Source organism: Variovorax sp. 05N34, from assembly GCF_056397405.1.
In genome coordinates this window covers 499,519-555,152 of the sequence record NZ_JBFTNI010000003.1, presented here as the reverse complement: position 1 = coordinate 555,152, position 55,634 = coordinate 499,519, and the positions used below count along the sequence as shown (strand labels likewise).

The window sequence follows — 55,634 nt, the reverse complement described above, 5'->3', positions numbered from 1 at the left end:
CCAGGCCGCGGTCGAAATCCTCGTCGAAGTCGTCGATCAGCAAGCCAAGGGCATCGTCCACAACGCGAAAAGCCGCAAGTTCGTCTCGCCGCTGGCGCTCACGGTCTTTCTGTGGATCGTCATGCTCAATGGGATGGACCTGCTGCCCGTCGACCTGCTGCCGTTCCTGTGGGCCAAGATCTTCGGCGTGGCCGGTGGCGATCCGCACCACGCCTACCTGCGTGTGGTCCCGACGGCTGATCTCTCGGTGGCCATGGGTCTCTCGGTCTCGGTGCTGCTCATCTGCCTCTACTACAACATCAAGATCAAGGGTCTGGGCGGCTGGGTTCACGAACTCTTCACGGCCCCCTTCGGCAACCACTGGGCGCTGTATCCGTTCAACTTCGCGATGCAGATGATCGAGTTCATCGCCAAGACCGTCTCGCACGGCATGCGGTTATTCGGCAACATGTACGCCGGCGAACTGATCTTCCTGCTGATCGCCTTGATGGGCGGTGCCTGGACCCTGTCTGCAACCGGCATTTTGCTGGCCATCGGCCACATCATCGCGGGCACTGCCTGGGCCATCTTCCACATCCTGATCATCATCTTGCAGGCCTTCGTGTTCATGATGCTGACGCTCGTGTATGTGGGCCAGGCTCACGATAAACACTGAGCCGCTGCTTTCGATCTCTTTTTTTCTTTTCTCTTCAACCAAAGTCCTCTAGGAGTCATCATGGAAGTTATTAGCTTTGTCGCACTGGCCGCCGGCCTGATCATCGGTCTGGGTGCTGTTGGCGCTTGTATCGGTATCGGCATCATGGGTAGCAAGTACCTCGAGTCGGCTGCGCGTCAACCTGAGCTGATGGGCGAACTCCAAACCAAGATGTTCCTGCTTGCCGGTCTGATCGACGCCGCGTTCATCATTGGTACTGGTATTGCGCTGTGGTTCGCTACCGCCAACCCGTTCCTCTCGCAAATCGCCAACCTGCCGAAGTAATCGGATTCAGGCTTTCTCGTCGAACCCATGTCGTTCTTTCGCTGAATGGCGTTGGATTCATTCCCAAAGAGAGGGTGAAAAGTGAGCATTACCGGTACCCTGATCATCCAGATGATCGTGTTCCTGATTCTTGTCGGGTTCACGATGAAATTTGTGTGGCCGCCTATCGCCAAGGCGCTGGACGATCGTGCCCAGAAGATCGCCGAAGGCCTTGCCGCAGCCGACAAGGCCAAGTCCGAGCTGACTGCCGCCAACAAGCGCGTGGAAGCCGAACTCGGGCAGGCTCGCAACGAGTCCGCGCAGCGCCTTGCAGATGCCGAACGTCGTGCGCAGGCCATCGTTGAAGAGGCCAAGGCCCGTGCCACGGAAGAAGGCAACAAGATTGTTGCGGCCGCTCGCGTCGAAGCCGAGCAGCAAGCCATGAAGGCACGTGAAGTCCTTCGCGAGCAAGTGGCTGCACTGGCCGTCAAGGGCGCCGAGCAGATCCTGCGGAAGGAAGTGAACCCGGCTGTCCATGCCGATTTGCTGTCCCGCCTGCAGACTGAACTCTGATCGAAGCCATGGCAGAACTCGCCACCATTGCACGTCCTTACGCCGAAGCGCTCTTCAAGGCGTCCTCATCGGACCTGTCCGGCGCCGGCGCCTGGCTCGAGAAGGTTGCGGCCATTGCCGCCAGCGCCGAGCTCCAGCAGTTCGCCGACAACCCGAAGGTCACGGCAGAACAGGTATTGAGCGTCGTCTCCGGTGCCTTCGGATCACCGCTGCCGCCCGCCGCGCACAACTTTCTGACGGCGCTGCTCGAGAACGGACGCTTCACCGCGCTGCCCGAAATCGCCAAGCAGTTCCGGAGTCTGGCGAATGCGCAGAGCGGTTCGTCCGATGCGGTGGTGTACAGCGCCTTCCCCATTGATGCAGCCGCGTTGGGTAACGTGTCTGCCGCGCTCGAAAAGCGCTTCGGCCGCAAGCTGCAGGTCTCGGTCCAGCAGGATCCGTCGCTGATCGGCGGCGTCCGCGTGGTGGTCGGCGACGAAGTGCTCGACACCTCCGTCAAAGCGCGTCTTGAACAAATGAAAGTTGCGCTGGCAGCCTGAGGCCGCCAGCCCCCTTAACGAAAGAAGGAAAGAGTCATGCAACTCAATCCCGCAGAAATTTCCGAACTGATCAAGAGCCGCATCGAGGGTCTCGGGGTCAGCGCGAACATTCGCAATGAAGGCACCGTGGTGTCCGTGACCGACGGCATCGTGCGCGTGCACGGCTTGTCGGATGCGATGCAAGGCGAAATGCTCGAGTTCCCACCCACGCCGGACGGCACGCCGTCATACGGCCTCGCGCTGAACCTCGAGCGCGACTCCGTCGGCGCCGTGATCTTGGGCGAGTACGAGCACATTTCCGAAGGCGATACCGTCAAGTGCACGGGCCGCATTCTTGAAGTGCCGGTCGGACCCGAACTCATCGGCCGTGTGGTGAATGCACTGGGCCAGCCGATCGACGGCAAGGGTCCCATCAACGCCAAGATGACGGACGTGATCGAAAAGGTCGCTCCGGGCGTGATCGCCCGCAAGTCGGTCGACCAGCCCATGCAGTCCGGCCTGAAGTCCATTGATTCGATGGTGCCAATCGGCCGTGGTCAGCGCGAGCTGATCATCGGCGACCGCCAGACCGGCAAGACGGCAGTGGCTATCGACGCGATCATCAACCAGAAGGGTCAAAACATGACCTGCGTCTACGTCGCGATCGGCCAGAAGGCTTCGTCGATCAAGAACGTGGTGCGCGCTCTGGAACAAGCCGGTGCGATGGAATACACCATCGTCGTCGCAGCCTCCGCTTCGGAATCGGCTGCCATGCAATACGTGTCCGCCTATTCGGGCTGCACGATGGGCGAATACTTCCGCGATCGCGGCCAGGACGCGCTGATCGTCTATGACGATCTGTCCAAGCAAGCCGTGGCTTACCGCCAGGTGTCTCTGCTGCTGCGCCGCCCACCAGGCCGTGAAGCCTACCCTGGCGACGTGTTCTATCTTCACAGCCGTCTGCTCGAGCGCGCAGCTCGGGTGAACGCGGACTACGTCGAAGCTTTCACCAAGGGTGAAGTCAAGGGCAAGACGGGTTCGCTGACCGCACTGCCGATCATCGAAACGCAAGCCGGCGACGTGTCCGCCTTCGTTCCGACGAATGTGATTTCGATCACCGACGGCCAGATCTTCCTGGAAACGAACCTGTTCAACGCCGGCATCCGCCCCGCCATCAACGCCGGTATCTCGGTGTCCCGCGTGGGTTCGTCGGCGCAGACCAAGGTCATCAAGGGCCTGTCCGGCGGTATTCGTACCGACCTGGCGCAGTACCGCGAGCTCGCCGCCTTTGCGCAGTTCGCTTCCGACCTCGACGAAGCGACCCGCAAGCAGCTCGACCGCGGTGCACGCGTGACCGAGCTGCTGAAGCAGGCGCAGTACAGCCCTCTGCCCATCTCGCTGATGGGCGCGTCGCTGTTCGCAGTGAACAAGGGCTTCATGGATGACCTCGAGGTGAAGAAGGTGCTGCCGTTTGAACATGGCCTGCATCAGTTCCTCAAGTCCAGCCATGGCGCGCTGCTCGACAAGATCGAACAAGCCAAGGCGATCGACAAGGATGCCGAGGCCGAGCTGACCGCAGCCGTCACGTCGTTCAAGAAGTCGTTCGCCTGATCGGCGACGCAAGGAGTCCCAATGGCAGCTGGTAAGGAAATCCGCGGCAAGATCAAATCGGTGGAAAACACCAAGAAGATCACCAAGGCCATGGAAATGGTGGCCGCGTCAAAGATGCGCAAGGCGCAGGAACGCATGCGCGCCGCCCGCCCCTACAGCGAGAAGATCCGCAACATCGCGGCCAACCTCGGCCACGCGAACCCGGAGTACACGCACGCGTTCATGAAGACGAACGATGCGAAGGCGACGGGCTTCATCCTGGTCACGACGGACAAGGGCCTGTGCGGCGGCATGAACACCAACGTGTTGCGTGCATTGACCACCAAGATGCGCGAGCTGCAGTCCGCAGGCGTGGGGATCGAAGCGGTCGCCATTGGCAACAAGGGCCTTGGCTTTCTGAATCGCGTCGGCGCGCGCGTCGTGTCGCATGTCACCCAACTGGGCGACACGCCCCATCTTGACAAGCTGATCGGACCGGTCAAGGTGTTGCTCGACGCCTATGCCGAGGGCAAGCTCAGCGCGGTCTATCTCTGCTACACCAAGTTCATCAACACGATGCGCCAGGAGTCCGTGGTCGAGCAGCTGCTGCCACTCGCGGCGGACTCGCTGAAGGTCGAAAAGGGCCAGCATTCGTGGGACTACATCTACGAGCCCGATGCGCAGAGCGTCATCGACGAACTTCTGGTGCGCTACGTGGAATCGCTGGTGTACCAGGCAGTCGCCGAGAACATGGCTTCGGAGCAGTCGGCACGGATGGTTGCGATGAAGTCCGCCACGGACAACGCCGGCAACGTGATCAACGAGCTCAAGCTGGTCTACAACAAGACCCGCCAGGCAGGCATCACCAAAGAGCTGTCGGAGATCGTTTCGGGCGCCGCGGCGGCCGCTGGCGTCTAAGTCGGCCAGTCGCTCGACCTCAACAGATTTAAATTTTTATCGGAGCAGATGATGGCTCAAGAAAACGCAGTTCAAGGCAAGATCGTTCAATGTATTGGCGCCGTTGTCGACGTGGAATTCCCGCGCGACCGCATGCCCAAGGTGTACGACGCCTTGAAGTTCGAAGGCGGCGGACTGACCCTCGAAGTGCAGCAGCAGCTCGGCGACGGCGTGGTGCGCACGATTGCGCTCGGCTCGTCGGACGGCCTGCGCCGCGGCCTGATCGTGACCAACACCGGCGCGCCGATCACGGTGCCCGTCGGCAAGGCAACGTTGGGCCGGATCATGGACGTGCTGGGCCGCCCGATCGACGAGCGCGGCGAAGTGAGCCAGGAACTCACCGCTTCGATCCACCGCAAGGCACCCGCCTACGACGAACTTTCGCCCTCGCAAGACCTGCTCGAAACCGGCATCAAGGTGATCGACCTAGTCTGCCCATTCGCCAAGGGCGGCAAGGTGGGTCTGTTCGGTGGCGCCGGCGTCGGCAAGACCGTGAACATGATGGAGCTCATCAACAACATCGCAAAGGCGCACTCGGGTCTGTCCGTGTTTGCCGGCGTCGGTGAGCGCACCCGCGAAGGGAACGACTTCTATCACGAGATGGCCGATTCCGGCGTCGTGAATCTGGAGAACCTCGGCGAGTCGAAAGTGGCCATGGTCTACGGCCAGATGAACGAGCCCCCGGGCAATCGTCTGCGCGTGGCGTTGACCGGCCTGACCATCGCCGAGTCGTTCCGCGACGAAGGCCGTGACGTGCTGTTCTTCGTGGACAACATCTATCGCTACACGCTCGCCGGTACCGAAGTGTCCGCGCTGCTGGGTCGCATGCCTTCCGCCGTGGGCTACCAGCCGACGCTGGCCGAAGAAATGGGTCGTCTGCAGGAGCGGATCACGTCGACCAAGGTCGGTTCGATCACGTCGATCCAGGCTGTGTACGTGCCGGCCGATGACTTGACCGACCCTTCGCCCGCAACGACCTTTGCCCACTTGGACTCCACCGTCGTGTTGTCGCGTGACATCGCTTCGCTCGGTATCTACCCTGCCGTGGACCCGCTGGACTCGACCTCCCGCCAGCTCGACCCGAACGTCGTCGGTGAAGAGCACTACAACGTCGCGCGTTCGGTGCAAGGTACGCTGCAGCGCTACAAAGAACTGCGCGACATCATCGCGATTCTGGGCATGGACGAACTGGCGCCGGAAGACAAGCTGGCCGTGGCCCGCGCTCGGAAGATCCAGCGATTCCTGTCGCAGCCCTTCCACGTCGCGGAAGTGTTCACGGGCTCGCCCGGCAAGTACGTGCCGCTGTCGGAGACCATCCGCGGCTTCAAGATGATCGTGAACGGCGAAGCCGACCACCTGCCGGAACAAGCTTTCTACATGGTTGGCGGCATCGACGAAGCGTTCGAGAAGGCCAAGAAGGTCGCTTAAGGCTTAAGGAATCACCATGGCAGGCACCATTCACGTGGACGTGGTCAGCGCCGAAGAGTCCATCTTCTCCGGCGAGGCCAAGTTCGTCGCGCTCCCCGGCGAAGTCGGTGAGCTCGGCATCTACCCGCGCCACACGCCGCTGATCACGCGCATCCGCCCCGGCGCCGTGCGCATCGAGACGGCCGATGGCGGCGAGGAATTCGTCTTCGTTGCCGGCGGCATTCTCGAAGTGCAGCCTACCTCGGTGACCGTGCTGTCCGACACCGCGATTCGCGGCAAGGACCTCGACGACGAGAAGGCGAACGTCGCCAAGGCCGCCGCCGAGGAAGCACTGAAGAACGCCAAGACGGACATCGACATCGCGATGGCCCAGTCCGAACTGGCCGTGATGGCTGCTCAACTTGCTGCTTTGCGCAAGTACCGCGAAAAAAAATAAGCTCGCCCCCAGGCTTCGCGCACTTCGTGTCGCTGCGCCTTCCCCCTGACCGGGGGCAACACCAGCGGCCCGGCTAAGCCGGTTCCGCGGTGTTCCCGGTCGGGAACAGCCGAAAAGCCGCCTTTGGGCGGCTTTTCCTCGTTTGGGGAGCTTGTGCAGCGTCGCTTTGAATTTTATTTGGTCGAAGTTAAGACTTGTTTGGCTGAAGCGCGGCTCATAGTATTCGGCTTCGCTTGGATCGGACTGATCGGGGCGCAAAACAATACGACGGAGACAACGTGGGCCCTTGGAGTCGCCTGACGACGGATGAGCTGCAGTTGCTGGAAACGACCTTCTGGTCGGCCGGCGGCTCGCGCCATCGCATGGCGGACGAGCTGGGTTTTTCGAAGAGCAAGGCGAATTCGCTGATTGCCGGGCTTGTCGAGCAAGGGCTCTTGGCTGAAGCAGGACTGCAACGCTCCACGGGTGGGCGGCGTCCGGAAAACCTTCAGCTGCACGCGGGGCTTGGGGTTCTTGTTGGCGTGGACATCGGCGCGACGAGCCTGGACGTGGCCGTCCTCGCGCCGAATATGAATTTGCTGGCGCATCACGCGGAACCTGCCGATGTGCGGGAAGGGCCCGGCGCGGTGTTAGCTCGCGTGAGAGGGCTGATGCGTGAGCTGCTGCTGCAGGCGGGCTTCGAGGCCAAGCACGTGATCGGAATCGGCATCGGCGTGCCAGGACCCGTCAATTTCGAGATCGGCCAGCTCGTGAACCCGCCGCTGATGCCTGCGTGGGACAGCTTTTCGATTCGCGACTACCTGCGCGAAGACTACGCGGCACCCGTCTTTGTCGACAACGACGTCAACCTGATGGCGCTGGGCGAGCTCTGGCGGCTGAAGCGTTCACTTTCCAACTTCCTCGTGATCAAGGTGGGGACTGGTATCGGTTGCGGCATTGTCTGCCACGGGGAGGTTTACAGGGGTGCGGCAGGCTCTGCGGGCGACGTTGGCCATATCTGCGTGGACCAGGAAGGACCCCGCTGCCACTGCGGCAACCTGGGATGTGTGGAGGCCATGGCAGCAGGACCGGCGATCACGCGCATGGCGGTCCACGCAGCTGAAGCGGGTGAAAGCGCTCCGCTGGCGGAATGCCTGCGCACGCAAGGCCGCATCGAGGCGACTGATGTCGGACAGGCGAGCCGCGCGGGCGATGCCGCGGCAAACGCGATCGTGCAGCGCGCGGGCAGCCTGATCGGTCAGATGCTGGCGTCGATCGTCAACTTCTTCAATCCGTCGCACGTGTTCATCGGGGGCGGCATCACGCGCATCGGACCGCTGTTTCTTGCCGCAGTGCGCCAAAGCGTTTACCAGCGCTCGTTGGCGCTTTCAACTCGGCATCTGGAGATCCAATACACGCCGCTCGAGGGCCAGGGCGGGCTGATTGGCGCTGGGGTGCTTGCCATGCAGCAGACCCTCAAAGTGCGAGGCGTGGCGCCATGATGGACGCGGCCGCCAGCCCCCCGAACGCAAGAGCCGCCGTTGCGGTGGAATTCGAAAAGGTGGAGAAATCCTTCGGCCCCGTGCAGGTGCTGCACGGCGTCAGTTTTGCGCTCGCGCCCGGCCACGTCTACGGGTTGCTCGGCGAAAACGGCGCAGGCAAGTCGACATTGATGAAGATCCTCGCCGGTTATGAATCGCCGACCGCCGGGACCTTGCGCATCAGCGGCGAGCCCCAGGTGTTCAACAGCTCGCGCGATGCCGAAGCGCTCGGCATCGTTTTGATCCACCAGGAGTTCAACCTCGCGGAAGACCTGAGCGTCGCGCAGAACATCTTCCTCGGCCACGAAAAGAAGAAGGGATGGCTGCTCGATGACGCCGCGATGGTGCGCGATTCCGCCACTGCGCTCGCCCAGGTCGGGCTGCGGATCGACCCGACCACGAAGGTGCGCCGGCTCATCGTCGCCGAGAAGCAGATGGTCGAAATCGCGAAGGCAATCTCGCGCCATGCACGGTTGCTCATCATGGATGAGCCCACGGCGACCCTCACGCCGGGCGAGACCGAACGCCTCTTCAAGCTGATCGCCCAACTGCGCGCGGACGGCGTGACGATCGTCTATATCTCGCACAAGCTCGACGAGGTGGAGCGCGTGACGGACGAAGTCATCGTCATGCGGGACGGCCGCTTCGTCGCGCGCGCGCCGACGACCGACGTCACGCGGCACCAAATGGCGAACTTGATGGTTGGGCGCGAACTGGCGGATCTCTATCCGCCGCGCGATGCTGTTGTCGCCACCGCCGCCCCGGCGATGAAAGTGCGCGACTTCACAGTGCCCGGGTGGGCCGAAAACGCCAACTTTGAAGTCCGCCCCGGCGAGATTCTTGGCTTTGCCGGCCTGGTGGGGGCCGGACGCACCGAGCTGTTCGAAGGCCTGCTCGGTCTGCGCCCTGCCAGCGGTACGGTCGAGATCGAAGGGCGCGCCGTCCAGTTTCGCAACCCGCGCGACGCCGCAAGGCACGGACTGACCTATCTCAGCGAGGACCGCAAGGGCAAAGGCTTGCACGTCCATCTCGGACTGCGCCAGAACCTTACGCTGATGGCGCTGGAGCGTTACGCAGCGCCATGGCTCAAGCCTGACGCAGAGCGTGCGGCCTTGGCCGAGGCCGTGAGGGACTACGGCATTCGCACCGGCAACCTCAGTGCGCGCGCGTCGGCGCTCTCCGGCGGCAACCAGCAGAAGCTCGCGCTCGCCAAGGTGCTGCAGCCGCATCCGAAGGTCGTCGTGCTCGACGAACCGACGCGTGGCGTCGACGTGGGCGCCAAGCGCGACATCTATTTCCTGATCCAGCGGCTGGCCCGGCAAGGGCTTGCCGTCATCGTCGTGTCGTCCGAACTGATGGAACTGATCGGGCTGTGCCACCGCGTCGCGGTGATGCGAGCCGGCCGTCTCGTCACCACGCTCGACGCCACCCACCTGACCGAAGAGGAGCTCATCGCTCATGCCACCGGAACAGCCCCAGAGCGTTGAGCCGAGCGCTCAGCCCGCGCACCGCAGCGAGGCACGGCCGCGCTGGACCGAGCGCCTGCACGGCCTCGGCCCCGTTATCGGCCTGGTGCTGCTCTGCATCGCCGGCACGCTCCTCAACAGCGACTTCGCGACGCTCGACAACGCGATGAACGTGCTGACGCGCACAGCCTTCATCGGCATCATCGCGGTCGGGATGTGCTTCGTCATCATCTCCGGCGGCATCGATCTTTCGGTGGGTTCCATGGCGGCGCTGATTGCCGGTTGCGTGATCATGTTCATCAATGCCATGGGGCCGGCGCTTGGATCGCCGCTGCTGGCGGTGATCCTCGGCGCGGTCCTCGCGATCGTGCTTGGCGCCGCGTTCGGGCTTGCGCATGGGCTGCTGATCACCAAGGGGCGGATCGAGCCCTTCATCGTGACGCTGGGCACCCTCGGCATCTTTCGCGCCTACTTGACCTATTTCGCCAACGGCGGCGCGCTCACGCTCGACAACGACCTGTCGGACCTCTACGCGCCGGTGTACTACGCGAGCTTGCTTGGCATACCGGTGCCGGTCTGGGTGTTCCTGATCGTGGCGATCATCGGCGGGGTGATCCTCAACCGCACGGCTTACGGCCGCTATGTGCAGGCGATCGGCTCGAATGAACAGGTCGCGCGCTACGCGGCCGTCGGCGTCGACGGCGTGAAGATCATGACCTACGTGCTGCTCGGCGTGTGCGTCGGCATCGCGACCTTGCTCTATGTGCCACGGCTCGGCTCTGCATCGCCGACTACCGGGCTGCTGTGGGAGCTCGAAGCCATTGCCGCGGTGATCGTCGGCGGCACTGCGCTCAAGGGTGGCTCGGGCAGCGTCGTCGGCACGGTGATCGGCGCCATCCTGCTCTCGGTCATCAGCAACATCCTGAATCTCACCAGCATCATCAGCGTATATCTCAACGCCGCGGTGCAGGGCTTCGTGATCATCGTCGTCGCCTTCCTGCAGAGAGGTCGGCGGTAGCGGTTTTTCCAGCGTTCTCGTCCGTTTCGTTTCATTCACCAAAGGAGACAAGCAGCATGACTTCCATGGCTTCCATCACCCGACGCATCGCACTGAGCGCCGTCGCCGCCGCCACCATCGCGGCATTCCCGGTCCTTGCGGCCGCCGAGCAGGTCAATCTCGGCGTGTCGATCCCGGCGGCGACGCACAGCTTCATGGGCGGCATCAACTACTGGGCCGAACAGGCCAAGAAGGACCTGGAGAAGGAACACAAGGATCTGAAGATCACGATCAAGACGGCCGCCAACGCGCCCGAGCAGGCCAATCAGCTGCAGGATCTGTCGACCGTGAGCAAGATCAACGCGCTCGTGATCTTTCCGTTCGAATCGGCGGCACTCACCAAGCCGGTGGCACAGGTCAAGGCCAAGGGCGTCTACGTCACCGTGGTCGATCGCGGCCTGACCGACACCAGCGCGCAAGACGCCTATGTGGCCGGCGACAACACCGCCTTCGGCAAGATCCCGGCTGAATACATCGCGAAGAAGCTCGGCGGCAAGGGCAACGTCGTCGCCCTGCGCGGCATCCCGACGACGCTCGACAACGAACGCATGGATGCTTTCAACAGCGTGATGAAGGGCTATCCCGACATCAAGATCCTCGACGCCAAGTACGCCAACTGGAACCGCGACGATGCCTTCAAGGTCACGCAGGACTACCTGACGCGATTCAAGGACATCGACGCGATCTGGGCCGCTGACGACGACATGGCCGTCGGCGTGCTGAAGGCGGTCGAGCAGGCCAAGCGCAACGACATCAAGATCGTCTTCGGTGGCGCCGGTGCCAAGGGCATGGTCAAGACCATCATCGACGGCAAGGACCCGCGCATCGACGCCGACGTGAGCTATTCGCCCAAGTTCATCTACGACGCGATCAAGCTGACCGCCGAAGCTCGGCTGAAGGGCGAGAAGCTGCCGGCGACCACGATCATTCCTTCGGTGCTGATCACGAAGGACAACGCGAAGAGCTTCTATCACCCGGATTCGCCGTTCTAGATAGAGCTCGCCCCCAGGCTCGCGCACTTCGTGTCGCTCTCCACCCCCTACCGGGGGCAACACCAGCGGCCCGGCGAAGCCGGTTCCGCGGTGTTCCTGTTATTCGCCCTCAGGCTGCGCGCAGATCGTGTCGCTTCGCCTTCCCCTGACCGGGGGCAGCATCGGCGGCCGGGCTAAGCCGGTTCCGCGGTGGTTCTGGATTGGAAAGGGAGGGGGCTTTTGGGTTTACATCATGAATGACGATATTTCTTTGCGGAGGCTGCGCTACGCCATGGTTGGCGGGGGGCGGGACGCCTTTATTGGTGCTGTGCATCGGAAGGCGATGGCGCTGGATGGACAGGTGGAGCTGGTGGCGGGGGCGCTTTCTTCGAATGCGGAGAAGGCGAGGGCGTCGGGGCGCGATCTGTTTCTTGCGGAGGACCGCAATCATGGGGACTGGCGGAGCCTGCTTGACGACGAATTGAAGCGGCCGCCGGATGAGCGGATCGATTTTGTTTCGATCGTGACGCCCAACCACATGCACTATCCGGTCGCGCAAGCGTTTGTCGACGCGGGCTTTCACGTGGTTTGCGACAAGCCTCTGGTGCACACGCGCGAGCAGGCGGACGCGCTGGTGGCAGCCGTGGCGCGGCAGGCCACGGTTTTCGGGGTGACCTACAACTACACGGGCTACCCGATGGTTCGGCAGGCGCGGGAGATGGTGCGCTCGGGCGATCTCGGCGAAATCCGCAAGGTGGTCGTTGAATACAACCAGGGATGGCTCGCGACGCGGCTGGAAGGCTCGGGCAACAAGCAGGCCGCCTGGCGCAGCGATCCTGCGCAGAGCGGCGCGGCCGGGGCCATCGGAGACATCGGCTCGCATGCGGAGAACCTCGTGGCAACCGTGACGGGGCTGGAGATCGAAAGTCTTTGCGCTGATCTCAGTTCGCTGGTGCCGGGGCGGCCGCTCGATGACGACGGCAGTATGCTGCTGAGGTTTCGCGGCGGGGCACGAGGGGTGCTGATTGCATCGCAGATCAGCACGGGTCTCGAGAACGACTTGCGCCTGCGCGTTTCGGGCACGCTCGGCACCCTGGAGTGGCATCAGGAGCGGCCCAGCGAATTGACGCATCTGCCCCACGATGGGCCGAAACGCATCTTCACACGTGGCGCCAACTGGCTGTGCGAATCGGCCCGGCGCGCGAGTCGGCTTCCGAGTGGGCATCCGGAGGGCTTCATCGAAGCCTTTGCCAATGTCTACGGTGGCGTGGTCGCGGACATTCGTGCGCGGACGTCGGGCGTGGCTGCAGATCCGCTCGCGGCGGACTATCCGCGCGTGGAGGACGGTGCGCGCGGTGTGCGTTTCATCGAACGCACGGTGGCTTCATCGAGCAGTACGGTCAAATGGACGGGGTGGTAGCCGACATGACTGACAGGGTGGTGTCGGCTTAAGCTGACGGGGTGTCGCGCGACCTCGTCATTGCCCGCCCCGAAGGACTTTATTGCCCGCCGGGCGATTTTTACATCGACCCATGGCGGCCGGTCGGACGCGCGGTCATCACGCACGCGCACTCTGACCACGCGCGCGTCGGACACGGGCACTATCTGGCGCACACCGACAGCGCCGGCACGCTTCGTGTGCGGCTTGGCGACATCGCTTTGCAGACCTTGCCGTATGGCGAGGCGATCGAACACAACGGCGTTCGGATCTCGCTCCATCCGGCAGGCCACGTGCTGGGGTCCGCACAGGTGCGGCTCGAACACGAGGGGCGCGTGTGGGTCGCATCGGGCGACTACAAGACCGAAGCCGATGGCACCTGTACACCCTTTGAGCCGGTGCCTTGCGATACTTTCATCACCGAATCGACCTTCGGCCTGCCGATCTATCGCTGGCCTTTGCAGGCGCAGTTGTTCGCCGAGATGAACGACTGGTGGCGCGCCAACGCGGAGCAGGGGAGGGCATCGGTGCTGCTGTGCTACGCCTTCGGCAAGGCGCAGCGCATCTTGCATGGCGTGGATCCGACGATCGGGCCGATCGTGGTTCACGGCGCAGTCGCGGCATTGAACGACGTCTATCGCGCCGCGGGTGTCGCGTTGCCGGCGACCTTGCGTGTGACGGATGACGGCGTCGATGCGGCTCTGCTCAAGCGCGCGCTCGTGCTTGCGCCACCGTCGGCGCACGGTTCGACGTGGATGCGCCGCTTCGGCAACTACGCCGACGCATTCGCCAGCGGATGGATGCAGTTGCGCGGCACGCGGCGGCGCCGCGGGGTGGATCGCGGCTTCGTGATGTCCGATCACGCCGACTGGAATGGCCTGCAGTCAGGCATCGCCGGAACCGGTGCGGAGCGCGTCATCATCACGCACGGCAGCGTGGAAGTCATGGTGCGATGGCTCTGTGAATTGGGGCTCGACGCACAGGGCTTCAAAACAGAATACGGGGACGAAGATCTGGAGCCGACCGACACGCCGGCCGCAACGCCATGAAGGCATTCGCTGCCCTCTATCGCGAGCTGGATGCGACGACTTCCAGTCTCGCGAAGCAGGCGGCCCTTCAGCGGTACCTGCGGCTCGTCCCGGCGAAGGACGCCGCTTGGGCCGTCTACTTTCTGGCCGGCGGAAAGCCGCGCCAACTCGTGCCGAACAAGCTGCTGAGATTGCTGGCGCAAGAGGCCGCGGGCCTGCCCGAATGGCTCTTCGACGAAAGCTATGAAGCCGTCGGCGACCTCGCGGAAACCATCGCGCTGCTGCTGCCGCCGCCCACGGATGCGCACGAGCTCGGATTGGCGGACTGGGTCGAACAGCACCTCTTGCCGCTGCGCAACAAGCCGCCGGAGGCTTTGGCGGATGCGTTGCGTTGGCAATGGCGGCAGTTGGCGCCGGAGGAAAGGCTGGTCTATTTCAAGCTGATCACGGGCGCATTCCGCGTCGGTGTGTCGCGTCTGCAGGTCACGCAGGCGCTCGCCGCGGTGGGCGCGCTCGATGCCAAGCGCGTCGCGCAAAGGCTGATGGGCTACACCCACATCAGCGGCAAGCCCACCGCCGCCGATTACGCCGCACTGATTGCGCCCGAGAGCACGGGCGAGGTCGACCAGCAAACCAGCGGACAGCCTTATCCGTTCTTCCTGGCGCATCCGTTCAATATTCCGCTCGAGCAATTCGACTCAGTTCTCGGGGACCCTTCCGGATGGCTCATCGAATGGAAGTGGGACGGCATCCGCGCGCAGTTGGTCAAGCGCGCCGGGCGCGTGTGGCTGTGGTCGCGCGGCGAGGAACTGGTGACGGACCGATTCCCGGAACTCGCAGTGATGGGCGAAACGCTGCCCGACGGCACGGTGATCGATGGCGAAATCGTCGTGTGGCGGGATGACCGCGTGCAACCTTTCGCCGAACTGCAAAAGCGCATCGGGCGCAAGACGCTCGCGCCGAAGCTCCTGCGCGAGATTCCTGTCGTGCTGCTTGCCTACGACTTGCTCGAATGGGAAGGACGCGATCTTCGCAGCACGCCCCAGCAGGAACGTCGTACGCGCCTCGATGACGTGCTCACTGCAGCGCAACATCCCTCGCTGATCGCCAGCCCGATGCTGCACGGCGACAGCTGGCTCGATCTTGCACGCCAGCGCGAAGCTGCGCGTTCAATGGGTGTCGAGGGCTTGATGCTCAAGCAACTTGACGCGCACTATGGGGTCGGGCGCACCAAGGACGTGGGGGTGTGGTGGAAATGGAAGATCGATCCGCTGTCAGTCGATGCGGTGCTCGTGTATGCGCAGCGCGGCCACGGGCGCCGTGCGAGCCTCTATAGCGACTACACCTTCGCCGTGTGGGACAGCGCGCCCGAGAACCCCGACCGCAAGCTTGTGCCTTTCGCCAAGGCTTATTCGGGTTTGACCGATGCCGAAATGGCGCGCGTCGATGCGGTGATCCGCAAGACCACGATCGAAACTTTCGGCCCTGTTCGCAGCGTGGAGCCAACGCTTGTCTTCGAGCTCGGGTTCGAGGGCATCGCGCGGAGCGGTCGGCACAAGAGCGGCATCGCAGTGCGCTTTCCGCGGATGCTGCGCTGGCGCCAGGACAAGCCGGTCGAAGAAGCCGACACCCTTCAGACGCTGGAAGCCTTGCTGCCTTCTTGACGGCCGGGCGTGCGGCTGTCGGACAATGAGGCATGGACAATCCTCGCGATTCTTATCCCGCCGCCGATCTGCGCGAGCAGGCCGTCTACATGCTGACGCAGGCCGCGCCCATGATGGACATGACGCCCGACGAGGCGCGGCTCGTGCTGGATGTGATGCGCCCGGTGCATCTCCTGGCCGACACCCTTTTGTTCGAAGAAGGGGACACGCAGGACAACAACTACATGGTGCTCGTGCTCGAAGGACAGGTTCGCGCCACCAGTGCCGGCGTGCCGGGCGATGAGGTGGTGATTTCCGTCATCGGGCCGGGCAGTCTCATCGGCGAAATGGGCGTGATCGATGGCGGTCCGCGTTCGGCCACGTGCACGGCACTGACGGACGTGAAGCTTGGGGTCTTGTCGCGGGAGGCCTTCATGGGTCTCATCAAGACCCAACCTGCGGCGGCATCGCGCCTGGCGTTGGCGCTGTCGAAGGGGCTCGCGGATCGTCTGCGTGAAAGCAATCGGCGTCTGCGCACCCTGTCGCAAGTGACGCGCGCTTTGCAGGCCGAGCTGGATGCGGTCCACGCAGTCAATCGAAGGCTGCTGGACGCACAGGGCTTCTGAGGCCCAGGTCGGAACGCTTCAGAGAATCACCAGCGCATTGGGGAGCTCATTGCGATCGGCTCCGCCTTCCGCCAGCGGAAAATGCTCGACCAGCAGCGCGGACACTTCTTCGAGCGCCTGCGTGAGCCCATCCTCGAATCTTCCTTCACGAAAGGCTGCGCCCATCCGCTGCGCCATGGCCGCCCAGTCCTCATCGCTCACGCGCGAATCGATGCCGCGATCGGCCACGATCTCGATCGCGTGCTCGGCCAGCAGAAGGTAGATCAGCACGCCGTTGTTGTGTTCGGTGTCCCACACGCGCAGCTTGCCGAAAAGCGTGATGGCGCGCTCGCGGGGATTCGCGTCGCGCCATAGATAGGACATCGGCAAGCCCGCTTCGACGCAGATTCGGATTTCACCGCTGTGCCGGCGTTCGCTCGCGCCGACGCGGCGTTCAAGCCTTTCGAGTACATCGGGCGGCAGTGCCCGGCGCACCTCGGCCTCGTCCACCCAACGGTGGCGCCAGAGCCGCGCAAGACGGGACGTGATTGAAGCCATGGTCACCAATCGCCCGAGGCGCCGCCGCCCCCGAAGTTGCCGCCGCCTCCGGAGCTGAAGCCTCCGCCGGAGCCTCCGCCGCCGAAACCACCGCCGCTAAATCCGCCGCCGCCGAAACCGCCCCCACCAAAGCCCCCGCCTCGGCGGCCCATGCCCGATCCAAAAGCCAGCGACAGCAGCGTGAAGAGCAGGGCGCCCAAGCCAGCCAGCACTGCGATCACGATGCTCGACGTCAGCAGCATCACCAGCGCACCTGTCAGTCCGCCCATCGCGAGCGAGCCGGGGATCTTTCCGAAAATCCGACGCGCGATCGGCCCGGCCACCATCACGCCGACGAAGAGAAACACAGCGAGGTCTTGCCAGTTGAATCCGCTGTTGTTGCTGCGGCCATCGCCGAAGTCGCCGCTGCGCGCATCGACTTCCGGCAACGGCTCGCCCTTGACGCGAGCGATGAGTTGGTCCGCCGCCGCGTCGAGGCCACCCGCGAAATCGTTCTCACGGAAGCGCGGCTTCATCGCGTCATCGATGATGCGCGCGGCGGCAAGGTCGGGCACCGCGCCTTCGAGTGCTTTCGCGACTTCGATGCGCATCTTGCGGTCGTTCTTTGCGACGATCACGAGAATGCCGTCGCCAACCTCCTTGCGCCCGATCTTCCATGCATTGCCCACGCGGTTGGCATAGCTTGCGATGTCTTCGGGCTGCGTGGTCGGCACCATCAGCATCACGATTTGCGAGCCCTTCTGCTGTTCGAAGGCCTGCAGCTTGGCTTCGAGCGCGGTGCGCTGCGCGTCGGTCAGCGTGCCGGTCTGGTCGATGACGCGCGCGTCGAGCCGCGGCACCGGGAGCAGCCCCTGCGCGTGCGCGCCGAAGACGGCCCACAGCACAAGGACGGCCAAGGCGCGCAGGATTCGGGCAGCCGTCATGGCAAGGGCCTGGGCCTACTTCTTCGGCGCGCTGAAGTCCACCGTGGGCGGCGTCGAGATCTGCGCCTCGTTCTGCACCGTGAAGTTGGCTTTGGGCTCGTAGCTGAAGATCTTGGCCGTCAGGTTCGTCGGAAAGCTGCGTGCCAGCACGTTGTATTCCTGGACCGTCTGGATGTAGCGGTTGCGCGCCACGGTGATGCGGTTCTCGGTGCCTTCGAGCGTCACGCGCAAGTCGCGAAACGCCTGGTTCGCCTTGAGGTTGGGGTACTGCTCCGACACTGCCATCAGCCGCGACAACGCGCTCGACAGTTCGCCTTGCGCCTGCTGGAACCTGTTGAAGGCCTCGGGATTGTTCAGCGTCTCGGGCGTGACCTGGATCGACGTCGCCTTGGCGCGGGCCTCGATCACCTTGGTGAGCGTCTCCTGCTCGAAGTTGGCTTCGCCCTTGACCGTGGCCACGATGTTCGGCACCAGGTCGGCGCGGCGCTGATATTGGTTCAGCACTTCGCTCCAGGCCGACTTGCTGGCTTCGTCGAGCCGCTGGAAGTCGTTGTAGCCGCAACCCGCCAGCGAGAACGCAGCGAGGATGATCAAAAGCCAGCGTTTCACCATCACCAAGCCCCTTGTTGTGAAGTCGGCAAAGGTAGCATAGATGCAATGGCGGTCGATCCTTTCCAAGCGCTGCAGGCGGCCCATCGCGGGCCCGTGTCGAGCCATGCTGGGGGTGAATCCACGGGCACCTTGCTGATCTGCGGTGCCACCGGCGCGCTCGGCCAGGAGCTGGTCCGACGCTTGGCGGGGCGGCATCGCTTCGATCACACCCTGGTGCTGGCGCGCGAACCCATCCGCGACGGGCTGCGCAGCGTCGAAACCATTCTGGTGCCGAACGCACCCCTTGCCGAATGGCCGCCGGTCAGGGCCGACACGGCATTGGTCCTGTTCGAGCCGCCGCGGCTTTATTACGACCGCGAGCGCGCGCTCTGGACGCCCGAGCCCGCCCAATTGCCGGCGCTCGCCCGGTGGCTTCGCGCCAGCGGTGTCCACACCCTCGCCGTCGTGCAGCCGCACGCGCAGGGGCGCTTGCCGGAAGCGCTCAAGCGGGGACTGGCGAGCCTCGACGAACAGGCGGTGGTGGCGCAGGGCTTCGACCGCGTCATCCTCGTGAGGTCCGCGCAGAAGCCCGCGCAGGTTCGTTTCATCCACCCGGCCGAGCGGCTCGCGAACTGGATGCTGTCGATCGCGCGCTTCATGGTGCCCACGAGCGAGCAACCGGTGCGCGCGTCCAAGGTGGCTGAACTCGTCGACGTCGCATTGCGGATTGCGCCGCCGGGGGTACACGTCGCGGCGCCTGAACTGGTGTGGCAGGCGGCCCAAGCTGATGTTCGCGTGGTGGCGGAGAGCTGGCTGTGTGGGCGTCCATGAAGCCTTCGGCCAAGGCAAAATCGGCGCTCCAGCTTCATCATCCATGTCCACGAAGACCAAACTCCGCGCCGCCACTGTCGGCGGCACCGCCGACGAAGTCGAAGCGGCTTTCTACGAGGCATTGCAGCGCGGCGACGTCGACGCGCTGATGAACTGCTGGGCCGACGAGGACGAAATCTTCTGCGTGCATCCTGGCGGACCGAGGCTGGTCGGCCCCGATGCCATCCGCGCCGCGTTCGAGCATATGTTCGGCAACGGTGCCATTCGTGCGACGCCGGCACGCGTGCGCAAGGTCGAATCGCTCGCGAGCGCGGTACACAACGTGCTCGAGCGCATCGAAGTGCTGACTGCCGAGGGCCCCCGTCACGCCTTCGTACTTGCGACCAACGTCTATCACAAGACCGCGCAAGGCTGGCGCATGGTCGCGCACCATGCCAGCCCGGGCAGCGTGCAGGATCCTGGCGATTCCGGCGAAGCTCCGCAGACCATTCACTGATGCAGTACGTTGCGCCGCGTTGGTTGCCGGGCGGCAACTTGCAAACCATTTGGGCCGCGTTGTACGGGCGCCGTGTGATGACGCCGTTGCCCGACTACCGGCGTGAGCGCTGGGGCACCCCCGACGGCGACTTCATCGACGTCGATTTTCTGGACGCCCCGCTTGGCGGGCGAAGTGAAGCTCAGAAGCCTTTGCTCGTGCTGTTTCACGGTCTGGAGGGTTCGTCGCGCAGCCACTATGCCGAAGCGTTCGCTGCCTTCGCGATGGAGCGCGGCTGGGACTATGCCGTGCCCCACTTTCGCGGCTGCAGCGGCGAACTGAACCTGGCGCCGCGTGCCTACCATTCGGGCGATTTCGAGGAAATCGGCTGGATCCTCGCGCGGCTGCGAGAGCGCCGCGAAGTCATCAGGGCGGCGGGTGTGTCCCTCGGCGGCAATGCCTTGATGCGCTGGGCCGAGGAGGCGGGCAGCGAGGCGTCGAAATCCGTGCGCGCGGTCGCGTCCATTTCGGCGCCGCTCGATCTGGCGGCGGGGGGAGCCGCGATCGGGCGCGGGTTCAACAAGCTTGTCTACACGCGCATGTTCCTGTCGACCATGAAGCCGAAGGCGCTCGCCAAGCTGGCGCAGCATCCGGGCTTGTTCGATCGTGAAAAGCTCGCCGCCGCCCGGACCCTGTACGACTTCGACAATGTTTTCACCGCGCCCCTGCACGGCTTTCGCGACACGGATGATTATTGGAAGCGCGGCTCGGCCAAGCCGCATCTGCATGCCATCCAGATTCCGGCGCTGGTCGTGAACGCCGCCAACGATCCTTTCGTGCCGGCCTATAGCCTTCCGCGCCAGGCGGAAGTCGGTCGCCACGTGACACTTTGGCAGCCCGCCCATGGCGGGCACGTCGGCTTTCCAGGTGGAATGCCGCCCGGTCATGTGCGCGAAATGCCTGAGCGCGTCGTCGAATGGTTGGGTCAGCGCTGATTGGCCATGACAGGCGCAAAATCGGCCCTATGGATGACATCGTCAAGCAGGCGCTCGCCAAGTGGCCCAACGTGCCGCACTGTTATGGATGGCTTGGCCTTGACGCACGCGGCAACTGGTACCTGCGAGACGATCGAACGCAAGCCGCCGGAGCGTTCGCGCTCGCCAAAGGGTCGATGCTGCGCCACGAGAAGCTGATCGACTTCATCCAGCGCAACTACGAACACGACGATCTCGGGCAGTGGTTCTTCCAGAATGGGCCGCAGCGCGTGTATGTTGAACTGGAAGCCGCGCCCTGGGTATGGCGCATCGGCGAGGATTTCTCCGTCCGTTCGCATACGGGCGTGACGATCGAACCTTCTGCTTGTCTTCTGGATGAAGCGGGAAAGCTGTACTTGGCCGCGCCCATCGGGCTTGGGCTGGTTCATACGCAGGACGTCGGCACGGCATCGGATGCCATCGATCAGGGACGGTGGGCGCCGCAGGAGGTACGGGCAGGCGACTTGCCCGGCCAATTTGGGTTTGTCGTCAGCCCGGCTGCGCGGCAAATGGCCAGATCATCCGCGTCGGACTGACCATTCACTGGCAGGAGCAACAAAAAAGCCCGCGAATGCGGGCTGTTTTGCGTTGGGTGACTGACCGAAGACTACTGCTTCGTTTCGGCGGGCTTGGTCTCTGGCTTTGCTTCGGCCGCGGCTGCTGCCGGCGCCGCGGTAGCCGCCGGTGCAGCATCGCCCGCCGGTGCAGCGCCATCGGCCGGAGCCGCCGCAGCAGCAGGTCGATCCGGCACGGGGAACGTGGCACCGCCGGCGTTCGCCATGTAGACCACTGCGCGACCCACTTCCAGGTCCTCGAAATCGCCACCGCCTTGCGGAGGCATCATGCCCTTGCCCTTGAGCGCATGCTCCAGCAGCGTCGCGTAGCCTTGGCCGATACGGGGCCCCCAGGCGGCGGCATCGCCCAGGTGCGGTGCGGCGGGAATGCCCGGGCTGCCGTGACAGGCCACGCACTGCGCCTTGAACACCGCTTCGCCAGCAGCGAGGGGACGATTGGCATCGCGGATCTCGATCGAGCCGACCTTCTTCAGGCGCTCGGCGATTTCGCGATCGCGTATGTCTTTTGAGACGCCGTACAGCGACATGTTTTCGCCCACGGCGGAACCCGAAGGATGGGTGCCGGAGACCACGTACGAGACGAGGCCCGCAATGATCAGGATGGGAGCAACGAAGGAGAAAAATACCGCGAGCAGGAGTTGCTTGGGATTCTTGATCGGGCCTGTGTGGGCTTCTTCTGTGGCCTGGTAGTGCGGGTCGTCGCTCATTGGGTCCTCAGTATCGGGGGCTCTTCGGGGGGCTTTTCGAAATCAACCGCGGGATTATAGAGAGACCCCCAGGTTGGCTCACTTCGTGTAGCCGCCCACCCCCTTGAGGGGGCGCTGCCGGCGGACCGGCGAAGCCGGATCCGCGGCAGCCCGCGAAGGGGCGGGCGCTTTGCGCCGCCCTTGATCGTTGGCTTACTTTGTGCTCCAGCCGCCGCCGAGGGCTTTGAAGAGTGTTACTTGGTTTTGTAGCTTTCGTTGGCGCGTTTGAGCTGTTGCGAGTTGGGACGTGTAGAGCGAGCGTTGTGCGTCCAGCAGGTCCAGGCCGCTTGCCACACCGTTTCGGTAGCGCAGGTCCGAGAGTTTGAAGCGGATCTCCTCGGCGTTGGACTGAGCGAGCAGGGCGCGCAGTTCTTCATCGAAGGTTGCACGGCCCGCTAGCGCATCGGCGACTTCCCGGAAGGCCGTCTCGATGGTTTTTTCGTACTGCGCTACGGCAATGTCGCGGCTCACGCGTGCCGACTCGAGCGTCGCTCGGTTTTGGCCCGCGTCGAAGATCGGCAACGTGATCTGCGGTGCGAAAGTCCATGCCTTCGACCCACTGCCGAAGAGCCCCGAGAACTCGGTGCTGGCGGTGCCGATCGACGACGTCAGCGTGACGCGCGGGAAGAAGTTGGCGCGGGCTGAGCCGATGTTCGCGTTGGCTGAAATCAACTGCTGTTCGGCCGCGCGGATATCGGGCCGCTCGATCAGCAGGTCCGATGGCAGCCCGGCGGGCAGGTCCTGCATCGGCGCGAGCGCCTGGAGCCCCTTGCTGCTTCCCGTCGTGGCATCGGGCGGCATCGGCGCGCCAAGCAATTGCGCCAGCGCATTCTCATCCTGCATGCGCAGGCGTTGCTGCTGTGCGTAGGTTGCGCGCGCGGTCTCGGCTTGCGATTCGGCAAAGCGATAGTCGATCTCTGAAGACACGCCATTGTCGAAACGCATCTTCGTGAGCTTGAGCGACTCGTCGCGCGTCACCATCGTCTGGCGAGTGATCTCGAGCACCTCGTCATCGCCCAGCACCGCCAACCAGCCGTTGGCGACGGCGGCGACAAGGCTGATTTGCACCGCCTTGCGCGATTCCTCGGTGCTGAGATATTGCGCCAGCGCCGCATCCTTCAGGCTGGAAATGCGCCCGAAGAAATCGAGTTCCCACGACGTGATCCCGACGCCGACTTGGTAGACGGTCGACACGCCAGGGCCCACCAGAGAAGGCCGCTGACGGTTCTCGCTGCCGGACGCATTGAGAGCCGGAAACAGCGCCGATCGCTGAATCTGGAACTGCGCACGCGCCTGCTCGATGTTGAGCACCGCCACGCGAAGATCCTTGTTGTTGGCCAGCGCCATCTCGATCAGCTTCACAAGCCGCGGATCGGTGAAGTAGTCCTGCCAGGCGATCGTCGATGCCAGCGGTTGCTGCGCCTCGGCCGCCTGCGTGTTCGGAAACACCGCAGGCACAGGCGCCGCAGGCCGCTCATAAGTAGGAATCAACGAGCACCCGCTCAGAAGAACCGCCACGGCCGCCGCCCCAGCGGCAAGGCCCCCGCGTGAAACACCGCGGAACCGGCTCCGCCGGGCCGCAGGTGTTGCCCCCTGCAAGGGGGTGGAGAGCGACACGAAGTGCGCGAGCCTGGGGGTGTACTTACTCTTTGTCATGGTCTTCCTCGATACCCGCAGCCTGCGCATGCCGCTTGTCCATTTCGTGTTGGCGATCGCTGCCCTTGAAGAGCGTGCGCACGACCACGAAGAACACCGGCACGAAGATCACGGCAAGCGTGGTCCCGGTCAGCATGCCGCCGAGCACGCCGGTGCCGATGGCACGCTGACTTGCGGACCCGGCGCCGTTGGCGAGCACCAGCGGCAGCACACCGAGCCCGAACGCCAGCGATGTCATGATGATTGGCCGGAACCGCAGGTGGGCGGCGGCCAATGCGGACTCGATCACGCCCTTGCCCTGCGCCTGCAGGTCCTTGGCGAATTCAATGATCAGAATCGCGTTCTTTGCGGACAGGCCGATGATCGTGATCAGCCCGACCTGGAAGTACACGTCGTTGGAGTAGGAGCGGATCAGCGTCGCGAGCAGCACGCCGAGCACGCCCAGCGGCACCACCATGATCACCGACAGCGGAATCGTCCAGCTTTCATAGAGCGCGGCCAGGCACAGGAACACCGCCAGGATCGCGAAGCCATACAGGATGATGGCCTGCGAGCCGGCGAGCTTTTCTTCGCGCGATTGCCCGGTCCACTCATAGCCGAAGCCGGCCGGCAGTTGGGCAGCGATTCTCTCCATCTCCGCCATGGCAGCGCCCGAGCTGTAGCCCGGTGCCGCTGAGCCCGAGATGCGGATCGCCGGATAGCCGTTGTAGCGCACCGTCTGCTGCGGACCGGTGATCCAGCGGGTGGTGGCAAACGTCGACAGCGGCACGGGCATGCCTTGGCTGTTGCTCGCGTTGAGCTTGAGCAGGTCTTCAGGCTGCATCCGCGCCGGCGCATCGGCCTGCACCACCACACGCTGCAGACGACCCTGATTGGGGAAGTCGTTCACGTAGGCGGAGCCAAGCGCTGTCGACAACGTGGTGTTGATCGCATCGAAAGTCACGCCCAATGCATTCGCCTTGTCGCGGTCGATGTCGATCTGCAACTGCGGCGCGTCTTCGAGACCCTCGGGGCGCACCTGCGTCAGCAGCTTGCTCTGGCTCGCTGCACCCAGGATCTGGTTGCGCGCGTTGACGAGCGCTTCGTGGCCCAGGCCTCCACGATCCTGGAGTCGGAACGTGAAGCCGCTGGCATTGCCCAGTTCGGGAATGGGCGGCGGGCTCAGCGGGTAGATGAACGCGTCGCGAATGCCGGAGAGCGCACCGAACGCGCGACCTGCCAGCGCATCAGCGGAATGGGCCGGGTCCCTGCGCTGGTCCCAGTCCTTGAGCGTCACGAAGGCGAGACCGGCGTTCTGGCCCTGGCCCGAGAAGCTGAAACCCAACACGCCGACCATGCTCTCGACTTCGGGTTGCTTGAGGATGTAGCCCTCGACATCCTGAATGACCGACAGCATGCGCTCCTGCGTGGCGCCCGGAGGCAACTGCACGTTCACGATGATGTTGCCCTGGTCTTCCTGCGGAAGAAAGGACGTGGGCAACTGCCGATACACCAGAACCACCGCCGCGATGATCGCGACGTAGATCAGCAGATAACGCGCGGCGCGCCGCAGAATGCGCGACACGATGCTCTCGTAGCCCTTGGCCGTGCGCGAGAAGCCGCGATTGAACCACCCGAAAAAGCCCGTCTTTTCATGGTGATGACCGGCTTCCACAGGCTTGAGCAGCGTTGCGCACAGCGCCGGCGTCAGCGACAGCGCCATGAAGGCTGAGAAGCCGATCGACGCCACCATCACCGCCGAGAACTGGCGGTAGATGTTGCCGGTCGAGCCGGCGAAGAACGCCAGCGGCACGAACACCGAGATCAGCACCACCGTCACGCCGATGATCGCGCCGGAGATCTGGCGCATCGCCTTGCGTGTGGCTTCGAGCGGCGACAGTCCTTCCTCGCTCATGATGCGCTCGACGTTTTCGACCACCACGATCGCATCGTCCACCACGATACCGATCACCAGCACCATGCCGAACATCGTCAGCACGTTGATCGAGAAGCCCAGCGCGAACAACACCGCGAACGTACCGAGCAGCGCGATTGGCACCACGATCGTCGGGATGATCGTGTAGCGCCAGTTCTGCAGGAACAGGAACATCACCACGAACACCAGCGCCACAGCCTCGAACAGCGTCTTGACCACTTCGCGGATCGAGATGCTCACGAAGCGCGAGCTGTCGTATGGAATCACCCACTTCACGCCCGGCGGGAAGAAGCGCGCGAGTTCGGTCATCTTGGCGCGAATCGCCTTTGCCGAAGCCAGCGCGTTGCCGCTCGGCGCCAATTGGACGCCGATACCGACCGCGGGCTGGCCGTTCAGGCGAGCGGACGTCGAATAAGCCTGCCCGCCGAGCTCGATGCGAGCAACGTCTTTCAGCCGAACCGTCGAGCCATTGGTGTTGGCACGAAGAACGATGTCGCCGAATTGCTCGACCGACGTGAGCTGGCCATTGACCACCACCGTCGCGGCAATGGCTTGGCCGGGCACGTTCGGCAGGTCGCCGATGATGCCGGAGGAGACTTGCGCGTTCTGCGCCTTGATGGCGGCATTCACGTCACCGGGCGACAGGTTGAAGCCCTGCAGCTTGGCCGGGTCGATCCACACACGCATCGAACGCTCGGTACCGAACAACTGCGCCTGGCCGATACCGGCGACGCGTTGAAGTTCAGGCACCACGTTCCGCGATGCGTAATCGCCCAGCGCGATCGGGTCGAAATCGGGGTTGTCCGAAGACAGGATCGTGAACAACAGGAAGTTGTTGCGCGACTTGTCCACCCGCACACCCTGCTGCGTCACAGCCGCCGGCAGGCGTGGCGTGGCGCGCGAGAGGCGGTTTTGCACGTCCACCTGCGCGAGGTCGGGGTCGGTGCCCGTCTCGAAAGTGATCGTGATCGTGCCGGTGCCGTCGGCCTGGGCGACCGATTCCATATAGATGAGACCGGGCGAGCCGTTCATCTCGCGCTCGATCACCGACAGCACGCTGTCTTCGAGCGTCTGCGCCGACGCACCGGGATAAGCCGTGTTGATCACGATGGCAGGCGGTGCCACCGGCGGGTATTGCGAGATCGGCAGCTGCGTGATCGCCACGCCGCCCATCACGATGAGGAACAGCGCGATCACCCACGCGAAGATGGGACGATCAATAAAGAACTTGGCCATGCGGGCGAGCTCCTTACTGCTTCGCGGCGGGAGCCGGAGCTTCTGCCGCGGCAGCAGGAGCTGCCGGCGCGGGGGCCTTCCATGGCACCGCCTTCACGGGCGTGCCCGGCGGCATCATCTGCAGCTTCTGGAAGCCGTCGACCATCACCTGCTCGCCGGCCTTCAGGCCTTCGAGCACCACCCACTGGTTGTTCTGTGCCGCGCTGATCTTGACGGTGCGCTTGGTGAGCTTGCCGTCGGGTTCGACCACCGTGAGCGTGTCGCCTTGCTGCGTGCGCGTAACGGCCTGTTGCGGCACCGTGATCGCATTGGCCGCCTGAGCCTGCTCCAGGCGCACGCGCACATACAGACCCGGAAGCAGCGTGCCGTTGGGATTCGGAACCTCGGCGCGCAGCGTGACCTGGCCGGTGGTGGCGTCGACCGTCAGGTCAGAAAACAGCAGCCTGCCGGCCAGAGGGTATTCGCTGCCGTCCTCGAGCACCACGCGCACGCTGGCGGCGTTCGGACCACTGGCGCGCTTGAACTGGCCAGCTTCCATCGCGCGGCGCAGGCGGAGAACGTCCGTCGCTGACTGCGTGAAGTTCACGTAGATGGGATTGATCTGCTGGATCACCGCCAGTTCGGTGGCGTCGCCCTGGCCGACGAGCGCGCCTTCGGTCACCAGCGCCCGCCCGATGCGGCCGGAGATCGGCGCAGTCACTGCCGCGTAGCCGAGGTTGATCTTGGCGGTGGTTACGGCGGCGCGGCTCACGCCCACGTCCGCTTCGGCCGTCTTCTGCGCGGCGACTGCGTTGTCATATTCCTGCTTGCTGACGGCATTGGCTGCGACCAGCGGCTTGTAGCGCTCGGCCAGCGCCTTGGCCTGCGCTGCATTCGCTTCGGCGCGCGCGAGGCTCGCCTCGGCACTGCGCGAGGCGGCGGCGTAAGGGGCGGGGTCGATGCGGAACAGCAACTGGCCAGCCTTGACGTCGGTGCCTTCCTTGAAGAGGCGCTCTTGCAGGATGCCCGCCGCGCGTGCGCGCACTTGCGACACCCGCGAGGCCTCGAGCCGACCCGGAAGCTCCGTGATGAGACCGACGTTGGTGGGTGTGGCAACCACCACGCCGACTTCAGGCGGCGGTGGCGCCGCGCCGCCGGCATGGCCGGCCGGGGCTTCGCTCTTGCCGCAGGCGGTCAGCGCAAAAAGCGCTGCGGCGGCGGCTGCAATGGCCGCATTGCGCGGCGAAAACAACGAGAGGCGCGAGACATGCAGGACGGGCATGCGATTCCTTTGAAACGAGGACGGGGACAGCGCATGTCCGCGCGGCTGCCAAAGGCAACACGGCGAAGTCGGCCATCGGGAAAGTGCCGTAGTTTACATACATTCATGCATGTATAGTGACGGCTTGCGCAGCGCAGCAGATTCTATAAAAAGGGGACAAGGTGGCTCGTCGTACCAAGGAAGAGGCACAGGAGACCAGGCATCGCTTGCTCGATGCGGCCGAAGTGCTCTTTCAGGCGCAGGGCGTATCGCAGACGTCGCTGCAGCAGATTGCCCAACACGCCGGCGCCACGCGCGGCGCGATCTACTGGCACTTCAAGGACAAGGCCGATCTCTTCAACGCGATGATGGATCGCATCACGCTGCCGCTGGAGGCCGCCGCGCAGAAAGTGGCCGGCGGCCCCGACGCCGACCCCGTAGACGATGTCGAAAGCATGATGGTCGAGGCCCTGAAGCAAATGACCTCCGACCCGCAGGTGCGGCGCGTGTTCGAGGTGGCGACGCACAAGGTCGAATACACGCACGACATGGAATCGGTGCACCAGCGGCACCTGGAAGCACGCAACGCCTGCGTGGTTGATTTCGAGAAGGCGTTGCTCGGCGGTGCCCGGCGCGCCCGCATCCGGATGCCGATCCCCGCGGCGGCGGCGGCGCAGGGGCTGCATGCGCTGATCAGCGGACTCATCCAGGACTGGCTGCTGGACCCGGAGGCCTTCGATCTCGTGTCCACGGGGCGGCGGACGTTCCGTGTCTATCTTTCAGGCCTGGGCTTTGTGCGGCCGTTGGCGAGCGCTGGCTGATAGGCGATAATACGAGGCTCCTGACACGCTCAGGAGACACCCATCTCGCTGTATTTCAACGGATAGAATTCGGCCCTCCGAAGGCTGAGATCCAGGTTCGATTCCTGGCGGCGGGACCAATTCAAAGGCTGGAAGCTTCTACAAGCTTCCGGCCTTTTTTGTTTTCCCTCTGTAGATGGCCAATCTGTCGTGCGATCGGGTCATCGCCCGAAGCGGAAGCCCCTTCGGCGGCTGAGTGATCGGCGTTGCCGATGCATGAGATGAGCCATCGTTTGCTAGGCACGCGAGATGATAAGAAGACTTCCGTTCGAGTAAAGGAGCTTGCATCGGGCCGATCGACGACGCGGTCCGCTTCGCCGCCTCCGAGCTAGACGCTACGGAGTCACGCCAGCAAGCTGATAACCAGGCCGTATGGGGGCAGGACAGTTGATCGCTGACCACCAGCGCTGAAGCTCCACCTGGAGCATCCGTTCGGACTTCGCGGGCGAAACGTCCGCGTCTGCGCACCAAGCTACGGGTTGAACATGGACTTCACCCACTTGGACACGCTGGGGGATCCTGCTCGTAGCGTGCCCAGAAAAACCGAGCAGAATCGAATGGGTGGTTCTGAAAGCAGCGGCAAAGGCCACAGCTTGGTAGAGGTCGTTGCGTCTCCAGTCGGGTCCAAGAGTTCGGTACTTGATGTCGCCTACTGCGCAACCTTCGTTGAAGACCAGATCAGGATTCATCGTCAACCCAGTTTTCGAGATCGGTGTCGATTGCTGGTTGACCGAAACACCAGGCATGGCGCGCGAGACGATATTGCGAAGACCTTCCTCAATCAGTTCAGGTGTGCGAATGAGAAACGCGATTCCTGATTGGACGCCTAGCCGCAGGGACACGCCCAGGCTACGGAGGATGAGGCTCGCGAGCGAGACCGCAGACTTGTAGGCGCCTGACATGCGGTCTACGTGCACGAGGAGATCGGTAGGGCGCATCGCCGTGCATCGGAATCTAAAGGAGGCGCGTCGGGCGCGGGCGCGTGTGCTGTGTCGCAAAGTTTGGTTGCTCGCCAACCGTTGGCACGCCGCCTTGAGAACTCTGTTGAGTGGCGCATCCTCTGAAAGTTCTTCGAATGTGCAATGCGCGACCGGTTGCCCCTGCATGATGGCCAGCGTCGTTTCGACTGCCTTGAGGTGCCCTCGAACTGCTGGCAGTTCATCGTCGAACGCGAGATAGTCTGGACGCAACCCTCGTCTTATCAACCCTTCGACATCCTCTAAAAACCAAAGTGCGAGAACCTCGGCAAAACTTGCATCGGCTTCGACGCTGACCTCTGAGCTGTTTGTCCGCGGAGAAAGAGTGGCAAGCTCGGCCAAATAGAGGAAGTGTGGCTCGGGGATTTTCGGGGTGACCTCGAGTTGAGCATCGGGAAGGCGGATGACGCCAACCATGTTCATGACCGTGACCCAGTAGGTTTCAGGGCCCGCAGGGGTGAGCTGAATTACGGAGCGGGGGAGCGCTTCGTCGTTCTCCTCCTTAGCGCCCCACCAGGTCGACGCCGAGGCGAACTGTTGCCCCAAGCTGCCGAGTGAGGCCGCGTCCTGTGCGCTCAGGACGAGTTCGGTAGGGCGTGACTCAACGATCTTCAGGGCCCGCATGGTGTTGCTTTAGCTAGTCGACCCAGAAGCGATCTAGCTGGAACTGCCCTAAAACGTCCGGCTGATCAAAAAAGTACTCCTCGATGAGTGGGAAGATCCGCCGCTGCCAGGTGTTTTGAAGCGTCTCCCCGCTCCAGTTCGATCGCATAAAGAACGCGTGACCGATAGTGTGATGGCGGTCGAGGTGTTGGGTTAGTGCTTGGTTCAACGCGACAAAGCCACGAACAAGGCTGCGTGCGTCGAAGTCGGCGTTGACCGTGCGGTGGTAGCGTTCCAGTATTTCCGGGTCTGGCCCAAGCTCGAAAACTTCGAAACGACGACGCAGAGCGATGTCGATGGATCGAATGCTGCGATCCGCGGTGTTCATCGTCCCGACAAAACGAAGATTTTTGGGAAGCGCGAACTCGCTGGAGTACTGCAGTTGAACTGTCTGATCGCGGTACTCGAATGCGAACATGAGCTCCCCCAGGACGCGGGGCAGATTGGCGCGGTTGACCTCGTCCATGACGATGACGTAGTCAACGTCCTTTCGATCGGCGAGATTCTTTTTGCGCATGTCTGCTACGGTCGCCAGGACTAGACCGTCCACGCGCTGGAACTGAATGCCTCCGTTGCTTTGAACGGGGCGAAGACCTTCCATGAATGACTCGTAACTGTAGCTAGGGTGAAACTGAACGAAGCGCACAAACTCGGGTTGATTGGCGGCGAGGTGCTGCGCGAGCTCGCGAGCGAGCCACGTCTTGCTGGTGCCCGGCGGACCTGCGAGCAGTATTTGGGGTGAGTTCCCGAGCAGAGCGTCTTGCATTTCACGAAGCAGTTCGAGACGTAGTCCTGTCCGCTCTGCGAGCACCGAAAGATCCTGTCGACGCGGAAGCGCCAGATCGGGCGCGACTGGGGCGCGGGACATCGGCGGTTCGTCTTCGATAACGTAGCCGAAGGAGTTCTGATTGAGGACGCTGTCTGCTGTCGAGAGTCCGACCGCGGGCTCGAGGTCGTCCACAGAGCGGGGAGGAGCCAGTCTTTCGATGGAGCCTATGCGGAACCAGGTCTTGAAGATGTCGCTTTGCTTATCTCCGGCGCGCTTTTTGCCGCGCAGGTGTGGATCCGTGAATTCGGGCCAGGGTGACTCGATGCCGACGTTTCCGTTGCTGGTGCTGATCTCGTCGACCCTCAATCGCGCGGCGAGGCGTCTGTTGCCCGCGTAGGCATACAAGTTAAATGGGGGGCTTAGTCGATCGAGCGCGGCCTCTTTGATAGGAAAGCTCCACCAACAGGCCCAACTGCCATTGCTGTCGATCGTCTCTCGCACTTTGGCGAGGTCCTGATCGACCTCTCTCCATGTCCCGATCAGCGAGAGCGGGCGGTCATCCTTGGCGACACCTTGTTGGCGCACCCGGTCCGTGACGATAGGCTCGTATTTGTCGAGGAGAACCAGGAGGTCGTTTTGAAGCTCTCCGTCCGAGGGGACTGCGTCTGCGGCGTAGTATTTGGAGGCGATGCTCGAGGCTTCGTAGAGTCGAGCCAGGCGAGCGGTGGATCCGAGGTCCGACTCCCCTGTTAGGTCCCAGCCTTGGTCGGCGAGTTCGGACAGGCCTGGACGCAGTTGTTGCGCGCGTTCAGAGAGCACCTCGAAGGCGGATCTTTCGCCAAATTCGTCCTCAACCTCCGTTACCCCCTGCGCTAGTTTGAGGTAGACGCCCTGACCGCCGTCACGGAAGAGGTACACCACATAAGTCCCCTTTTGCGTTGACTTAGTCTCACGCGTGTCGAGGATCGAGATCCAAGGGATGGTGGCCCAGTTGCCCTTACCGTAGGAAGCGATGACTTGCAGATTGGGGTTGGCGGTGGCTCTTACCCACCCCTGAAGAATCTCGCGGGCACGCTTGAAGAGCTCTCTGGCCTCGGTGTTTCCCTTGAATTCTTGCGTGCTACGCAGCGTCGGATAGCGGGCCATGATGTCCGCGAGCACAGCACGCAACCCCGCGTCACGGATGCGCCTGATTGCGAAGCCGCGGTCGCTGAGGTACTTGTTGGTCTCTTGGCCGCCCGAAAAGCTGTTGACGGACGTCCCAGTGGCGAGGGAGACGATCTTCTTGGGAGGGTAAAGCCGATCGTTGGACTCGACCGCCCACAGCTGTGCTTCGTTGCTTTGCCAGTCTTTGTACTCGTCGGTATCCCTGAGCTCCGCATCAAAGGTCTGCATGGCTCGGGTTATGGCTTGTACATCGACTGGGGCAATCGGCATCGCATCTCTCCAGACACATTCTTTTGCAAATGTACTTTAAGCGTTGCTTGATGCGAGAGGGCGGGCGCACGCTTGATGTGGCTGGAGGGGCCTTAGAACTATCCGCGAAGTTTTAGAGTGATCGTAGAGTGCGAACCGATCGCTATCGCCTAAGCCACGGGCTTCTGACATCACCACGAGAGCCGCTTTTCATTGCACACGGCAGCTTGTTCTTGAGCGGAACTCTGTCCGAGCGACAGGCACAGCTTACAAAAGCTGATTCACTAGCGCAGCTGGCGAGACGCCAAGCGCCTTGCACACGTCAATGAACTCGACCACATCGAGTTGCCGCTCCCCGTTCTCATATTTCGACACAAAGGACTGTGGCCGCTTCAGGCGATCCGCCACCTGCGACTGCGTCAACCCCGCTTGACTGCGCGCCTGCGCGAGCAGTAGCCGAAGCTTTGAATAGGGATTAGGTTGCAGTCCACGTGGCACGCGGGCGAAGCTACATCCCGTTTTGGAATATCCCGTTTCAGGATAATATGGCGCGAAGCGGAGGGCTTCGGATGCATTGCGAGTCTCGTCAACTCGCGCATCTACGTGTCTGAATGTGTGGCTCTTCGCGGCAGTTCTATAACGCGTTTCAGGGAGCCACCATGCACCATCTGCTCAGCCAGTTCACTTCTGACATCACGGACTCGGACTGGCAAACCGTCGAGCTCGCCAATGCGGCTTACCCGACAAGAGCCATCCGCATCGTCCTCGGCTCATCGCGCAACAGCGCCATCGAAACCATCGCGAAGGTCTTCGCCAGCAGGCTCGGAGTCGAACTAGGGCAGCCTGTAATGATCGACAGCAGACCCGACATGGGCGGCACGCTCGCCCTCGCCCCAGTGGGGCGTTCAGCGCCGGACGGCCACACGCTGCTGATGACCAGCACCACGACGATGTCGATTGCGCCGCACCTTTACAACAAGATCGAGCACGACCCGCGCGACGACTTCGTGCCGGTGGCGATGGTCAGCCTGTTGCCATGCGGGGTGGCGGTAAATTCGTTCATGCCCGCGACAGACCTCCAAAGTCACATCGAGTGGCTGAAGAACAGCGGCGGCAAGGTCGACGGCATCTACGCACCCCCTGGTACGTCCGGCGCAATCGTGGACAAGCTCGCCGTCGCGATCAACCGTGCAATCCACACAGCCGATGTGCGGGCGCAATTGGCAAAGCAGGGCGTCGATCTCGTGCTTCTCACGGGGCCCGCGGTCCGTGCGTTCCTCGACCAGGAAGATGAGAGCCGACTTGCGGCTTGCAGTAGCTCTCCCCGCCGACTTTGATCATGATGGCGGGCATGGTGACTCCCGACCTTGCCCGCTCCTGGCTGACCTTCAGCGCCCCCGTAGCCGCAGCGCAAGCCGCCGGCCGCCCGATCGTCGCGCTCGAATCAACCATCATCGCCCACGGCATGCCGTACCCGGAAAACGTCCGCACGGCACGCGAAGTCGAAGCCCTGATCCGCGCCCTAGGCGCCGAGCCTGCAACAATCGCGGTGATCGACGGCCGCATCCGCATCGGCCTCTCCGACGAAGAACTCGAACTCCTCGGCCGCTCCAAAGAAGCCCAGAAAGTCAGCCGCCGAGACCTCCCAGCCGCCCTCGCCAGCGGCGGACTCGGCGCCACCACGGTGGCCGGAACGATGATCTGCGCGGCGCTGGCCGGCATCGAAGTCTTCGTCACTGGTGGCATCGGCGGCGTGCATCGCGGCGCATCGGAAAGCTTCGACATCTCCGCCGACCTGCAGGAGCTGGCGCGAACCTCGGTGGCCGTTGTCTGCGCAGGCGCAAAGTCGATCCTCGACATCGGCCTCACGCTCGAATACCTGGAAACCCACGGCGTCCCGGTGCTTAGCTGCGAGCAGGACAACTTCGCGGCCTTCTACACGCGCGACAGCGGCTTTCGTGCCGACTACAGACTCGACGATGCCGAAGCGCAAGCTCGCTTCATTCGTACGAAGTGGGATCTCGGCCTGGCAGGCGGCGTGGTGCTGAGCACGCCAGTCCCGCAAGCGTCTGCGATGCCCCGCGAGGAGATCGACGCCCTGACTGAGCAGGCACTCGATGAGGCGAAGGCGCAGAACATCACGGGCAAGGCGGTGACGCCTTTCCTGCTGGCGCGCATCAAGGCGCTGACGGGCGGTCGCAGCCTTGCCACCAATATTGCGCTCGTGAAGCACAACGCCGAGGTAGGCGCGAGGCTCGCGCTCGCCTTGGCGGCTCTGCCGGCTCGCTAACATGCCCTCCTGAACGATCAACCCACAGGGAGCACAAGCCGCATGACCAACGAGAACGAGAGCAACCGAAGAGCCGAGCTGAAGAAGATGACGCTCTGCGCATCCTGCGCGGGCATCCAGCGCAACTGGCGCCGCGCGCCCGGACACGCTGAACTCGTGCAATCGTCCAGCCGCAAAGCCGAGCGCAGCGACCCGGACGGCGGCAGCCACACAGTCACGCTCACCAGCTATCGCTGCGACGCTTGCGGCACACGCTGGGAATACGAGAACGACAAAACGAACCAGCAGGCCGGCTGGTCGGTGGTCGGGCAATAGGTTCGGTCGGCCGCTCGGTGACCGCTTCTTTCGCGGAGGCTCCATTTCCATGACTTACCAACTGCACTATTGGCCTTCGATTCAGGGCCGCGGCGAATTCGTACGTCTGGCGCTGGAGGCGGCGGGCGCTCCCTACATCGACGTCGCGCGCGAGCCTTCGTCCAAAGGCGGCGGCGAAGCCGCGTTGATGCGCAAGCTCAACGACCCCGGCAATCCGCACCCATCCTTCGCGCCGCCTTTTCTGATCGACGGCGATGTTGTCGTCGGCCAAACGGCCGCGATCCTGCTCTACCTTGGCCCGAAGCTGGGACTGTCCGGCGCCAGCGAATCCGACGCGCTCTGGACACATCAACTGCAACTCACCATCGCCGACGCCGTGGCGGAGGCCCACGACACGCATCATCCGCTCTCGACCGGCCTCTACTTCGAAGACCAGCGCGATGCGGCACTGGCGCGCTCGAAAGCATTCCGCGATGAGCGCATTCCGAAGTTCCTCGGCTGGTTCGAAAAGATCCTGCAGCGCAATCCATCAGGCGATCTGCATCTGGTCGGCGATTCGCTGACCTATGCCGACCTGTCGCTGTTTCAGCTGGTGGCTGGTCTTCGCTATGCGTTTCCCAAGGCGACGGCGAGGGCGTTGACCAAGACACCCAACGTCGCGAAGCTGCATGCCAACGTGGCGCGTCGGCAGCGCGTGCATGAATACCTTCAGAGCCCGCGCCGGATTCCCTTCAACGAGGACGGCATCTTTCGGGCATATCCCGAGCTGGATGGCTGATTCGGGCGACTGGCGAGCGGCGCTCAGTCGTCTTGCGCCTCGCGCATCCGTAGCCCGGCTTCATAGAGGGCATTGCGTGGAGCGCCGCTGATTTCAGCGGCCAGGCGCACAGCACTCTTCAACGGCAGTTCGGCGAGCAGCAAGCGCAGCACGCGTTCGCCTTCCGCGCCATCGTCCACCGCGGCAGGCTTCGGATGCAGCACCAACGCAAATTCCCCGCGTGTTCGATCGCGGCTCTCCGCGAACCAGCCGGGCAGCGCGTCGGCGGCGACCGTGGCGATCTCCTCGAACTGCTTCGTCAATTCGCGCCCGACGGTCACGCGCCGTTCACGCAGCGTCGCGAGCGAACGCGCCAGCGCCTCGATGCGGTGGGGTGCTTCGAGCAGCACCACGCTCCTGGGCTCATTGGCAAGCTCAAGGACGGCAGCATCGCGCTCGCCAGCTTTGCTCGGCAGAAAGCCAGCAAAGACAAACGCGCTGGCCTGATCGCCGTCTGCAACCAGACCCGCCGCGCCGACGAGGGTTGTCACGCTGCTCGCGCCGGGCAACGGAAGCACACGGTGGCCGGCGTCACGCACAGCCGCCACCAACCGCGCGCCGGGGTCGCTCACGCCGGGCGTGCCGGCATCGCTGACATAAGCGATGCGTTCACCATTCGCGAGCCGCGCAATGACCGACTGCGCCGCCTCGGCCTCGTTGTGCTGGTGCACCGCCATCAAGCCCGCGGACGGCCGGTCGATGCCATAGGCGCGCAGCAGGCTCTGCGTATGCCGCGTGTCCTCGCACGCCACGGCATCGACGATCTGCAGCACGTGCAGCGCGCGAAGGGTGATGTCGGCAAGGTTGCCGATCGGCGTGGCGACCACGTAGAGCGTCGCCTGCGGATAATGCTGCGCGCCCGCGGCATCGCTTGCGGCTTGCAGAGCGGTGCCAAACGAAGCGGGAGCGAATGAGTTCAATGGGTTTTCTCCAGAACAAGACAACAGGGGCGTCGTCCAGCGTGACGACCAAGCAGCGCGGCGATGCGGCCGAGGACACCGCGCTTGAGCATCTCGAAGCAGCAGGCCTGCGCCTGGTCGTGCGCAATTATCGAACGCCGGGGCGCGGCGGTGGCGAGATCGACTTGATCATGCGAGATCCGCGTGACGGCACTCTGGTGTTCGTCGAAGTCCGACGGCGCACCGCTGCAACGCACGGTGGTGCTGGCGGAAGCATCACGGGCGTGAAGCAGCGGCGCATTGTCTTCGCGGCGCGCCACTACATCAGCGGCCTTCGGGCACTGCCGCCTTGCCGATTCGACGTTGTCCTGATCGAGGAGGAAATCGAGTGGATCCAGGGTGCCTTCGACGCAGCTTGACGCGGGGACACTCACGCGCAGTTATCATGCCGCCCCATGCTTGAGCAACGGATCCAGCAGCATTTCATCGACAGCGCCGACCTGAAGTACCAGGCGGGCCCTCTCCTCGGTAAACCAGTTTCCCAGGCCATGCAGGCCTTGCTTGCGTGCGTGACCAGCGGCGGCAAGATTCTCGCGTGCGGTGCGGGGGTTTCGAGCTTTCTGGCGGCGCAGTTCGCAGCGCAGTTCGTCGGCCGCTTCGAGCGCGAGCGCCCCGAGTTGGCTGCGATCGCCTTCACCTGCGACGCCACCGACCCCGCCGCCGACACGGTCGATGCGCCCGACGCAGACCGCTACGCGCGGCAGGTCCGCGCGCTCGGGCAAGCCGGCGACGTGCTTCTCGCCCTGAGCACGAGCGGCCAGTCGGCCTCGGTGCTCGCCGCGGTCGAAGCCGCCCATGCGCGGGACATGACGGTCGTCGCGCTTCTCGGCAACGCCGCGAACTCTGGCGGTGGCCCAGGGGGCGCCGTCGGCAGGGCGCTGCGTGAAACGGACGTGCAAATCTGCGTTCCGCACGAGCGCGCCGCGCGCATCCACGAAATCCATCTGCTCGTCCTGCATTGCCTGTGCGACGGCGTGGACGCGCAACTGCTCGGCGATCAGGACAGCGATTCGTCCCTGCTGTCTCCCTGACCCGCGCTGTTTCTGGCTACTGCTGCGAAGCCGCGCTTCCCTTCGGACCGGGCTTGCTCTCGTCGATGCTTTTCAGCACCTGCTGAAAGGTCGGTGACTCGCGCAGTAGCCGCGCGCCAAGGTCGCGCAAACGGTCGACAGCTTCCGGCTGCAGGACAAAGGTTGTCGGCAGATTCATGAAATAGCTGCGCTCTTGCGGGTTTTCGATCGAATCGAAGCTCACGTCGATGGAGTCGAAGCTCAGTTTCGGCACGGCGGCTTCAGCCTGCGCCTTCGACATGCCGTCCAGTCGGCGCTCGGCGATCTCGAGCTCGCGTTTGTCGGCCCAGCGCTGTGCGATGTCTTTCAGCAGTTCGACGGACTCGTACGAGAAGTGGTCGATCGGCACGCTCGACGACTGGAACACCTGCGAGATGATGCCGGGCGCGTTCGGGTAGCGATCCCAATCGGTGTCCGGCGCCGAGCGCGAGTTGACGACCACCACGACGATGCGGCGGATTTCCTTGAATCCGATTTCACGCTGGTACGCGGGGCTGGTTTCGACCTCTTCGAGTGCTTCGAGGAGTCCGCGCAGGCCCAGGTTGTCCGAGACACCGCCGTCGACCACATGAAGGTAAGGACGGTTCGTGCTGTTCTCATAGTTTTGAATGTCGCGATAGCGCAGCAACGCGCGGCCAGCGGGGCGAGTCGGTCCGGCGGGGTTGGTCACATCCTTCACCCATGCCGGCATGACGGCGTTGCAGTTGCCGCCGTAGTTGTAATAGGTGACTGGCGACAACACCGCCGGCACGGCGGAAGACGTAGCCGCGGCGCGCGCGAGGCGAACCTTGCCGAGATCGGAGCAAAGGAGGTCGAATTGCTCCTGTGAGAAACCGAAGCGCGCGCCGGTCGAGAGATCGGTGCCAGTCACGGCCGTCGCCGGCGTGGGCTTGTCGATCAGGTCCGCAAAGGTTGCTCCGTTGAAGAGAATCTCGTCGTAGTAATCGGCCGCCAATTCCGATCGGCCGTAGAGCCCGCTGCCGAGCGAAAACCAGTTGGCCGGATTCAACGCGCGCCGCGTGAGCGTGCCCTGCACGTCGCGCTTGAGGAACCGTGGCTCGTATTCGGTAAAGAGCCGATCGCCGTAGAGCGCATACGCAAGCGCCGTGAAGCTGCCGCCCGAGACTCCGGCAATGGCATCGACCTCCGAAAGAAGATTGACGGTTTTGCCTTTGACGACGACGTTCGTGCGTTTGAGTTCTTCGAGCACGCCGTACGAGAAGGCTGCGGCGCGCGTGCCGCCTCCGGAGAAGGTGAGCAGGAACAGGGTGTCTGCGTCGGCCTTGAGGCCATGCGTGCGCTTGAGCAGCTGGCTCATCCGGTAGCCGCCGTTCACGTCGACCTGATCGATTGGCGGATTGACGGGTGCGAGCGCGTTGCATCCAGCCAGAGCCAGCGTCGCCAACGCGCCGCAGAGCTTGCCGGCAAGCCATGCTTGCGATCCAGTGAACGGATTCAAACGATGCATCCTTTCTCGCTTGCAACAACTGCGCCGCCAAGCCATCAGCCGAGCGCAAATTGTAGGGACGTCGGCCCATTGCGCGTGCAAATGTCGGACGATGACACGCGGTAACCGGCCCGCAAATGCGCTGGGCTAAACTCGCCGCGATCAGAAAAAGAGAGCGGGCGAAAGCCTGGCCGGCACATGCCCGACCAGAACTTTTCGGCACCGATCAACTCATCAGGCAAGACGACAAACGGGGTCTGCAAATGGCATCCGCAGTCGTATAGCGCCCGACAACTTCAATACCCAGCATCGGAAGGTCCAACTCATGACGAAGACATCCCCTCAACGCATCGCGATCGCACTGGCCGCAAGCGCCGTCTTGTTGGCCGGTCTGTCCGCATGCGTGCCGCTGGCGGTCGGAGGTGCGGCCGCGGTCGGTGCGGGGATGGTGGCGACGGACCGCCGCAGCTCAGGCGCGCAGGTGGACGATCAGGCGATCGAGCTGCGCGGCGCCGCACGCATCCGCGAAATCGCCAATGACCAGATGTATGTGACCATCACCAGCTTCAATCGCCAGGTGCTGCTCACGGGCTCCGTTGGCACTGACGCCGACCGCCGCAAGGCCGAGGATGTGGTGCGCCGGGTCGACAACGTGCGCTCGGTCGTCAATGAACTCACGGTCGGGCCGTCGAGCTCCTTCCAGGAGCGCTCCAACGACACCTTCATCACGGGCAAGATCAAGGCTTCGCTGCTCGACCAGAAGGACATCTTCGGAAACTCGTTCAAGGTCGTGACCGAGCGCGGCACGGTTTATCTGATGGGCATCGCCACCCGCCGCGAGACAGACCGCGCCACCGAAGTCGTGCGCGGCGTCTCGGGTGTACAGAAGGTGGTTCGGATCGTGGAGATCATCAGCGACGCCGAACTGGCGAACATGCAGTCGCAGCAGTTGGTGCCAGGCGGAACGGGATCGGCACCGGCTTCGTCAGCCCCAGGTTCTTCGGCACCAGCCTCGCGTTCGAACGTCCCGCTGCCGCCGATGGAGCCTCTGCCGGCATCGCCCTCATCGGCCCCGTCGTCGCAGCCGCCTGCCAGCGGCGTGACGACGTCGCCCGTCCGCTGAAGCTCCGGCTACTTGAGCCTGGTGATCAGGCTTGAAGTGTCCCAGCGACGGCCTCCGGCCTGTTGCACGTCCGCGTAGAACTGGTCGACCAGCGCGGTCACCGGCAGCCGGGCGCCGTTGCGCTTGGCCTCGTCGAGAACCAGTCCGAGGTCCTTGCGCATCCAGTCCACCGCAAAGCCGAAGTCGAACTTGCCTTCGATCATGGTCTTGCCGCGGTTGTCCATTTGCCAGCTCTGCGCGGCGCCCTTGCCGATGACGGCCAGCACCTCGTTCATGTCCAGACCGGCGCGTTGCCCGAAGGCCACGGCTTCGGACAAGCCTTGCACCAGCCCGGCGATGGCGATCTGATTGACCATCTTCGCGAGCTGTCCGGCACCGCTTTCGCCCAGCAGGGCGACCGAACGCGCGAAGGCCGACATCACCGGCCTGACGCGATCGAAGGTGGCCGAGTCGCCGCCGCACATCACGGTCAGCACGCCGTTCTGCGCGCCGGCCTGTCCGCCCGAAACGGGCGCATCGATGAATTGCAGCCCGCGTTCGGTCGCCGCCTTCGAGAGTTCGCGCGCGACGTCGGCCGAAGCGGTGGTGTGGTCGACGAAAACCGCGCCTTTGGCCATGCCGGCAAACGCGCCGTTTTCACCAAGGACGACCGAGCGCAGATCGTCGTCGTTGCCGACGCAGCAAAACACAATGTCCGCATCGGACGCGGCTCCGCGTGGCGTTGCCGCGTGGGCCAACGTGCCTTTGGCTTGCGGCTTCAGTTCTTCCTGCCAGGCAATGGATTTCGCGTCGGTCCGGTTGTAGACCGTGACGCTGTGGCCCGCCAGCGCAAGGTGGCCGGCCATGGGATAGCCCATCACGCCCAGGCCGAGAAAGGCGACCTTTTGCGAGGGGATGGTGTCGTAGGTTTTGGGGTTGAGGCTGCTCATGCCCCAAGCTTAGCGCGAGCCCACTAGCTTTTTCATCGGAACACCGCGGAACCGGCTTTGCCGGGCCGCTGGTGTTGCCCCCGGTAGGGGGTTAGCGAAGCGACACGAAGTGCGCGCAGCTTGGGGGCGAGCTTAGACAATCGCGAAGTGCTCAGTCCCGGCCGACAGGTCCGTCGTGCGAGCGCGCTGGCTGTTCAGCTTGATCTGCAAGCGCAGGTCATTCGCCGAATCGGCGTTCCGGATCGCATCCTCGAAGCTGATCGCGTTCCCCTCGAACAGATCGAACAGCGCCTGATCGAAGGTCTGCATGCCGAGGTTGCGGCTCTTCTTCATGATTTCCTTGATCTCGCCGACTTCGCCCTTGAAGATCATGTCGGAGATCAGTGGCGTGTTCAGCAGCACTTCGACAGCGGCGATGCGGCCATGGCCGTCTTCGGTCGGAATCAGCCGCTGCGAGACCAGCGAACGCAGATTCAGCGACAAGTCCATCAGCAACTGAGTCCGACGTTCTTCGGGAAAGAAGTTGATGATGCGGTCCAGCGCCTGGTTGGCGCTGTTGGCGTGCAGCGTGGCCATGCAAAGGTGGCCGGTCTCGGCGAAGGCGACCGCGTGTTCCATGGTTTCACGGTCGCGAATTTCGCCCATCAGGATCACGTCCGGCGCTTGGCGCAGAGTGTTCTTCAGCGCGGCTTCCCAGCTGTCGGTGTCGATGCCGACTTCGCGTTGCGTGACCACGCAATTCTTGTGCGGATGCACGAACTCGACGGGGTCCTCCACGGTCACGATGTGGCCGAACGAGTTCTCGTTGCGCCAGTCGATCATCGCGGCGAGCGTGGTCGACTTGCCCGAACCCGTCGCCCCGACCAGGATGCACAAGCCCCGCTTGCTCATCGAGACGTCCTTGAGCACCTGCGGCATCCCCAGCCCGTCGATAGTCGGCAACTTGGCCGGAATCGTCCGCAGCACCATCCCGACCTTGCCCTGCTGCACGAACGCATTGACGCGGAAGCGTCCGACGCCCGTCGGCGAAATCGCAAAGTTGCACTCCTTGGTGCGCTCGAACTCGGCCGTCTGCCGGTCGTTCATGATGGAACGCGTGAGCGCCAGCGTGTGCTGCGCGCCAAGCGCCTGCTGCGAAACCTTGGTGACCTTGCCGTCGACCTTGATCGCCGGCGGAAATTCCGCCGTGATGAACAAGTCGCTGCCGTTTCGGCTCACCATGAGCTTCAGCAGGTCGTTGATGAACTGGCTGGCTTGATCGCGTTCCATCTGAGAACTCCTAGTGCAGTCGTGAGGGCCGCTTTTGTGCCCCATCATTCCAGAAATACCGCGGAACCGGCTTCGCCGGGCCGCTGGTATTGCCCCCGGCGAGGGGGTAGGCGAAGCGACACGCAGTGCGCAAGCCTGGGGGCGAGCAACAGGAATACCGCGGAACCGGCTTCGCCGGGCCGCTGGTATTGCCCCCGGCGAGGGGGTGGGCGGCTACACGAAGTGAGCCAACCTGGGGGAGTGCCATATTCACCCGGGGAAATTCTCTGGGATCTTGGCTTTCCCGCGCGCTTCGGCGGAGGAAATGACACTGCGGCGCACGAGGTCCGTAAGGTTTTGGTCCAGCGTCTGCATGCCTTGGCCACTGCCGGTCTGAATCGACGAATACATCTGCGCCACCTTGCCTTCGCGGATGAGGTTTCGGATGGCAGGCGTGCCGAGCATGATTTCGTGCGCCGCCACGCGGCCCTGGCCGTCCTTGGTCTTGCAGAGTGTCTGCGACACCACAGCCTGCAGCGACTCCGACAGCATCGCGCGGATCATTTCCTTTTCTTCGCCCGGGAAGACGTCGATGATCCGGTCGATGGTCTTTGCAGCCGACGAAGTGTGCAGCGTGCCGAACACCAGGTGGCCGGTTTCGGCCGCAGTCATCGCGAGGCGGATGGTTTCGAGGTCGCGCATTTCGCCCACGAGAATCGCGTCCGGGTCTTCGCGCAGGGCGGAGCGCAGTGCATTTGCGAAGGAGAGCGTCATCGGCCCGACTTCGCGCTGGTTGATCAGGCACTTCTTGGATTCATGCACGAATTCGATCGGGTCTTCCACGGTGAGGATGTGGCCGTACTCGGTTTCGTTGAGGTAGTTGATCATCGCGGCCAGCGTCGTCGATTTGCCCGAACCGGTGGGGCCGGTCACGAGCACGAGGCCACGCGGCTTGAGCGCGAGGTCGCCGAAGATCTTGGGTGCGTTGAGTTGCTCCAGCGTCAGGATCTTCGACGGAATCGTCCGAAACACCGCCGCCGCGCCGCGCGACTGGTTGAATGCGTTCACGCGGAAGCGAGCGAGGCCGTCTATCTCGAAGGAGAAGTCGACTTCGAGGAATTCTTCGTAGTGCTTGCGGTGCGTGTCGCTCATGATGTCGTACACCATGGCATGCACCGCCTTGTGATCGAGCGCGTCGACGTTGATGCGCCGCACATCGCCGTGCACGCGGATCATGGGCGGCAGGCCGGCCGACAGATGCAAGTCGGAGGCCTTGTTCTTGACGCTGAAGGCCAGCAGTTGGGTGATGTCCACGAAGCTCCTCGGTGACGTTTTGATACGCTTTGACGATTATGACGATGATTAGCGGCAACCTCCAGCAAGTTCGGGCGCGGATTGTGACTGCGTGCACGGCGGTCGGACGTGATCCGGCGAGCGTGCACTTGCTTGCCGTCTCCAAGACTTTCCCGCCCGAAGCCGTGCGCGAGGCTTATGCGCTCGGCCAGACGGCCTTCGGCGAAAACTACGTTCAGGAAGGCGTCGCGAAGATCGAGGACCTGCACGACTTGCGCGACAGGCTGCAATGGCATTGCATCGGGCCTCTGCAGAGCAACAAGACGCGCGTTGTCGCCGAGCATTTCGATTGGGTGCACAGCATCGACCGCTTGAAGATCGCCGAGCGCCTGTCGGAGCAACGTCCGGCACACCTGCCGCCGCTGCAAGTGTGCTTGCAGGTCAACGTGGATGCGGGCGCCAACAAGTCGGGCGTGCCGCTCGAAGAAGCACTGCCGCTGGCGCGCGCTGTGGCGGCGCTGCCACATTTGCGGCTCCGCGGGATCATGGCGATCCCGGAGCCGGCGCCTGATTTCGAGGCGCAGCGCGAGCTGTTTCTCCGCGCAGCCGGCGTTTTCGTCCAGATTCGCAAGGAAGGGATCGCGCTCGACACGCTGTCCCTCGGCATGTCCGCCGATCTCGAAGCCGCTGTTGCAGCGGGCAGCACGATGGTGCGAGTGGGCACGGCGATTTTCGGCCAGCGGTAGCCCAGCGGCTGGTCCGCGCTTGGTCTGCGGCCTATTCGAACAAGCCGAGCAACACGCCCTTCACCCATTGGTGGAGTGCGGAGGTTTCATGGCGCTGATGCCAGAACAATTCGACGATGCGCGCTGGCGCTTCGAGCGGTACGGGCACGTGCCGCAAGCCCGCCATGCGCGGCGGATCGAGGCCCTTGGAGTGCGGCAGCACGGCGATCAGGTCCGATCGGCGGACGACGTCGAATGCGGTCGCATAGTGGTTCACCGTCGCGACCAGATTGCGCTCCAGGCCGCGGCTGCGCAAAAACACGTCATAAGTGGGCTGCGTTTTGCCGATCAGGCTGACATCGATGTGTCGCGCGGCGAGAAATTTCTTCAGCGGAATCTTGTCGGCGCGTCCAAGCGGATGGCCGGTACGCATCACGCAGACGAAGCCGGGCGACCACAGTGCCCGCGACTTCAGGAACGCCGGTCGCTGCACTTCATCTGCGTAGACGCTGATGGCGAAGTCGGCGTGGTTGTTGGCGAGCACCGGTCCCAGGTCCACCAGCGTGTTGGGGATGGTGTGGATCTGCATCGAAGGCGCTGCCTCGCTCAATCGGCTGGTCAGCCTCGGCACCACGATGCTTGCCACGTAGTCGGACATGGCGATGCTGAGACTCGCGCTGCTGCGCAGCGCGTCGAAGCTGCCGACTTCCAGGGTGCCGCGGATTGTCTGCAGGGACTGTGCGAGCGGTTCCCACAAGTCGATCGCCCGCCGCGTCGGCTTGATGCCCGCGCCGCTGCGCACGAACAGGCGATCGTCGTAGGTATCGCGCAAGCGCCGCAGTGCGTTGCTGACGGTGGGCTGCGTCAGCGAAAGCTTTTGCGCCGCGCGCGTGACGTTGCCCTCGGTCATCAGCGCCTCGAAGACTTTCAGGAGATTGAGGTCGGCGCTTCGGTAGGTCGAGGTCATAAGGTTCGCGCGGCGAAACCATTCAGAAGAGGAATAAACACCATAGTAACTATAAATTTGTCGGCATAAAACGCCCGACCTACGATGCGGCGAAGAGACAAGGGGTTCACACATGACGGTACTTTCCGCGCGCATCGAACGGCTGCCGTTCTCCGGCTTTCATCGGCGGTTGCTTCTCGTGGGCGGCCTCGGCTACAGCTTCGATGCGATGGATGCCGCCGTCATCGCTTTCGTGCTGCCCGTGTTGCGAACGGCCTGGTCGCTGAGCAGCGTGCAGATCGGTGTTCTCGCCAGCGCGAACTTCATCGGTTTCTTCTTCGGGGCACTCGCCGCGGGCTCGCTGGGCGACTTGATCGGCCGACGCAAGGTGATGATGACGGCCCTCGCGATCTACTGCGTGGCGTCGCTCTTCAGTGCGATGGTCAATGACTGGAGCCATTTCCTGGTGCTGCGCGTCATTGCGGGATTCGGCACCGGGGCTGAAAGCGTGATCATCGCCCCCTACCTGTCGGAATTCGTGGCGCGGCGCTACCGGGGAGCTTTCACCGGTGCGTTGGCCGGATTCTTTTCCTTCGGATTCGTGGCCGCGGCGGTGCTCGGCTACCTCATCGTGCCCGCTTACGCCGAAGGTTGGCGCATCGTGATCTGCATCACCGCGACGCCGGTCCTGATGCTGCTGTGGTGGCGACGTGTTCTCCCCGAGTCGCCGCGCTGGCTCGAAAGCCAAGGCCGCGTGGTCGAGGCTGGCGAGATCATGGACGCGGTCGAGGCGGACGTCGAGCGGCGCGGGCATGCGCTTCCCCCGCTCGATCCGCAGGACGTCGCGGCCCCGCCGCCCAGTGCGCACCGGGGCAGCCTGTGGAGAAACTATGCGACTTTGCTGTCCCGCAAACTCTTGCGGATCACGAGCATGACTTGGCTCATGTGGCTGTCGATCACCTTCAGCTACTACTCCTTCTTCACCTGGATTCCGAGCTTGCTGGTTCAGAACGGAATGACGATCACGAGAAGCTTCGGCTATTCGCTGGTGATGTACATCGCGCAGGTGCCGGGCTACTTTTCCGCCGCTTGGCTCAATGACCGGATCGGGCGACAGGCCACCATCGTCAGCTACATGCTGCTGGGCGGGCTCGCCGCCTTGGGACTCGCGTTTACACACAGCGATGCGCAGATCATGGCGGCCGGTGTGTTGCTCTCCTTCTTCATGAACGGCACCTATGCGGGGGTGTATGCCTACACGCCCGAGGTGTTCCCGACGCAGGTGCGTGCAACCGGTGCCGGATTGGCATCGGCGATCGGGCGCATCGGCGGGATCACCGCGCCGATTCTGGTCGGCTTCATCTACCCGACGCTGGGGTTCGGAGGCGTCTTCGGGATGACGACCGCTGTGCTTTTGCTGGGCTCGGCGGCGGTCATGATCATGGGCGTACCGACGCGCGGCCGGTCGCTGGAAGACATCGCGGCTGCGGAACTGTCTTGAGGGGCGAGCGATGCCATTCGAAATCCAACAACTTCTGTCGGCGGTCGCCGAGGCCCACAACGACATGCGCCAGCCGCAGGCCACTTTCGAGGCCATCGAAGCGGCATCGGCCAAGGCGATCGGGCATCGTCTCTTCACGATTCTGGTCCACCACCGCGCCGAACGCGAGTCCGAGCGCATCTACAGCAACATGCCGGACGCCTATCCCGTGCAGGGCCGAAAGCCCGTCACCGATTCGCCATGGATGCAGCAGGTCATGGTGCGCGGCCTGCCGTACATCGGCCGCAACGCTGACGACATCCGCGACGTGTTCTTCGATCATGAGCTGATACTTTCGCTGGGCTGCCGCAGCGTGTTGAACGTCCCACTGCGCTGGCGCGGCCAGACGCTGGGCACCTTGAATCTGCTGCACGAGGAGAACTGGTATCAGGTTCGCCACATCGAAGTGGCCACGGTGCTGGCGCAGTTGGCGCTCCCGGCCGTCATGGCGCAACATCTTCCGGATTCCTTTTGAGGTGTCTATGACGACTGCCGTACTTTTCAAGAATGCCAACCTGCTCGATCCTTTGCTGGGCGAGTTGCAGGAAGGTCGCGACATCCTGGTCGAAGCCGGCGTGCTGAAGGAGATTTCGGATCGGCCGATTCGCGCGAACGCTGCGGCGCGTGTCATCGATGTCAAGGGCAAGACCGTGATGCCTGGTCTGATCGATTTGCACGTGCACGTGATTGCGATCGAACTCAACCTCGCGCGGCAAGTGCGCATGCCTAACGTGCTGGTGACCTTGCGCAGCGTGCCCATGTTGCGCGGAATGCTGCGCCGTGGCTTCACCACCGTCCGTGATGCGGGCGGCGCCGGCTTCGCGTTCAAGCAGGCGCTGGAAGCGGGCCTCGTGCAAGGGCCGCGCCTGTTCGTCTCGGGGCGGGCCCTGAGCCAGACCGGCGGCCATGGCGATATGCGCACGCGGTCCGACTACCTGAGCAACGATCCTCCGTGCTCGTGCGTGCGTGTCGGCGCGCTCGCGCGCGTGGTCGATGGAGTCGATGCCGTGCGCAAGGCCGCGCGGGAAGAACTCCAGATGGGCGCCGACCAGATCAAGATCATGGCGTCGGGCGGCGTCGCGTCGCCGACCGATCCGGTGGGCGCCTTCGGCTACTGCGAAGACGAAATCCGCGCCGTCGTCGGCGAAGCCCGGGCGCGCAGCACCTATGTGCTCGCGCATGCCTATACGGCCGAGGCGATTGCGCGCGCGGTGCGTTGCGGCGTGCGGACCATCGAGCACGGCAACCTGGTCGATGCGCCCACCGCGTCTTTGATGGCCGAGGCTGGTGCCTATGCGGTGCCCACTCTGGTGACGTATGACGCGCTGGCGAGCGAGGGCGCCACCTATGGCCTGCCGCCCGAAAGCGTCGCAAAGGTGGCTGATGTGCGAGAGGCTGGCCTGCGCTCGCTGGAAATCTTCAAGGCGGCTGGAGTGAAGATGGGCTTCGGCTCCGACTTGCTGGGTGAATCGCAGCGCCTGCAGAGCAATGAATTCCGCCTGCGGGCGGAAGTACTGTCTGCCGCCGAAGCCGTGGCGAGTGCGACGACCATCGGCGCGGAAGTGCTCGGGATGAGCGATCGCCTGGGCCGGCTCGTGCCGGGTGCCTTGGCCGATCTTCTGGTGGTCGACGGCAATCCGCTGAAAGACGTCAACTGCCTCCTTGGCCAAGGTGAACACATTCCCTTGGTCATGAAAGAAGGCGTGATTCAGTTCGACGAACTGTGAATCGGCTTGCTCCTCGCCGCTTCAACCGCCCATCGGCAATCGCGCACTGCTCTTCACTTCTTCCATCACCGCGTAGGTCCTCGTTTCGCGCACCCCCGGCAGTTGCCAGAGCACCGTTCCGGCGAATGCCCGATAGGCCGCCATGTCGGCCATGCGTGTCTTCAGCAGATAGTCGAAGCCGCCGGCCACCATGTGGCACTCCATGATTTCGTCGTGCACCTGCACTGCGGCCTTGAACTCGTCGAAGACGTTGGGCGTGGTGCGATCGAGCAGTACCTCGACAAACACGGTGAATCCACGACCGAGCTTGTGGGGATCGAGGCGGGCTTCGTAGCCGAGGATGAAACCGTCGCGGGTGAGGCGCTGCACGCGCGCCAGAACGGCGGTCGGGGAGAGCGAAACGGTCTCGGCAAGCTTGAGATTGGAGATTCGACCATCTTCCTGAAGAACCTTCAGGATTTTCATGTCGATGCGATCCAGATCGTCGGGCGGGTTGTACATGGATAGCGAATTATCCGGTAATGGGGCGATTTTTGGTGAATAACTCGCCGCGGAAAGGCGGAGCATTCGCTTCATCTCCTGGAGTGACACTATGCGCCTGCCTACCCCGTATCGACCCGAATCCGAAGTCGTCTCCCATCGCCTCGCATCGCTGAAGGGCGCACTCGACTGGACGTCGGTCACAGCCGCCGCAGTGCCTTGGGTGCGGGCGGTTCGCGATCGTCCGCCGCCGTTCTGGGCGATGGAAAGCCTGCTGCGCGAATACCCGATCTCCAGCGCCGAGGGTCTGGCGCTGATGCGCCTGGCGGAAGCGCTGCTTCGCGTGCCTGACGCTGAAACAGCCATTGCGCTCACGGCCGATCAGCTTGGCCGCGCGAATTTCGATGGCGCCGCCGACTCCACGCTGTCGCGCCTGTCGTCGTCGGCCATTGCCTTGTCGAAGAAGTTTCTTCCGCACCTTTCGGCAGAGCCGGGGCAGGCCGAACCCGGGCCGGGACTGATGGCCCGGCTGGGCGCCCGCACTGTGGTGGCCGCTGCCTTGAGGGCCGTGCAATTGCTCGGCCGTCAGTTCGTGCTCGGCCAGACCATCGACGACGCCATGGACGAAGCCCGCTCGGCACACCGAAAGCATGCCGCGCTTCGTTTCAGCTACGACATGCTCGGGGAAGGCGCACGCACAGACGCCGATGCGCTGCACTACCTGGATAGCTACGCCAACGCGATCCAGTCGATCGCTGCCGGTGCCGACAGGGCCGGCAAGCCGGAGGACAACGATGGGATTTCGATCAAGCTCAGCGCGCTTCATCCGCGCTGTGAGGACGCGCAGCGCGATCGCGTGATGAGCGAACTGGTGCCGCGCGTATGGCGGCTGTGCGAGCTGGCGGCCGACGCCCAGCTGAATCTCACGATCGACGCCGAAGAGGTGGACCGCCTGGAGTTGTCGCTGGACGTGTTCGAGGCGCTGGCCGCGCGCGTCGCGGCCGAGCGGCCGGGGTGGCGCGGCTTCGGGCTTGCGATGCAGGCCTATCAGACGCGCTCGCTCGAACTGGTCGAGCACGTCGCCGCGATGGCGCGCAAATACAAGCTGCGCCTGATGTGCAGGCTGGTCAAAGGCGCCTACTGGGACGCCGAAATCAAGCGAACCCAGGAGCTGGGGCTGCCGCACTATCCCGTCTTCACGCACAAGCATCACACCGACGCGAGCTACCTCGCCTGCGCACGGGCGTTGCTCGCCGCGCCGGACGCCATCTACCCGCAATTCGCCACCCACAACGCCGGAACGATCGCGGCCATCCTCCAGATGGCAGGAGATGCACCCTTCGAACTGCAACGGCTGCACGGCATGGGCGAGGGCGTTTATCGCGAAGTGATGAAGCGCAGCGGCGTGCCGGTGCGCATCTATGCGCCGGTCGGGCAGCACAAGGACCTGCTCGCCTATCTCGTGCGCCGGCTGCTGGAGAACGGGGCCAACTCATCGTTCGTGAATCAGCTGGGGGATGAGTCGGTCGGGATGGATGAACTGCTGGTGTCGCCCCTCTGGCTGGACCGCGACAGTTCACTGCCGTTGCCGCAAGCACTGTACGGACCACCGCCTGCTCGCCCCAACAGCCGGGGCGTCGATCTCACGGTCGAGTCGATGCGCGCGCCTCTGCTCGACGCATTGAGCGCCGCCATCGTGCCAACAGTGCCGGAGGCCGACCCGCGCAGAGTGGCTGACGCTGTCGCGGCCTCGGCGGCAAGCTACCGAACATGGACCTACGCCCCAGTGGCGCAGCGAGCGGCTGCGCTCCGGCACGCCTCTGATGCTCTCGAAGCGGCCTTGCCGCAATTCTGTGCGCTGCTGGTCAAGGAAGCCTTCAAGACGTGGGGCGATGCCGTCGCTGAAGTGCGCGAGGCGGTGGATTTTCTGCGCTACTACGCGGACGAGGCGGAGCGCATCATGGCACCGATGGTGCTGCCCGGGCCCACGGGCGAGAGCAACGAATTGCGCCTGACAGGGCGAGGGCCCTGGGTGTGCATCAGCCCTTGGAATTTCCCGCTCGCGATCTTTCTGGGCCAGGTTGCCGCGGCGCTCGCGACCGGCAACACGGTGTTGGCAAAGCCTGCGGAGCAGACGCCCGCCGTCGCGTCCGAGGCGGTCAAGCTGCTGCATGCGGCGGGCGTGCCGAGGGATGCGCTGCAGTTGCTGCACGGTTCCGGTGAAACGGTCGGTGCTGCGCTCGTTGCGGCGCCTGGCGTGGCCGGCGTCGTGTTCACGGGATCGACCCAGGTGGCGAAGATCATCCATCGCACGCTTGCCGGCAAGGACGGTCCCATCGTGCCGCTGATCGCGGAAACGGGCGGCATCAACGCGATGCTGGTGGATTCCAGCGCACTGCCCGAGCAGGTCGTCGATGCCGTGATGCAGAGCGCGTTCCGCTCGGCGGGACAGCGTTGTTCGGCCCTGCGCCTGCTGCTGATCCACGAAAGCATTGCCGACGAAGTCGTCGAAATGATCCAAGGCGCGGCGAAAGAACTCGTCGCGGGCGACCCGGCTTTGCTGAAGACGGACGTTGGACCGGTGATCGACCGCGAAGCATTCGAAGGCATCCAGCGCCACCTGCAACGGCTGAACGCCGAAGCCAAGGTGCTCGTCGGCGCCGACCGTCCGCCGGAATCGCGCGTTGCCAACCTCGTGCCGCCCCACGCCTACGAGGTGCCCTCCATCGAGAGCGTGCAAACCGAGATCTTCGGACCGGTCCTGCACGTCGTGCGCTGGTCCGGCGATCCGCAGGCGGTGATCGATCGGGTCAACGCGCTTGGCTTCGGACTCACGCTCGGCATCCAGACGCGCATCGACAGCCGCGCCCAGTCCCTTGCGGCGCGGGCGCGCGTCGGAAACATCTATGTCAACCGCAACATCATCGGCGCGGTGGTCGGCGTGCAGCCTTTTGGCGGGGAGGGCCTGAGCGGAACCGGCCCGAAGGCGGGCGGGCCGCATTACCTGCCGCGCTTCTGCGCGGAGCAGACGCTCACCATCAACACGACGGCGGCCGGCGGCAATGCGGCGCTCCTTGCCGCAAGCGCATAACCGGCAAAGTAACGCGCATAGGCATGGCGCTGCCGGTGCCGGAGGACTATCGTCGCGCCTATCCGTTCAACAACGAGGAGACGCCATGAGTTCTGTCCTGTCCTACGTGCAGCCGACCGCCAACAGCCCCTGGGGTACCTACCTTTCGCAAGTCGATCGAGTCATCCCTTACCTGGGCGAACTGGCCCGCTGGGTCGAGACGCTGAAGCGCCCGAAGCGCGCGCTGATCGTCGACGTGCCGATCGAAATGGACGACGGCTCCATCGCCCATTTCGAGGGCTATCGCGTTCAGCACAACCTGTCGCGCGGTCCCGGAAAGGGCGGAGTGCGCTTTCATCCGGACGTCACACTCGAGGAAGTGATGGCCCTGTCGGCCTGGATGACCGTCAAGACGGCTGCCGTCAACCTGCCTTACGGCGGGGCCAAGGGCGGCATCCGTGTCGACCCGAAGAAGCTGTCGATGAAGGAGCTCGAAAAGGTCACTCGCCGCTACACCAGCGAAATCGGCATCATCATCGGCCCGCACAGCGACATTCCGGCGCCGGACGTGAATACCAACGCGCAGATCATGGCGTGGATGATGGACACGTATTCGATGAACGTCGGCGGCACGGCCACCGGCGTCGTCACCGGCAAGCCACTGCACCTGGGCGGATCGCTCGGCCGCGTCAAGGCGACGGGTCGGGGCGTGTTCGTGACGGGGCGCGAAGCCGCGCGCCGCCTGGGGCTTGATCTGCGGGGCGCCCGGATCGCCGTGCAGGGTTTCGGCAATGTGGGTTCGGTGGCGGCGGAACTGTTCGCCGAAGCGGGCGCCAAGGTCGTCGCGGTGCAGGACCACACGGGCACCATCTTCAACGACAAGGGCCTGGACCTCGCCAAGCTCGTTCCGATGTCGCGCACCGACGGCGTGGTCGGCTTCAAGGGCGGCGACGTGATCGAGAACGACGCCTTCTGGGACGTGGCCTGCGACATCCTGATTCCGGCCGCGCTCGAAGGCCAGATCAACGCCGAGCGCGCCAAGAAGACCAAGGCGAAGCTGGTGCTCGAAGGCGCGAACGGCCCGACGGTGCCGGAAGCCGACGACATCCTCGCCGAGCGTGGCGTGCTGGTCGTGCCCGACGTCATCTGCAACGCCGGCGGCGTGACCGTGAGCTACTTCGAATGGGTGCAGGACTTCTCGTCCTTCTTCTGGGACGAGGACGAGATCAACGTGCGGCTCGACCGCATCATGATGAACGCGCTCAACCAGATCTGGGACAAGGCCGATCAGCACAAGATCAGCCTGCGCACCGCCACCTACGCGGTCGCCTGCGGACGCATCCTGATGGCTCGCCAGGAGCGCGGTCTCTATCCATGATGCGGGTGCCTGCCCACGCGCTGGCGCGCATCGAAGCGCTCATGGCCGGTGGGCGGCGCCGGCTTCTCGGGCTGGTCGGCGCACCGGGTTCGGGCAAGTCGACCTTGGCCGAGGCGCTGCTGCAGGCCTTGCCGGGTCGGGCGCAGGTGGTGCCGATGGACGGATTCCACTTGGCGAACGTCGAGTTGCGCCGCCTTGGCCGCGCGGACCGCAAGGGCGCGCCGGACACCTTCGACAGCGCCGGCTATGTCGCGCTGCTGCAGCGGCTGAGGGAGCAGCGCGAGGATGAGATCGTCTACGCGCCCGAATTTCGCCGCGAAATCGAAGAGCCGATTGCCGGCGCCATCGCGGTGCTGGCCGAGACGCGGTTGGTCATCACCGAAGGCAACTACCTGCTGTTGGACGAGGGGCCGTGGGCCGCGGCGGCGCCTCTGCTCGACGAGGTCTGGTATGTGGACGTCGACGATGCCTTGCGGCATGAACGTCTCGTGCGTCGCCACGAGCAATTCGGGCGCAGCAACGCCGAGGCGCTGGCCTGGGTGGCGCAGACCGACGAGCCCAACGCGCGCCGCATCGCGGCCACCCGCGGGAGAGCGCAGCACGTCATTCGCCTGGACAGCTGATTCCTGCCACCGCGCGGGAACGCCGAACCCACCGGCATGTCCAAGCAGGGCCGCGGATCAGCGGGTACCCGCTAGCATTGCGGAGTTCCGCTTTTCCCTGCTGCCAACCGTCTGCTCCAACTGCTGTCGCCTGCTGTCATGCGTTTCCCGTTTTCCCGCGCGGCGATTGCCGCGCTGTCGATGTCACTTCTCCTGGCTGCCGGATGCGGGTCTTCACCGCGCCGGGTCTCCTATGAGCCGGAAGAATTCGATTCCACCACCACCCACACCCGCACCTACGCCGCCAGCGAGGGGCAGACTTGCGAAGCCGCCCGGCGCGCGCTGCTGAGCCAGGGCTACATGATCACCGCCGCAAACCAGGAGCTGGTGACCGGCCGCAAGAGCTTCCAGCCGGATGCCGAGGTGCATGTCGAAGTGGAGTTCCGGGTGGTCTGCGCGCGCGAAGCCAGTGGTCGCTCACGCAGCACCATCGCCTTCGCGAGCGCATTGCAGGACCGCTACGGCGTGAAGAAGGTCAACAATTCGGCCAGCGTCGGCGTCGGCGCGATCGGCTCGCTGTCGCTGCCTTTCTCGTCCAGCGACGACGCCATGGTCAAGGTGGCGAGCCAGACGCTGACGGACGATCGGTTCTACGACCGCTTCTTCTCGCTGATCGACCGTTTCCTGCCCGAGACGACCGAAGAGCCGCCCGCGGAGGCGCATCCCGTCGTCCCCGCCAAGCCGTTGATCGAGACCCCGCTCCAGCCCGTTCCCGCAGCCCCCACGCAGGGCTGACGTGACGACCTGACCTCAGCGGACCAGCGTCGACTTGCCGAACAGGCTTTCGATCAGTTCCACCGCGACTTCCGCCGTGCGATTGCGCACATCCAGCGCGGGGTTGAGCTCGACCACATCGAGCGAGCCCAGCCGGCCGGTGTCGGCAATCATCTCCATGCACAGTTGCATCTCGCGCCACGTCGGGCCGCCGCGCACGCCGGTGCCCACTCCCGGCGCGTAGTCGG

Annotated in this window: 54 protein-coding genes and 1 tRNA gene (2 of these 55 only partly in view); 37 read left to right on the top strand and 18 right to left on the bottom strand. The window is 64.0% G+C overall.

Annotated elements, in window-relative coordinates; genetic code table 11:
- The 16 genes from atpB to AC1DMA_RS11595 form a co-directional block, all read left to right on the top strand.
- On the top strand, positions 1 to 655 hold the 3' portion of the coding sequence (gene atpB, locus AC1DMA_RS11670; RefSeq protein WP_478125221.1) for a F0F1 ATP synthase subunit A. 215 nt of this gene lie to the left of the window's left edge; the window shows 655 of its 870 coding nt (coding positions 216-870); its start codon lies off the left edge, out of view; the stop codon is at positions 653 to 655.
- Between the two features lie 60 nt (positions 656 to 715).
- Positions 716 to 979, top strand: coding sequence for a F0F1 ATP synthase subunit C (gene atpE / locus AC1DMA_RS11665; protein WP_019657641.1), 264 nt, complete (start codon positions 716 to 718; stop codon positions 977 to 979).
- 81 nt (positions 980 to 1,060) lie between these two features.
- A complete protein-coding gene (locus AC1DMA_RS11660; protein ID WP_478125220.1) occupies positions 1,061 to 1,531 on the top strand; it encodes a F0F1 ATP synthase subunit B in 471 nt (156 codons plus the stop codon).
- An 8-nt stretch (positions 1,532 to 1,539) separates the two neighbouring features.
- A complete protein-coding gene (locus AC1DMA_RS11655; protein ID WP_478125219.1) occupies positions 1,540 to 2,070 on the top strand; it encodes a F0F1 ATP synthase subunit delta in 531 nt (176 codons plus the stop codon).
- Positions 2,071 to 2,106: 36 nt separating this feature from the next.
- Positions 2,107 to 3,660 (top strand): F0F1 ATP synthase subunit alpha, encoded by a 1,554-nt coding sequence (gene atpA / locus AC1DMA_RS11650; protein ID WP_478125218.1) that lies wholly within the window; start codon positions 2,107 to 2,109, stop codon positions 3,658 to 3,660.
- A gap of 21 nt (positions 3,661 to 3,681) precedes the next feature.
- Positions 3,682 to 4,557 carry a F0F1 ATP synthase subunit gamma gene (atpG, locus tag AC1DMA_RS11645; protein ID WP_478144271.1) on the top strand — a complete coding sequence of 292 codons (876 nt, stop codon included), beginning with the start codon at positions 3,682 to 3,684 and terminating at the stop codon, positions 4,555 to 4,557.
- Between the two features lie 51 nt (positions 4,558 to 4,608).
- The gene (gene atpD, locus AC1DMA_RS11640) at positions 4,609 to 6,024 is read left to right on the top strand and encodes a F0F1 ATP synthase subunit beta (protein WP_478125216.1); all 1,416 of its coding nucleotides are present in this window, start codon (positions 4,609 to 4,611) and stop codon (positions 6,022 to 6,024) included.
- A gap of 16 nt (positions 6,025 to 6,040) precedes the next feature.
- Positions 6,041 to 6,460, top strand: a complete 420-nt coding sequence (locus tag AC1DMA_RS11635; protein WP_478099104.1) for a F0F1 ATP synthase subunit epsilon — start codon at positions 6,041 to 6,043, stop codon at positions 6,458 to 6,460.
- A 311-nt stretch (positions 6,461 to 6,771) separates the two neighbouring features.
- Positions 6,772 to 7,941 (top strand): ROK family protein, encoded by a 1,170-nt coding sequence (locus AC1DMA_RS11630; protein WP_478144310.1) that lies wholly within the window; start codon positions 6,772 to 6,774, stop codon positions 7,939 to 7,941.
- On the top strand, positions 7,941 to 9,467 hold the full coding sequence (locus tag AC1DMA_RS11625; protein WP_478144309.1) for a sugar ABC transporter ATP-binding protein: 1,527 nt from the start codon (positions 7,941 to 7,943) through the stop codon (positions 9,465 to 9,467). Before AC1DMA_RS11630 ends, AC1DMA_RS11625 begins: the two co-directional genes overlap by 1 nt.
- Positions 9,439 to 10,464 carry an ABC transporter permease gene (locus AC1DMA_RS11620; RefSeq protein ID WP_478125215.1) on the top strand — a complete coding sequence of 342 codons (1,026 nt, stop codon included), beginning with the start codon at positions 9,439 to 9,441 and terminating at the stop codon, positions 10,462 to 10,464. The genes AC1DMA_RS11625 and AC1DMA_RS11620 overlap by 29 nt, the downstream gene beginning before the upstream one ends.
- Positions 10,465 to 10,529: 65 nt before the next feature.
- Entirely contained in the window at positions 10,530 to 11,495 is a 966-nt protein-coding gene (locus tag AC1DMA_RS11615; protein WP_478125291.1) for a substrate-binding domain-containing protein, read from the top strand.
- Between the two features lie 232 nt (positions 11,496 to 11,727).
- Positions 11,728 to 12,894 (top strand): Gfo/Idh/MocA family protein, encoded by a 1,167-nt coding sequence (locus tag AC1DMA_RS11610; protein ID WP_478144270.1) that lies wholly within the window; start codon positions 11,728 to 11,730, stop codon positions 12,892 to 12,894.
- Positions 12,895 to 12,935: 41 nt separating this feature from the next.
- Complete coding sequence (locus AC1DMA_RS11605; RefSeq protein WP_478144269.1) at positions 12,936 to 13,961, top strand: ligase-associated DNA damage response exonuclease; 1,026 nt, start codon at positions 12,936 to 12,938, stop codon at positions 13,959 to 13,961.
- Positions 13,958 to 15,604, top strand: coding sequence for an ATP-dependent DNA ligase (locus AC1DMA_RS11600; protein WP_478144268.1), 1,647 nt, complete (start codon positions 13,958 to 13,960; stop codon positions 15,602 to 15,604). Before AC1DMA_RS11605 ends, AC1DMA_RS11600 begins: the two co-directional genes overlap by 4 nt.
- 32 nt (positions 15,605 to 15,636) lie before the next feature.
- On the top strand, positions 15,637 to 16,209 hold the full coding sequence (locus AC1DMA_RS11595) for a Crp/Fnr family transcriptional regulator (RefSeq protein WP_478144267.1): 573 nt from the start codon (positions 15,637 to 15,639) through the stop codon (positions 16,207 to 16,209).
- An 18-nt stretch (positions 16,210 to 16,227) separates the two neighbouring features.
- On the opposite strand, the gene AC1DMA_RS11590 is transcribed toward AC1DMA_RS11595, so the two are convergent.
- Genes AC1DMA_RS11590 through AC1DMA_RS11580 form a run of 3 tightly spaced genes read right to left on the bottom strand, consistent with a single transcriptional unit; the run spans position 16,228 to position 18,281 of the window.
- The gene (locus AC1DMA_RS11590) at positions 16,228 to 16,746 is read right to left on the bottom strand and encodes a TPM domain-containing protein (protein WP_478144266.1); all 519 of its coding nucleotides are present in this window, start codon (positions 16,744 to 16,746) and stop codon (positions 16,228 to 16,230) included.
- A 2-nt stretch (positions 16,747 to 16,748) separates the two neighbouring features.
- On the bottom strand, positions 16,749 to 17,669 hold the full coding sequence (locus AC1DMA_RS11585) for a TPM domain-containing protein (protein WP_478144265.1): 921 nt from the start codon (positions 17,667 to 17,669) through the stop codon (positions 16,749 to 16,751).
- Positions 17,670 to 17,684: 15 nt separating this feature from the next.
- Positions 17,685 to 18,281 (bottom strand): LemA family protein, encoded by a 597-nt coding sequence (locus AC1DMA_RS11580; RefSeq protein ID WP_478125208.1) that lies wholly within the window; start codon positions 18,279 to 18,281, stop codon positions 17,685 to 17,687.
- 45 nt (positions 18,282 to 18,326) lie between these two features.
- On the opposite strand from AC1DMA_RS11580, the gene AC1DMA_RS11575 reads away from it, so the two are divergent.
- From AC1DMA_RS11575 to AC1DMA_RS11560, 4 genes are read left to right on the top strand one after another with little or no spacing between them, the layout of a single operon-like run.
- Positions 18,327 to 19,091 carry a hypothetical protein gene (locus tag AC1DMA_RS11575; protein WP_478144264.1) on the top strand — a complete coding sequence of 255 codons (765 nt, stop codon included), beginning with the start codon at positions 18,327 to 18,329 and terminating at the stop codon, positions 19,089 to 19,091.
- Positions 19,092 to 19,134: 43 nt separating this feature from the next.
- Positions 19,135 to 19,587 carry a YybH family protein gene (locus AC1DMA_RS11570; RefSeq protein ID WP_478125206.1) on the top strand — a complete coding sequence of 151 codons (453 nt, stop codon included), beginning with the start codon at positions 19,135 to 19,137 and terminating at the stop codon, positions 19,585 to 19,587.
- Complete coding sequence (locus tag AC1DMA_RS11565) at positions 19,587 to 20,561, top strand: YheT family hydrolase (RefSeq protein ID WP_478144263.1); 975 nt, start codon at positions 19,587 to 19,589, stop codon at positions 20,559 to 20,561. Before AC1DMA_RS11570 ends, AC1DMA_RS11565 begins: the two co-directional genes overlap by 1 nt.
- 29 nt (positions 20,562 to 20,590) lie before the next feature.
- Positions 20,591 to 21,136: a DUF2946 family protein gene (locus AC1DMA_RS11560; RefSeq protein WP_478144262.1), complete on the top strand. Its 546-nt coding sequence runs from the start codon at positions 20,591 to 20,593 to the stop codon at positions 21,134 to 21,136.
- 71 nt (positions 21,137 to 21,207) lie between these two features.
- Here the strand turns inward: AC1DMA_RS11560 and AC1DMA_RS11555 are convergent, their stop codons facing one another.
- The 4 genes from AC1DMA_RS11555 to AC1DMA_RS11540 form a co-directional block, all read right to left on the bottom strand.
- Positions 21,208 to 21,882, bottom strand: coding sequence for a c-type cytochrome (locus tag AC1DMA_RS11555; RefSeq protein ID WP_478125203.1), 675 nt, complete (start codon positions 21,880 to 21,882; stop codon positions 21,208 to 21,210).
- Positions 21,883 to 22,074: 192 nt separating this feature from the next.
- Positions 22,075 to 23,577, bottom strand: coding sequence for an efflux transporter outer membrane subunit (locus AC1DMA_RS11550; RefSeq protein WP_478144261.1), 1,503 nt, complete (start codon positions 23,575 to 23,577; stop codon positions 22,075 to 22,077).
- Positions 23,564 to 26,728: an efflux RND transporter permease subunit gene (locus AC1DMA_RS11545; RefSeq protein ID WP_478144260.1), complete on the bottom strand. Its 3,165-nt coding sequence runs from the start codon at positions 26,726 to 26,728 to the stop codon at positions 23,564 to 23,566. Before AC1DMA_RS11545 ends, AC1DMA_RS11550 begins: the two co-directional genes overlap by 14 nt.
- Positions 26,729 to 26,741: 13 nt before the next feature.
- Complete coding sequence (locus AC1DMA_RS11540; protein WP_478144259.1) at positions 26,742 to 27,989, bottom strand: efflux RND transporter periplasmic adaptor subunit; 1,248 nt, start codon at positions 27,987 to 27,989, stop codon at positions 26,742 to 26,744.
- A gap of 161 nt (positions 27,990 to 28,150) precedes the next feature.
- Between AC1DMA_RS11540 and AC1DMA_RS11535 the strand changes: the two genes are divergently transcribed.
- Positions 28,151 to 28,789 carry a TetR family transcriptional regulator gene (locus tag AC1DMA_RS11535; protein WP_478125199.1) on the top strand — a complete coding sequence of 213 codons (639 nt, stop codon included), beginning with the start codon at positions 28,151 to 28,153 and terminating at the stop codon, positions 28,787 to 28,789.
- A 44-nt stretch (positions 28,790 to 28,833) separates the two neighbouring features.
- Positions 28,834 to 28,908: transfer RNA gene (locus AC1DMA_RS11530), tRNA-Arg, on the top strand.
- A gap of 255 nt (positions 28,909 to 29,163) precedes the next feature.
- On the opposite strand, the gene AC1DMA_RS11525 is transcribed toward AC1DMA_RS11530, so the two are convergent.
- From AC1DMA_RS11525 to AC1DMA_RS11515, 3 genes are all read right to left on the bottom strand, one after another.
- Positions 29,164 to 30,429 carry an McrC family protein gene (locus AC1DMA_RS11525; protein WP_478144258.1) on the bottom strand — a complete coding sequence of 422 codons (1,266 nt, stop codon included), beginning with the start codon at positions 30,427 to 30,429 and terminating at the stop codon, positions 29,164 to 29,166.
- Positions 30,430 to 30,442: 13 nt separating this feature from the next.
- The gene (locus AC1DMA_RS11520; RefSeq protein ID WP_478144257.1) at positions 30,443 to 32,632 is read right to left on the bottom strand and encodes an MrcB family domain-containing protein; all 2,190 of its coding nucleotides are present in this window, start codon (positions 32,630 to 32,632) and stop codon (positions 30,443 to 30,445) included.
- Between the two features lie 288 nt (positions 32,633 to 32,920).
- On the bottom strand, positions 32,921 to 33,151 hold the full coding sequence (locus AC1DMA_RS11515) for a helix-turn-helix domain-containing protein (protein ID WP_478144256.1): 231 nt from the start codon (positions 33,149 to 33,151) through the stop codon (positions 32,921 to 32,923).
- Between the two features lie 161 nt (positions 33,152 to 33,312).
- Here AC1DMA_RS11515 and AC1DMA_RS11510 point away from each other — a divergent pair, with 161 nt between their 5' ends.
- From AC1DMA_RS11510 to AC1DMA_RS11495, 4 genes are read left to right on the top strand one after another with little or no spacing between them, the layout of a single operon-like run.
- Positions 33,313 to 33,990 (top strand): Bug family tripartite tricarboxylate transporter substrate binding protein, encoded by a 678-nt coding sequence (locus tag AC1DMA_RS11510; RefSeq protein ID WP_478144255.1) that lies wholly within the window; start codon positions 33,313 to 33,315, stop codon positions 33,988 to 33,990.
- Positions 33,991 to 34,007: 17 nt separating this feature from the next.
- Complete coding sequence (locus tag AC1DMA_RS11505; protein ID WP_478144308.1) at positions 34,008 to 34,943, top strand: pseudouridine-5'-phosphate glycosidase; 936 nt, start codon at positions 34,008 to 34,010, stop codon at positions 34,941 to 34,943.
- Between the two features lie 42 nt (positions 34,944 to 34,985).
- A complete protein-coding gene (locus AC1DMA_RS11500; protein WP_478125187.1) occupies positions 34,986 to 35,258 on the top strand; it encodes a hypothetical protein in 273 nt (90 codons plus the stop codon).
- A gap of 49 nt (positions 35,259 to 35,307) precedes the next feature.
- Positions 35,308 to 36,036 carry a glutathione S-transferase gene (locus tag AC1DMA_RS11495; RefSeq protein ID WP_478144254.1) on the top strand — a complete coding sequence of 243 codons (729 nt, stop codon included), beginning with the start codon at positions 35,308 to 35,310 and terminating at the stop codon, positions 36,034 to 36,036.
- Positions 36,037 to 36,059: 23 nt separating this feature from the next.
- Here the strand turns inward: AC1DMA_RS11495 and rsmI are convergent, their stop codons facing one another.
- Entirely contained in the window at positions 36,060 to 36,995 is a 936-nt protein-coding gene (gene rsmI, locus AC1DMA_RS11490; RefSeq protein WP_478144253.1) for a 16S rRNA (cytidine(1402)-2'-O)-methyltransferase, read from the bottom strand.
- Here rsmI and AC1DMA_RS11485 point away from each other — a divergent pair.
- Together AC1DMA_RS11485 and AC1DMA_RS11480 are read left to right on the top strand one after the other, a co-directional pair.
- The gene (locus AC1DMA_RS11485; protein ID WP_478144307.1) at positions 36,995 to 37,393 is read left to right on the top strand and encodes a YraN family protein; all 399 of its coding nucleotides are present in this window, start codon (positions 36,995 to 36,997) and stop codon (positions 37,391 to 37,393) included. The two genes, rsmI and AC1DMA_RS11485, sit on opposite strands and share 1 nt — an antisense overlap.
- Positions 37,394 to 37,429: 36 nt before the next feature.
- Positions 37,430 to 38,065 (top strand): SIS domain-containing protein, encoded by a 636-nt coding sequence (locus AC1DMA_RS11480; RefSeq protein WP_478144252.1) that lies wholly within the window; start codon positions 37,430 to 37,432, stop codon positions 38,063 to 38,065.
- A gap of 16 nt (positions 38,066 to 38,081) precedes the next feature.
- Here AC1DMA_RS11480 and AC1DMA_RS11475 read toward each other — a convergent pair whose 3' ends face one another.
- Positions 38,082 to 39,563, bottom strand: coding sequence for a patatin-like phospholipase family protein (locus tag AC1DMA_RS11475; RefSeq protein ID WP_478144251.1), 1,482 nt, complete (start codon positions 39,561 to 39,563; stop codon positions 38,082 to 38,084).
- A 313-nt stretch (positions 39,564 to 39,876) separates the two neighbouring features.
- Here AC1DMA_RS11475 and AC1DMA_RS11470 point away from each other — a divergent pair, with 313 nt between their 5' ends.
- Entirely contained in the window at positions 39,877 to 40,674 is a 798-nt protein-coding gene (locus tag AC1DMA_RS11470) for a BON domain-containing protein (RefSeq protein ID WP_478144250.1), read from the top strand.
- Between the two features lie 8 nt (positions 40,675 to 40,682).
- Here the strand turns inward: AC1DMA_RS11470 and AC1DMA_RS11465 are convergent, their stop codons facing one another.
- The 3 genes from AC1DMA_RS11465 to AC1DMA_RS11455 all read right to left on the bottom strand — a co-directional run bounded on the left by AC1DMA_RS11465 (position 40,683) and on the right by AC1DMA_RS11455 (position 44,165).
- On the bottom strand, positions 40,683 to 41,603 hold the full coding sequence (locus AC1DMA_RS11465; protein ID WP_478125181.1) for an NAD(P)-dependent oxidoreductase: 921 nt from the start codon (positions 41,601 to 41,603) through the stop codon (positions 40,683 to 40,685).
- Positions 41,604 to 41,735: 132 nt separating this feature from the next.
- Positions 41,736 to 42,872 carry a PilT/PilU family type 4a pilus ATPase gene (locus AC1DMA_RS11460; RefSeq protein WP_478144249.1) on the bottom strand — a complete coding sequence of 379 codons (1,137 nt, stop codon included), beginning with the start codon at positions 42,870 to 42,872 and terminating at the stop codon, positions 41,736 to 41,738.
- A gap of 249 nt (positions 42,873 to 43,121) precedes the next feature.
- Positions 43,122 to 44,165 (bottom strand): type IV pilus twitching motility protein PilT, encoded by a 1,044-nt coding sequence (locus AC1DMA_RS11455; protein ID WP_478125179.1) that lies wholly within the window; start codon positions 44,163 to 44,165, stop codon positions 43,122 to 43,124.
- A gap of 38 nt (positions 44,166 to 44,203) precedes the next feature.
- Here AC1DMA_RS11455 and AC1DMA_RS11450 point away from each other — a divergent pair, with 38 nt between their 5' ends.
- Positions 44,204 to 44,890, top strand: a complete 687-nt coding sequence (locus tag AC1DMA_RS11450; protein WP_478144248.1) for a YggS family pyridoxal phosphate-dependent enzyme — start codon at positions 44,204 to 44,206, stop codon at positions 44,888 to 44,890.
- A 31-nt stretch (positions 44,891 to 44,921) separates the two neighbouring features.
- Here the strand turns inward: AC1DMA_RS11450 and AC1DMA_RS11445 are convergent, their stop codons facing one another.
- Positions 44,922 to 45,836, bottom strand: a complete 915-nt coding sequence (locus AC1DMA_RS11445; protein ID WP_478144247.1) for a LysR family transcriptional regulator — start codon at positions 45,834 to 45,836, stop codon at positions 44,922 to 44,924.
- A gap of 112 nt (positions 45,837 to 45,948) precedes the next feature.
- Here AC1DMA_RS11445 and AC1DMA_RS11440 point away from each other — a divergent pair, with 112 nt between their 5' ends.
- From AC1DMA_RS11440 to AC1DMA_RS11430, 3 genes are read left to right on the top strand one after another with little or no spacing between them, the layout of a single operon-like run.
- On the top strand, positions 45,949 to 47,316 hold the full coding sequence (locus tag AC1DMA_RS11440; RefSeq protein WP_478144246.1) for an MFS transporter: 1,368 nt from the start codon (positions 45,949 to 45,951) through the stop codon (positions 47,314 to 47,316).
- 10 nt (positions 47,317 to 47,326) lie between these two features.
- Positions 47,327 to 47,830 carry a GAF domain-containing protein gene (locus AC1DMA_RS11435; RefSeq protein WP_478125175.1) on the top strand — a complete coding sequence of 168 codons (504 nt, stop codon included), beginning with the start codon at positions 47,327 to 47,329 and terminating at the stop codon, positions 47,828 to 47,830.
- A gap of 7 nt (positions 47,831 to 47,837) precedes the next feature.
- Positions 47,838 to 49,082 carry a metal-dependent hydrolase family protein gene (locus AC1DMA_RS11430; protein WP_478144245.1) on the top strand — a complete coding sequence of 415 codons (1,245 nt, stop codon included), beginning with the start codon at positions 47,838 to 47,840 and terminating at the stop codon, positions 49,080 to 49,082.
- A gap of 21 nt (positions 49,083 to 49,103) precedes the next feature.
- Here the strand turns inward: AC1DMA_RS11430 and AC1DMA_RS11425 are convergent, their stop codons facing one another.
- On the bottom strand, positions 49,104 to 49,583 hold the full coding sequence (locus AC1DMA_RS11425; RefSeq protein WP_478144306.1) for an Lrp/AsnC ligand binding domain-containing protein: 480 nt from the start codon (positions 49,581 to 49,583) through the stop codon (positions 49,104 to 49,106).
- A 91-nt stretch (positions 49,584 to 49,674) separates the two neighbouring features.
- Here AC1DMA_RS11425 and AC1DMA_RS11420 point away from each other — a divergent pair, with 91 nt between their 5' ends.
- The 4 genes from AC1DMA_RS11420 to AC1DMA_RS11405 all read left to right on the top strand — a co-directional run bounded on the left by AC1DMA_RS11420 (position 49,675) and on the right by AC1DMA_RS11405 (position 55,407).
- On the top strand, positions 49,675 to 52,653 hold the full coding sequence (locus AC1DMA_RS11420) for an L-glutamate gamma-semialdehyde dehydrogenase (RefSeq protein ID WP_478144244.1): 2,979 nt from the start codon (positions 49,675 to 49,677) through the stop codon (positions 52,651 to 52,653).
- 85 nt (positions 52,654 to 52,738) lie between these two features.
- On the top strand, positions 52,739 to 54,010 hold the full coding sequence (locus AC1DMA_RS11415; RefSeq protein WP_478125172.1) for a Glu/Leu/Phe/Val family dehydrogenase: 1,272 nt from the start codon (positions 52,739 to 52,741) through the stop codon (positions 54,008 to 54,010).
- Complete coding sequence (locus AC1DMA_RS11410; protein ID WP_478144243.1) at positions 54,007 to 54,633, top strand: nucleoside/nucleotide kinase family protein; 627 nt, start codon at positions 54,007 to 54,009, stop codon at positions 54,631 to 54,633. Before AC1DMA_RS11415 ends, AC1DMA_RS11410 begins: the two co-directional genes overlap by 4 nt.
- Positions 54,634 to 54,813: 180 nt before the next feature.
- The gene (locus AC1DMA_RS11405) at positions 54,814 to 55,407 is read left to right on the top strand and encodes a DUF2242 domain-containing protein (protein WP_478125170.1); all 594 of its coding nucleotides are present in this window, start codon (positions 54,814 to 54,816) and stop codon (positions 55,405 to 55,407) included.
- Between the two features lie 15 nt (positions 55,408 to 55,422).
- On the opposite strand, the gene rocF is transcribed toward AC1DMA_RS11405, so the two are convergent.
- Positions 55,423 to 55,634, bottom strand: the 3' portion of a protein-coding gene (gene rocF, locus AC1DMA_RS11400; RefSeq protein ID WP_478144242.1) for an arginase. Its footprint extends 700 nt past the window's final position; the window shows 212 of its 912 coding nt (coding positions 701-912); the start codon falls outside the window, past its right edge; it ends in the stop codon at positions 55,423 to 55,425.

Bases quoted from the DNA above. Each gene is read 5' to 3' on its own strand.
- atpE (WP_019657641.1), top strand. From the start codon at position 716: ATGGAAGTTATTAGCTTTGTCGCACTGGCCGCCGGCCTGATCATCGGT.
- AC1DMA_RS11655 (WP_478125219.1), top strand. From the start codon at position 1,540: ATGGCAGAACTCGCCACCATTGCACGTCCTTACGCCGAAGCGCTCTTC.
- atpA (WP_478125218.1), top strand. From the start codon at position 2,107: ATGCAACTCAATCCCGCAGAAATTTCCGAACTGATCAAGAGCCGCATC.
- atpG (WP_478144271.1), top strand. From the start codon at position 3,682: ATGGCAGCTGGTAAGGAAATCCGCGGCAAGATCAAATCGGTGGAAAAC.
- atpD (WP_478125216.1), top strand. From the start codon at position 4,609: ATGGCTCAAGAAAACGCAGTTCAAGGCAAGATCGTTCAATGTATTGGC.
- AC1DMA_RS11635 (WP_478099104.1), top strand. From the start codon at position 6,041: ATGGCAGGCACCATTCACGTGGACGTGGTCAGCGCCGAAGAGTCCATC.
- AC1DMA_RS11625 (WP_478144309.1), top strand. From the start codon at position 7,941: ATGGACGCGGCCGCCAGCCCCCCGAACGCAAGAGCCGCCGTTGCGGTG.
- AC1DMA_RS11620 (WP_478125215.1), top strand. From the start codon at position 9,439: ATGCCACCGGAACAGCCCCAGAGCGTTGAGCCGAGCGCTCAGCCCGCG.
- AC1DMA_RS11615 (WP_478125291.1), top strand. From the start codon at position 10,530: ATGGCTTCCATCACCCGACGCATCGCACTGAGCGCCGTCGCCGCCGCC.
- AC1DMA_RS11610 (WP_478144270.1), top strand. From the start codon at position 11,728: ATGAATGACGATATTTCTTTGCGGAGGCTGCGCTACGCCATGGTTGGC.
- AC1DMA_RS11600 (WP_478144268.1), top strand. From the start codon at position 13,958: ATGAAGGCATTCGCTGCCCTCTATCGCGAGCTGGATGCGACGACTTCC.
- AC1DMA_RS11595 (WP_478144267.1), top strand. From the start codon at position 15,637: ATGGACAATCCTCGCGATTCTTATCCCGCCGCCGATCTGCGCGAGCAG.
- AC1DMA_RS11590 (WP_478144266.1), bottom strand. From the start codon at position 16,746: ATGGCTTCAATCACGTCCCGTCTTGCGCGGCTCTGGCGCCACCGTTGG.
- AC1DMA_RS11585 (WP_478144265.1), bottom strand. From the start codon at position 17,669: ATGACGGCTGCCCGAATCCTGCGCGCCTTGGCCGTCCTTGTGCTGTGG.
- AC1DMA_RS11580 (WP_478125208.1), bottom strand. From the start codon at position 18,281: ATGGTGAAACGCTGGCTTTTGATCATCCTCGCTGCGTTCTCGCTGGCG.
- AC1DMA_RS11575 (WP_478144264.1), top strand. From the start codon at position 18,327: ATGGCGGTCGATCCTTTCCAAGCGCTGCAGGCGGCCCATCGCGGGCCC.
- AC1DMA_RS11570 (WP_478125206.1), top strand. From the start codon at position 19,135: ATGTCCACGAAGACCAAACTCCGCGCCGCCACTGTCGGCGGCACCGCC.
- AC1DMA_RS11565 (WP_478144263.1), top strand. From the start codon at position 19,587: ATGCAGTACGTTGCGCCGCGTTGGTTGCCGGGCGGCAACTTGCAAACC.
- AC1DMA_RS11560 (WP_478144262.1), top strand. From the start codon at position 20,591: ATGGATGACATCGTCAAGCAGGCGCTCGCCAAGTGGCCCAACGTGCCG.
- AC1DMA_RS11555 (WP_478125203.1), bottom strand. From the start codon at position 21,882: ATGAGCGACGACCCGCACTACCAGGCCACAGAAGAAGCCCACACAGGC.
- AC1DMA_RS11550 (WP_478144261.1), bottom strand. From the start codon at position 23,577: ATGACAAAGAGTAAGTACACCCCCAGGCTCGCGCACTTCGTGTCGCTC.
- AC1DMA_RS11545 (WP_478144260.1), bottom strand. From the start codon at position 26,728: ATGGCCAAGTTCTTTATTGATCGTCCCATCTTCGCGTGGGTGATCGCG.
- AC1DMA_RS11540 (WP_478144259.1), bottom strand. From the start codon at position 27,989: ATGCCCGTCCTGCATGTCTCGCGCCTCTCGTTGTTTTCGCCGCGCAAT.
- AC1DMA_RS11525 (WP_478144258.1), bottom strand. From the start codon at position 30,429: ATGCGGGCCCTGAAGATCGTTGAGTCACGCCCTACCGAACTCGTCCTG.
- AC1DMA_RS11520 (WP_478144257.1), bottom strand. From the start codon at position 32,632: ATGCAGACCTTTGATGCGGAGCTCAGGGATACCGACGAGTACAAAGAC.
- AC1DMA_RS11510 (WP_478144255.1), top strand. From the start codon at position 33,313: ATGCACCATCTGCTCAGCCAGTTCACTTCTGACATCACGGACTCGGAC.
- AC1DMA_RS11500 (WP_478125187.1), top strand. From the start codon at position 34,986: ATGACCAACGAGAACGAGAGCAACCGAAGAGCCGAGCTGAAGAAGATG.
- AC1DMA_RS11495 (WP_478144254.1), top strand. From the start codon at position 35,308: ATGACTTACCAACTGCACTATTGGCCTTCGATTCAGGGCCGCGGCGAA.
- AC1DMA_RS11485 (WP_478144307.1), top strand. From the start codon at position 36,995: ATGGGTTTTCTCCAGAACAAGACAACAGGGGCGTCGTCCAGCGTGACG.
- AC1DMA_RS11480 (WP_478144252.1), top strand. From the start codon at position 37,430: ATGCTTGAGCAACGGATCCAGCAGCATTTCATCGACAGCGCCGACCTG.
- AC1DMA_RS11470 (WP_478144250.1), top strand. From the start codon at position 39,877: ATGACGAAGACATCCCCTCAACGCATCGCGATCGCACTGGCCGCAAGC.
- AC1DMA_RS11465 (WP_478125181.1), bottom strand. From the start codon at position 41,603: ATGAGCAGCCTCAACCCCAAAACCTACGACACCATCCCCTCGCAAAAG.
- AC1DMA_RS11460 (WP_478144249.1), bottom strand. From the start codon at position 42,872: ATGGAACGCGATCAAGCCAGCCAGTTCATCAACGACCTGCTGAAGCTC.
- AC1DMA_RS11450 (WP_478144248.1), top strand. From the start codon at position 44,204: ATGACGATGATTAGCGGCAACCTCCAGCAAGTTCGGGCGCGGATTGTG.
- AC1DMA_RS11445 (WP_478144247.1), bottom strand. From the start codon at position 45,836: ATGACCTCGACCTACCGAAGCGCCGACCTCAATCTCCTGAAAGTCTTC.
- AC1DMA_RS11440 (WP_478144246.1), top strand. From the start codon at position 45,949: ATGACGGTACTTTCCGCGCGCATCGAACGGCTGCCGTTCTCCGGCTTT.
- AC1DMA_RS11435 (WP_478125175.1), top strand. From the start codon at position 47,327: ATGCCATTCGAAATCCAACAACTTCTGTCGGCGGTCGCCGAGGCCCAC.
- AC1DMA_RS11430 (WP_478144245.1), top strand. From the start codon at position 47,838: ATGACGACTGCCGTACTTTTCAAGAATGCCAACCTGCTCGATCCTTTG.
- AC1DMA_RS11425 (WP_478144306.1), bottom strand. From the start codon at position 49,583: ATGTACAACCCGCCCGACGATCTGGATCGCATCGACATGAAAATCCTG.
- AC1DMA_RS11420 (WP_478144244.1), top strand. From the start codon at position 49,675: ATGCGCCTGCCTACCCCGTATCGACCCGAATCCGAAGTCGTCTCCCAT.
- AC1DMA_RS11415 (WP_478125172.1), top strand. From the start codon at position 52,739: ATGAGTTCTGTCCTGTCCTACGTGCAGCCGACCGCCAACAGCCCCTGG.
- AC1DMA_RS11410 (WP_478144243.1), top strand. From the start codon at position 54,007: ATGATGCGGGTGCCTGCCCACGCGCTGGCGCGCATCGAAGCGCTCATG.
- AC1DMA_RS11405 (WP_478125170.1), top strand. From the start codon at position 54,814: ATGTCACTTCTCCTGGCTGCCGGATGCGGGTCTTCACCGCGCCGGGTC.